Source organism: Marisediminitalea oceani, from assembly GCF_003731635.1.
Classification (GTDB): domain Bacteria; phylum Pseudomonadota; class Gammaproteobacteria; order Enterobacterales; family Alteromonadaceae; genus Alteromonas; species Alteromonas oceani.
Genome location: NZ_RCUA01000007.1, coordinates 115,466 through 163,643, shown reverse-complemented (window position 1 = coordinate 163,643; position 48,178 = coordinate 115,466). Strand labels below are relative to the sequence as shown.

The following is a 48,178-nucleotide window of genomic DNA, read 5'->3' as shown; positions in this document are numbered from 1 at the left end:
AATTAACGAGCGACTTAGATAAAATGGGGTGATCCGGGTCTATATTGATCGCTTACATCATAGGTGATATCTTTCTGGGCTTTCTGCGAGTGAGCAACCTCACTTCCCCTCAATTTGTATATTTCCTTGAACAGCCCAAGTAGACCCTCATCACATCCAATTGATTGCAAAACACTGGAAATTTCCTTCAGTTCATTATTCAATTTTCTGGTATTAAGATACTTTCTGGTCACAACTCCTTCTATGCACCTGTAAAAGTTGAAGAAAGCCTCTTTGTAAAAATTAATGTCATAATGAGATTGGCTGAGTAACAACACTCCCTTCGTATAGTCATTCCTTATACTGGTATCTAAATCCCTGGCGATAGAACCAAATATAATGAACATAAGTCTTACTTCATCGCGCTCTAATTTTCTAACTGGGCCAATTTGGAGGACTCGACTAACTGACAATGATACATCTCTGCTTTCCTCTCCAGCACGATTTTCGTGGACGATCGGATCAAGAGAAAATCGCTTTACCCATGTAAAAAAACCCTGCGTGACTATATTCATTGTTACCAGCATGATTTGAGCAATGATATAGGCAGAATCAGTTTGTTTCGGCCTTTCTAAGCCCTGAAGAATTGTGTTATTGAAAGTAATTTTGCAGGTAGATGGATTTACACATTCAGCATTAATACCTGAACCAGGTAAGTGAAAAAAGTTTAACGTATCCTGACTAAGCTCATGCGAGAACGACTCTATTTCGACAGTGAGGCTGTACGTCACGTTGAGCTACCCTTTAATAACTTCTAACAGGGCATCTGCAATCTCTTCAATGCTCGATATGGACGAGTTAAGTGCTACCTTGTCAGCAAGTGTTGGGCTGAAACTCAAAACTTTGTCTTTGGAGACCATGTGCCAAATTGGCAAGATCATTTTGTGACCGTTCATCTCCCTGGCAACCATTCCGTTTAATTCGTATTCCGTCCAATTTTTTTTGAAGAATGCATTAGACAAAACAACCGTACCAAATCTAGATTTAGCTAAACCGTGATCAATACTTTTGCGCAGGCTATCTCCTACTTTTAACGTAAATTCGTCATACCAAACAGATGCACCCTTCTCAATTAATGCTTCAGCCAAAGGCCTTACAAGTTCATCTTTATCCTCTGATGCATGGGAGATAAAAATGTCATAGTCCACTTCTTTGCCCGAAGTTTGCTCTAGTATTCTCTGTTTAGACTCCGAGACTGTACTTTCAATTTCTGCTCGAAGTTTCTTTTGAAAATCCAGAGATTCTTTCCTTTGTTTCGCTTCTGCTTGTTGAAGCTTTTTACGTTGCTTCTCTTCTTCCCTGGTTAGCTCTTGCTTAGCTTTAAGCAACTTGGCACTTTTATCCGCTTCTTTCTTTAAAAGATCCGCTTTCCGCCCTTGAATTTTTGCTATTTCACTTTGCTTTCTTGCAATATCGGACAACTTGGATTTGACTGTTGATGCCGAAGAATTCTTATTAATTGAATTCGACAACTGAATAACTTTCGACGAGAGGTCGGATTCTTTTTTTGATTCCTGGCTAATTTTTTTGCTGATATCAGCAATCTCTTTTTGCAACCGCTCAATGGCATTACTTATTGTAACTACAGACATCAATCTTCCCTGTTTCTAGAATGCTAAATACACTTCGCTCTTTTTTGGATATCCAGCTATAAAAAGCCAGAATCAAAGCTTGATGATATCAGTGGCTTCAGTTCGTTCCGCTGTAAGAAAGAACTGAAGCCAAAGCTGATTTACTCTACGACTTTTAGCAAATCGCTGTAGCTTGCCACCATATTGAACTTGACCTTTTCAGCGTCATCGTCAGATTTTACTTCCTGTTCAAGTCGCTTGAAGAATTTCTTGGCGCATTCAATTTTCGCTGCTTCAATCTTTTTCAGCTGCATGGTGGACATTGAGCCTTTTGTCTCTGCCACAAACAGTACGTGCTTCACCGTACCTTCTTTGAAAGCTATAGCCCAGTCAGGATTGTATCCTTCGGTGCCTAGTGGTGTTGGAATCGTGAAGCCTCTAGGCAGCTTGGCGTAAACCTCTATATCATTGCTGGTATCCAGTTCCTTGATAAACGCTCTTTCAACTTTTGAGTCGGTAGATGCAAAGTCATAAACATGCTTTTTAAGGTTCTCAACGACCTTACTAAAATCATTAATCACCTGATTTTGAGTAAAGATATCGCTTTCATATGTTTCATCAATCAAGTCGTAAGAAAGCTGTTGAATGGTTGCCGTTGCTTTTTCTTCATTGATGATACGCGCTGCTTCACTAATAAATTGCTCTGGATTTACTTTAAATAAGGCAAATTTATCAGCTGCAATACCTTGCAGGATTGCACAAACTGATTTTCTAGTAAGCTTAGTATCTTCAGCTATTTCACCGATGAGATCGTAAGGTACGGAAGACTGTATGGGAGCGTTGTGCAGTTGCCTATCAGTTTCTCTGACCTCAAAGCCCCTGCCTTGGCTTAACTGTTCTTCAGTAAGCTTTTCATTTTGGTCACCCACTTCAATTGTGTACTGTAGTGGTGTGACATGAAGATGTTCATCGATGGCAATAATGGCGTTATTAATCAGTTCCTCAGAACTAAAATTAACCTGGTAAACCGCTTTTCGGTTGATCTTGTTCCAAAGCTTTTGGAACTCCTTCTTCTCGAAGTTGGCGTTTAAGACATTGGTTTTCGGTTTACGATCATCAATAATCTCAGGCAACTGCGCCTGACTGAATACACCATTAATTAGTTCAACAACCTGTTCTCGGTAAGGAGCCAATAATTCAGGTAACTTACCCAGTTCATCATTTTTTAGCTCTGCGTGATAGAGATCGGTTATTTCGTCATTATCATCCACGTAATCATTCTTAATAAGATAACGTTCAATAGCTCTTGCCATCTCATCATCAACAACTAAATCGCCTTGCTCTGTCTTAATCACTTTATTCAAGAAATAAGCTTTATCGGCTTTCTTCGGCCTTGCTGAAAGTGACTCACTAATATCTGTTTGAAGCCCTTTTACAAAGTCTCCGAAGCTTTCATTCGCTACTACCGTAAGCACGTTGATATCATGTACCGTAGCGGGATGATCTTGTCGCTCGCCTTGCTGGTTTACGGATATACGTAAACCACGACCCACCTCCTGGCGACGCGAAACTACGTTATCGTAGTCAGCATGTTTTAACATACAGATCACGAATACATTAGGGTTATCCCACCCTTCACGTAAAGCAGAGTGGGAAAAGATAAAACGTTTATCTTCGCTAAAACTTAAAAGCTGTTCTTTGTTTTTAAGGATCAAATCGTACGCAGCAGTGGCACTTTCATCGTTTGCCAGGCCCCTTTCTTCGCCACGTTTTATCACTTTAGGATCTACGAGCTTTTTCTTTTTATCTATAGCAAAGTAGCCTTCGTGAGTATTTTCAGCAGCGACTTTCGCCAGATATGCTTTGTAAGGATCACTATATGGCAGCTCAGCTAACAACTCTTCTTTTAACGTTTGGTATTCTTCTTCAAATACCCTTGCATACTCACCTTTTTCATCGGCTTGGCTATAATCACGATACTTTACAACCTCATCTATAAAGAAAAGCGAGAGTACCTTGATACCTTTACTGAAAAGCCTTTTTTCTTTGTCGAGGTGAGATTTAATCGTGTCGCGGATTTGAATCCGGCGCATGACTTCTTCAGTAATATCATTCGATGCGACACCAACCTGAATACTCTTACCATTCAGAAACTCTAACGTATCGGTAACCGCATTAATCTCTGATACGACAAACCCTTCATACTGTGGAAGTTCACCAGACAAGTCATAGAGGCGATCCCCCTTGTTTACCTTAATTACTTTTCGCTTGATATCGCCAGACTTCAGCTTTTGTTCTATTTCTAGTCGAGCAACGGGGGCTTTTTTCGATATTTCGATTTGCTCCAGGTAAAGGTAGGCGTTGGTTCCTGCCAAACCATTGGTTTTAATTCCCCTTACTGAGATTCGCTTCACCAGTTTCTGGTTGTATGCATCCAGGGCATCAAGTCGGTGTATTTTGTTGTGCACCGTTTTGTGCGTAGCTGAATAGCGCAGTATGAAAAGTGGCTTAAACCTTGGTAACGCTTCCTGCGTGGCTCGCCCTTCCATCTTTTGAGGTTCATCAAGGATGAGTATTGGTCTGTTAGCACTGATCACATCAATTGGGCGTCGGCTTTGAAAATCATCCAGCTCTTCATATATCCTACGGTTATCTGCTCCTGTGGCATTAAACGCCTGGATATTGATAACCATAACGTTAATACCCGAGTCCGAGGAATAGCTTTCTATTTTATGCAGATCTTTCGAGTTATAGGTGAAAAATCGAATTTTCTTACCGTACGTTTGAGTAAAGTGGTCAGCCGTTACTTCCAGTGATTTGTGAACGCCTTCTCTAATGGCTATGGTCGGCACCATAATGATAAATTTAGACCAGCCATACTGCTTGTTTAACTCAAATATCGATTTGATATAGCAATACGTTTTACCTGTTCCCGTTTCCATTTCGATGTCTAGGTTAATATCCGCACCAGGGCTATAACTTCTTTTTGCTTTGCCGCTTTCGTCGGTATAGTTCTTCAGGCCATTAGACAGCGGAAGATTCTGCGATTTTTGGACATCATGGATATTTTCCAACAACTGATCTTCTGATAACTGAATCTCAGCGTTCTTAAAGCCATCTTCGTCAAATTGAGCTGATTGTGTTTGCCCTTTTTTCGCCCAACCTGGATCAATACGATATTGAATACCCGCTGTATTAGGCTGGCCGCGAAAACACTCGATCACCGACTGCACTGATTTTTGTTGGTACTCTAGAGGTTTAAAATTGAGCTTCATGTATCACCTCTTAGATAGACTTGACGTCAGTAATCGGTGAAATCTGCTTAAAGATTTGCTCGACATTAATTTTCACAGCGTCTGTGGCGAATCCATCATCTCTGAAAACAACGCGTAAAGGCTGCTTTTCAGCAATGCTTTTAATCAATTCGTTAGAGATATCAGATGCAAAACAAGCGATTAAATCAGCGCCTTCACCTGTTTCATCAGCATTTACAAAAAAAACATCCCTGGAGGAAATTTGCTGTTTTGATATAGGCAGCGTTAAGCCTACGCCCCAATCTAATAGTACCTGGAACAGTAGATCCTCATCGGTTCTATCTTCTTTGATGTTTTGAACTTGAGCAAACATATCAGCCTGATCAACTTGGTCGGGACGGTAGTAAACATCGGTCATGTTTGATGAATCAATCTTTAAAAACCTAAAACCAAATTTACAATCCTTGTTCTTTTCACAAACCTTTGAAATTCTTGTTCTACTTAGTTCTGAAATTGTTTTAAACCCAGCTTTAAAAGCATCTGATTTTTCATCGCATACTTCGGGTAGTTGTATAGCTATAAATTTCCGATTGGAACCTTCGCTTTTATTGATATTTAGGACTGCATGAGGAGTGGTACTTGAGCCAGCGAAGAAATCTAAAATAATATCTCCGTCTTTTGTTCCCATTTTTACTAATTTTTCAATTAACTGCACTGACTTAGGAAAGCTCATGACAGATGAACCGAACAACTCTTTAATAGTTTTTCGTCCATAGTCATTGTTTATCTCTTTATCTAACCAAATTGATTTAGCTAACGTAGTAGCAACTGCACCATCTTTACCTAATAAGTAATCTTTCCGATAAACCCTCCATTCTTCACCTGTTTTCTCTGCTAATAACAAGTTGCGCTCTTTATTTGCTTTATCTTTCCCCCATGTCCAACAAGTTTGTACTCCACCAGGGGCGTCAGGCCAAACTTCTTCCGTGAAAGTAGAATCTTGTTTAGTAGAGACTTCACCATTGTCAGGGTTCACGTACAAGGGGTAATAAAGCTTAGGTCTTGTAGTGGGGTTAAAAGCTTGGTTTCGATTTCTAAGACCAGTTAATCTAAACTTACCTTGATCATCTTCTCTATTATATTCATCTACCATTTTTCCTTCTTTTTCTAGACCATAAATGCAAGAATCCTCTAATGCGTCTTTTACAAAAACCAATATGTATTCATGAGTTTTTGCAACAAACTTATCCAAATTTCTTCCTCTTGGATTTAACTGGACAGCTAATTGAGCAATGAAGTTTTCTTCGCCAAAGATCTCACTTCCAACTTTAATTAAGTTGTGCGCTTCATTATCATCGATACTTATAAATACAACACCATCATCAGACAATAAATTTCTAGCTAACTTCAACCTTGAATAAATCATTGTCAACCAGTCTGAATGAAACCTTCCATTTGATGAAGGGTTAGATGTCAACCTGTTTTTTTCTTCATCTAGTTGCTCTGTCTTTTGCAAATAACTTTGTTTTTTTTCAGCAAAATCATCTCTATAAATAAAGTCATTTCCTGTATTGTATGGTGGATCAATATATATCATCTTGACTCTACCTAGATAAGATTCCTGTAAAAGCTTCAGTGCTTCTAAGTTATCACCCTCTATAAATAAATTTTCAGTAGTATCAAAATTCACACTTTTATTTCGAAGGGGACGAAACGTCTTAGCTAATGGTGTATTCGCAGCTAAAAGAGCATCCCGCTTACCAGGCCAATTTAGATGATATCTTTCTTGAGGAGCTTCTACTATTGAACCGGACAGTTCTTGCTTTAACAAGTCAAAGTCAATTGCTAATTTCAATTCGCCATTGCTATCTCTTGCTTCCGTTACACAATTAGGGAAAAGACTTCGAATCTTTGAGATTTTTTGTTGTGATAAATCAGGCGATTGCATTTTTAACTTATCCATTACATGTCCTACTCTTTGAAAATTTTAATCTTGTTCGGTAGTTAAATTCTTTAACTGTTGTTTAATATCTTTAAGCTCCGCGTTTATTGATACCTTTTTCTTAAACTGCTTTTCTGCGCTGAGCTTTTTACTAATTTGAATGTGTTTTTTCTCTAAACTGTTGATTTCATCAATTCGTGCAATTAATTGAGGAAATGTCTCGTTATCTCTGAGTTCGTAAGGCAAGAGTGAAACTAGCAACTGCTCGTACAGTGCTTTTACATTTAATACCGTTGGTAAATTTGCCCTAACTTCATCATTACTTCCATCGAGCAATGTATCTGATTGATAATAATCCGATAACGTTATGCCGCCATTTAGCCCTATCTCTTTATAGGTCGCTGATATAAATAACTTATTGGTACTTGTTTTAATTTCGAAAATTATGGGGTGAGGTATCGCCTTATCAATGGCTTGTAATACGTCATTATTCAATGTCTCGCCTTTGAGCTGGATTCGAAACACCTGAATTTCAGCGATGTTTTTATCACCTTCTATATTGAGTGTTGTTGAAGACAGCTTGTGTGCCCACAGAATTTGGTCTACTTCATTCACAAACAACTCTTTGAGTTTGGTGTCTGCTTTCGCTTGCTCATAAATCTTATTCTTGGGCAGGTTTCGATTGACCACTGTACTTTTTGGATACCGGAAAAAGCCTTTCTTTATACCGTTATGAATCTCTCTGTTTTCGTCAGTCATAGTGCTTTCCGTGCGCTACCCAATTGGATTGACTTAATATCACTTTTCATTGATGGCTTATTTGACCACAAGGAAGTTAATCAACTCAAAATCTTCCAGCCCTTGAATATTATTTATTAATGCAGATGTTTCACCACCACTAAACAGACTATCAATATCCTGCTCTTCTTTTACGGCTATCATCGAGTGAATGGCTTGAGATAACAAATTGGAATACATGTCCATCTCTTTGCCATCATTAGTCTGCTCATTGAACAACTTGCAAACACTACTAACAGGTTCGATTACCCCTTTGCAGGAAGTCCTGGTGAGATCTAATAGGCGTTTTACTTCTGAGTGATTCGCAATGACCTCACCTTGTTCGCTAATGTAAACCAGGTAATAAGGATGCAAGCGGTTCTTTTGATCAATATTCACACTCTCGTTTATATTTCTCAGCGTAAATATTACCCCTGGTACTAAACCTCGTTCAGGATCAGCGGGCACCACAGCGTGCATACCATTGGGTATTCCTCTGGGTTCCCCTTGTTCTTTTACAAAGTTAATCAAATCCATGCGGAATTCGTTTAAGCCAAGGTCGGTAATCGAAATGCCAGTTTTCACATCTTCGAGTTCAATAACTTCTTCCTGGAGCCGCTTAAGCTGCTCTTTCCGGTAACTAACGTCGTTGGCCTTAGCACTTAGCACATTGTCGTCACCCGTCGCAGTAACATCAACTATGGTCATTCGGCTTTCGACACGCTCTTTTAAGTTGATGTATTCGTCCAGCGATATGTCAGGCCAATAGTTTACCAGTTGAATGGATTCATTAGGTGAGCCAATCCTGTCTACTCGCCCAAATCGCTGAATAATGCGAACAGGATTCCAGTGTATGTCATAATTAATCAGGTAATCACAATCCTGTAGGTTTTGCCCTTCAGAAATACAATCTGTGGCAATGAGCAAGTCAATTTCAGCTGGTTCATGGGGAAGTACCAGTTCCTTTTCTTTCGACTTTGGAGAGAAAAGCGTTAAACACTCTTGCAGATCATATCCTTTCTTAACCGTTTTAATGGTAGTTCTGGGGTTACCTTGACCTGTTACCCTGGCTGAGTGAATACCTTTACTGCCTTGTAACTCTGCCGCCAAATTGGCATATAAGTAATCAGCCGTATCTGCAAATGCTGTGAATATAATGACCTTTTTATTGTTCGGGTTTATTGGGTTTTCAATTTTTTCATTTACATGCTTTTTTAGGTGTTGCAACTTCGCATCGTGCTCTGGCGTGATGGACTTCATCTCGTCTAAAAGTGCACTGATAATCTCCAGATCTGCACTTAAATCCTGCTGCCAGGAAGGCAAGTCCATATCCATGAGTTGAATCTTAATTTTCCCACCAATTTCCATTTCCTGAAATACGGGTAAGTCATCATCTTCTGAATCAACAGCGGCTAATGCTCCGGCAAAATCATCAATCTCTGTAACACCATTATTGTCGTAAAACGCCTGGATCAACTTAAGCGTGTTTGCATGATTGTCGTAGAGGCTTTTTAACGTCAGTCTGAACGCATGAACCGAACTTTCCAAACGTTTCAGCAGGTTGGTTGTCATGAGAGCAACTAAACTTTTTTCCCTGTCAATTTGGCGAAGCTTTCCTTTACCACCGTCAACTTCCGTATCGTAAAGATCTTCATACTTTTTTAACCGACTGGGCAGGATATAACTTACAGGCGCGTACACAGAGAGTTTCAATAGTCTTAGTTGAGCGAATATTTCGTTCAGTGATATTACATCCGACTTATAGGTTAAGGGGCATTGGTGTGAAATTGGCTTCAAACGGGTTGGAAACTTACCTATATCACTTGTGTCGTAAAAGTTTTGAATATGCTTTCTTGATCTTGCAATGGTGACGGCATCAAGTAGTTCAAAGAAATCGAACTCCAATGCATTTAAGATAGCAGCGGGCGTTCTTTCTTCAGGCTCAAGCCTAGACCAGTCGTTGAATGCGCGTTGTGCATTCTTAAAAATTGTATCTATGGATTTAGTCGTACGCAGTTTTTCCGATAGATTTTCTTGTTCCCCTTCGTATGCCAGTGCCAATTGGTTTTTTAGATCTGTAAATCGATTATTCACAGGGGTCGCTGACAGCATTAACACTTTGGTTTTTACCCCTGCACGAATTACCTTGTTCATTAATTTCTGGTAACGCGTTTCACGGTCTTTTACGGGGTTATCGTTTCTAAAGTTATGGGATTCATCGATAACGACTAAATCGTAATTCCCCCAGTTGACGCGGTTCAAGGAAGTTCCGAATGACTCACCACTCGTGCGGTCTAAATCGGTATGGCATAGCACGTCATAGTTAAAACGGTCTTTCGCAAATATGTTGGTTTTTAAGTTGCGATTATAATTCAACCAGTTGTCCGCAAGTTTCTTGGGGCACAGCAATAGCACCGAGCGATTTCGTAACTCATAGTATTTTATGACTGCCAATGCGGTGAAGGTTTTACCAAGACCAACCGAGTCAGCCAAGATACAACCATTATATTGCTCTAGTTTGTTGATAAGGCCCGTTGCTGCATCTTTTTGATAGTTAAATAACTTGTTCCAGATAAGGGTATCCTGGTAACCCGTTCTATCATTTGGGAGCACATCTTCATTCAGATCATCCAAGAACTCGAAGAAGATGTTGTAGAGCATTAAAAAGTAAACTTTCTCTGGAGAGTTTTCCTGATATATCGACTCGATATGTTCGATTATGGATGAAGTCACTTCTCTGACTTTGTTTTCATCTTTCCATATTTGTTCAAAGAGTTGCACGTATTGTTGAGACATAAGGTTATCGTCAACCTTATGCACAAAGTTAGATACGGCATTTCCTTTTTGATATCCCAAATCCACAGCAGAAAAACCATTTAATGGCATATAAGCGGATTGCTGTTGAGCATTCCCTACTACAGCAAATTGTTGCATTGGGGCGTTGGTGGTATTGGATTTAAAGCTCGCTTTTTTACGTATCCAGTTAGCACATTCTTTCGCGATAGCTTTTTGATTCAGTTTATTTCTGAGTTGAATTTCAAATTCGGTGCCATACAAACTCGTTTCTCCCTTACTACTCTTGTCTTGAGGGATAAAGAACTCACGGCGTTCTTTTCGAATTTTGTCTGTAACGTTACTTGGTACGAACGTGGGGGATGTGAAGATAAACTCTAATTCATCAATATCAGAGAGTTCTTGCTTTAGCGCTTCATAGGCGTAGATAGAAAAGCAAGAAGCTGCAATTTTCAATTTGTTACCTGGTTGAATGGTCTCCTTTAGATCATCACCTAGTAGACTATTGATGTTATCGATTATCTTCATGCTTACTGCTCCTTGTAACCAGGTTCCAAAGCCAAGTTTCAGCCCGATTCATTGTTTTTATTTTTTAGTCTTTCTTATCCTTAAGTCTACCTTATCACTTTAGTTTCATCTAACTTATTAGTCTAAGGCAACTTTTCATCAGATTTGTTGAAGTGAAAGTAACAATTCAGTCATAGCCTTAACAGGCCAAATGCAATCTTTTACGCCTTTAACATTGCAAGGCCTGTCACTCAACCATGCAGATGTTGAATACAGTGCAATATCATCAATATGCTGGGAATTATGATACAGAGACCAATCGAGATCTTCCGTCATCAACCGCATTGTTCCTTGTACTGAACGACTACATACGGTGTCATATTTGAACCTAGCTTCATGTAAATGCTTAGCTGCGACTTCAATCAGCGGAAACTCCAGACCAGCCTTAATTAGGCTATTAACAAAAACATCATGAAAGTGCTGTTCGATGTGCTTCAGCTCTGGCTTAGTCATTGAAGGTAAAAATACAGCATACCTGGTTGCATCATTCACTAAGATCACACACTGCTTCCGTTGAATGGTTATCAGATTTGCGTGCCAGTTAAATAGTCGTTGGGCTGGTTCAGAAAGATACTCAACCGCTGGTGATTCCTCAAATGGCAACTTCGCCATCAGCTTTTTTGTACAGTGGATGTTCATCGATTCTTTTTGTTTTCCTTGGGGTGTTCACCTGCTTTCATAAGTGAATCACAATAACTTAGTCCGTTAACATAAAAAAGAAAACAGCTCACGTGTGAGCTGTTTTAGTTATTTGAGTAATTTTCGCCATCGGGCTTTACAGGCAATTAGCCACGTTTGTGCATCAATGCCAAAAATCGACTCAATTTCATCCGAGAAATATTGAATAAATTCGCCTATCTCATTGTGGTATTTCAGCAATACTGACAATGCTTGAATTCCACTGCGATATTTTCCCTCATCATCTGATAGTTCATCTATTATTGACGAACTCAGTGATATACCTAGCCACCTACCGACCTCATCTCGATGCAGGTAAATGTACCGCTCGAAACCAAGATTTATTTCTTCTCCATCATCCTTCATATTTGCTAAAAGCAGAATGGTTGAATCATCTCCGGTAAACGGTGTCCTGGACTGCCTCACGTATTTGCGAATAATGCTGACGTTGTCTTTCATTCATGTTACTCCTGTTTATGGCTTCAGAAGTAACTAGCTCTCACATGCGGAAATTATTCTTCGTTCTTCCCAAAATCAAAACTCATTTGTCCAGAGAAAAACTCAACATCATCCTCAGTCCATTCTGCATATAACTCTGGTTCGCTAAGAACAACACCTATAAGCTCTCGAATCAGCGGGAAATACCTTGGGTTCGACACGATATGATTTTGCAGAATCACATTCATAATTGAATCCTCTACATGCTGATTATTTCTATATTGGCTCCCATCAAACTCATCTCGATAGGCCATGAATGCGTTGGCTAAATTCTGAAAAATGTCAGACACGATTGCTGAGCATAGGTAGGTTTTAGTAGTCATGAATATTCCTTTTTTGTTGTTATTCTCGAATAAGTAGTTTTCATACCTGAAAAATTTCTCAACTTAATCAAAGTAATGCCATCATGAATTTTTTGATGCAAATGCCTTGAAAATATTAGCCGTACTATTGGATAATGAACATAAGCTTTGCTGAAACGCTTGTTTCGCCCACTTTAGGCACAGTCCTGCCGGACATTCAGTAAATTCAATCATTCATAGTTAAACACCCAAAGTAGCGTGTTTAGATTTGTGGGCGTGTCTAACACAACACTATTCTGGAGTTAATACTATGAACATCACCGATCTATTTTTTCCCTCTGGCATTTCTGTTACGCGTGCTAAAAAAGACGCGAATAAACTCAAAAAAGCGCAGAATATAACCCTTACCGAAGCACTAAACCTAGTCGCCCAGGAACACATGAGTTCACCTGAGCTAACTTGGGATCAGGCGATAGAACATTTAAAATACAGAGATGTATTTGATGACGATAATCAGGACGACGATGAGCAAGATGAGGCCGAAGTAAGTGTGGAGTTCTCTCATATCCCTTCAAAGCAAGATTTTGAAGAATTCTTAGCTGTAGTAGAGCAAGATATCAACTCAGAATCGTTCGTCTCAATCACGCCTGAAAACGATGTGTATATAGAATCGGACGGCAATGGAGGGAAGATGTGGCCTTCACCTTTGGTTGTCAGCGAAAGTAACGCAGAACTAATCTGCGACATGCTAAATCAAATGAGTTTATTTGATTTTGAATTAGGGCTTTTGGATACTGAGTTTGAAGAACTTATCGGCTCTGAAAGTTATGACCTGTGGCAAGACTCTAATTACCCACAATACGACAGTTATAATTCAGAGAAATTTGAAGAAAATGAAGGTGACGACCAGTTATATGACTCGCACTTCGAATTAAAACGCCGTATAGAATTTGCCATACAAAACCTGTAATCAAATTAATTAAAAAGATTATCAAACGCCAAAGCCCCTGAAATTCTAGTGCAGGGGCTTTTTTTGATGAGCTTGGGTGTACTGACTCATACACTACCTGACAGTTTAGGATTTTGAGTTCAACCAAACCCGACAGACCGCAACAAGTTAATGTCCGAAAAGAGCGAAAAGCGGAAATTGTTAGTCGGTCTTTGATAGTCAGCTTAAGACAAAGAGCGGACGTCTAACGCCCAAAGCATTGGAAAACAAGAAAGTTTACGGCAGAGCCAAGCGAGTGTTTTCCGATGACTTAGTTTGTTATAGCTAACCTGCACCAATCATTTGTAAAGTAGATCCTAGTACGATTAATATTAGGCCCATTAAGATATGAGCAGAATCTAGTTTGTTAAGATCGAATATATTTTTCATTTCATCGTAGATTTTCTCTCTTTGTAAGTTAACTCTTTCGGCCCACTCATTTAAATCATCTTTTGTATGAATATCATGTTTTGCCAAATCAAATTGCTTAATAAGATTTTCATCCTCTTTATATAGCTCAGATTCTCTAGAGTTGTACCTGTCCTTAAGGATGAATTTATAAGAGAGAAACAGTGCAGCCATTATATTCATGAATGTTCCAGCTTGTGACAGCTTACTTTTTAGAGCTGTATCCAAATCTGGAAACGAAAAATCAAAGATAAAAACAATTGCGAAGGATAAGACCACCACGGTCAAAGTGTTTATTATAATTACCTTTCTTGGAGGAAGGACTTTGTTTACTTTGCTCAATTTATACTCCTTTTTGAGCTATATCAGCTTATTACTGAGACTTCATAGTTTCCACCATCTCCCCTAAAAAACCATGGTCTGTGTTTTCAGAGGAAAAAATATCAGACTTCTGTTTACGTACGAATCCGTGCTTATGCGTTGGTAACTGACTTGTATCAGTAATCGTAGTTCAAGGAGTCAGGATTCATAACTTTTTCGATGCCCGATTCCAACAGACCTTTTTTCAATGCTTGGTGAACTAGTAAAAAGCTCGGTATTTCAAGTAAATACTTACCGTTGATTTTAGTCTTTGCACATTTTTTCAACAATTGTTCTCGTGATTGATTAAATGGAAAACTGTGAGAACGGTTATAGCTCCAGCTTACGCGCAGTAACTGTTCTCTGAGCTGAACAGCACGATAGATAACAGACAATAACCACCCATCTAGCTCTGTCAGCTGCTTGGTATCATTAACAAGAGGATAGAAACTCATTACGCCCTTGAAATAGATTCGTTTAGTACGACCTGACAAATAGTCCTTGAGTTGCTTTTTGCTCAAACCACCGTACATGTAACGACGAATTTGCATCATTGCACTAAGAAAGTTTTTATCTTTGTCATTTGCTGGGATCTCTTGACCAGCCAAGGATGCTTGCTTCAACGGCTGAATTAGATTTCGGTATAGAATGTAAGAAATTTGCTTCTTAATTTTTAATACAGACTTATCTTTAATAGAAACATTATCTACTGACAAGGTATAACCCAAAAAGTCCAAACTGCTTTTAGCAGATATTTCTGAAGGAAAGTCCTCTCTAGTAAGTAGTGAGATACCCTCAGATTTTGCTTCATTTATTTTTACACCCGCATTGTTTGAAAAACGGTTTATCAAGCCAAATGCATTACATATTTTAGAGTAGTCTGGAGTCCACACGATAGTGTCGTCGGCGTATCGAGAAAACTTGACTCCCTCCTTTTCTAAATCAGAGTCATAGTTCCAACACGTTAAGTTTGCCAGAAACAAGCTTATAGACGTTCCTTGCGGAATACCTACAGTTCGATCTTTTAGGAAAACTTTAATTATGTATCTCTCTTCTGGGCTAATGAAGAATCCATTTTGATCAAACTGTTTAACCAAATAATCGTGTGAGATAGAGCCAAAATAGTCAGAGAAATCAAACTCGGCTAGAAAAGTACGTTCATTTCTTCGTAAATCAACGGATATGTCTTGAATAGCAAAATGGACATTTCTGTCATTCCTATAAGCATAAGAAAAAGAGCTGAACCTGTGCTTATTTTTTGCTAATAAACGATTAAAGAACAGTTTTGACACTGCAGCATCAGGAATTTGGAAAATAGATACTTTTCGTTCTCCACCGTCTGCTTTGGGAACGGTTTTAATATGCGGTTCATTTGGAGAATAAGTACGTTCTTCAATTTTACTCGCAATAGATCTAGCTATACTTTTATGCTTCTTTCGAACATAGAAAGGGTTAAATTTTCTATCTATAGACCAGTAGTCTGGTTGATGAACAATCTTTGGGGGCGCTGATACACCTAACCTCTTTTGATTTCTCTTATGTTCCAAATGCAAACGGTTGTGATACTCATGGTATCGCTGTATTAGCTTTTCCGCTTCCTCTTTAATTACGCTCGCTAAATGCTTCTCTAAACTCATATATTCCTTATACAAAAAAGCCCGAGCGTTAGCTCGAGCTTTTCCACGGTATAAACCCAAGTAAAAGTAAGTTACCACTTGGTTGATGAAAGTTTGACGTTCCACCCCCGCCAGTGTGAATTTCACAACTGAAGATCAACCATTACTGATTGATAGAAGGCAACACCGTTGTTTCCATGGGAAACTCATTTCACAATATACATCAAACTTCTTTAAAATCAATAATTAATACATCAAATCAATAACAGCTTATTACTGAAATCTCATAGTAACACCCGTTTCCTCTGAAAAAATAATTCTGTGTTTTCAGAAGAAAGAATACCAGATATCCGTTATACGTTGTGAGTTCAACCCTGTCGTTTAGAAGAACTGCCAGTACGCCCGCTTTTACCAATAGCTGAACTGTCAGAATTTATAGAGTTCTTTATTTGTACTCTGTCACGTCAAGTTAGAACTTATCCAGCTTGGGTTCAGTTCTCACGCATCTGTCTTTCGACCTTCCATATTAGCTCTAGCTCTGGTGGAGGATTCTGCAATACTCTCACTAACGGATGATCATTAGGATCGTCTAACTCGCTATCCGTGAATAGAGCTGCATAATCCGGCACGTCTTTCAGAAAACGCTTGTGTGCCCTGCAATCTAAGCAAGCACTATTTTTTGTGTTTCTTATCCACCCTTGAGCATCTGACTGCTTTAAGTCTAATTGAATTAAAATTGGATCAGGTATAGATACTTCTTGACGCTCGATACACTCTTCGCAGCGATAAGCTGACTCAAAATTTTCCGCTTTCTGGGTCTTAGCTAATGCACGACGTTTGCCGTTCTCTTCTAGCGCTGCATACGTTTTCTTATTGTACTGCATGATTCAGAACTTAATCCTCACCAACTCTTCATTTTCCTTTTGACCTTATTAGTAATTTGTCAGACGTAACTTACCATTTCGCAGCAGAATTCAAACTTTTTACGTCCATTTAACTTTTTTAAAAAAGTTGAAATTTCGTCTAACCGTCGTGAATGAAATTACCTCATTACAAGTAATAATTCATCCAGAAATTTGGTCATTTTTACAAAAATCTGTGGATAACTTTATATGAATACACTCTATAAACTGATAAACGAGTTCGGAGCGGAGGCCATTTCTCTCCGAAATGAAACCATCAAGGGATGGTTGGGGGAAACCAATGTGGCCCACTTTAAGCAACGGCTTATTAAAGAGCCTTGCTATAAACAGATCCGCTCAGAGCAAAAGGACTGCATTAGCCTTTTCGGCCTAGCCAATTTAATTGACCAAAAACGTAACAATTCAAAAAACGATATACTGGAGACATCTATGACCTCAACTACCCTTAGCTTAATCGCCCAATTCGGCAGCGCCATCATCCCGTTCACCGAAGTTGTCGAAAAATACATCGGCATATCTTATGACAGTGCAATTCGGCAGATTAAGGCAGGAGACCTGAGGTTGAACATATTCAGATTGAGTGATCGACAAAAAGCACCTTATCTAGTGCATGTTGATGATCTCAGTTCATTACTGGAAACGAAACGTGCCGAAGCAATGACTTCGTTACAAGAATGTGCTGCTCAGCTAGCTCTTACCAGAGGAGATCACTAATGTCTCAGCAAATTCATATATGTTCGTAAAAAGAGACCGGAGGCTTTTCCTCCACTTTTTAGCAGAGCCTTTCCTGTCAGGATGATTGTTGTGACATGGACGTCAATTTTTATCGCCATACCAATAACGCGAAAATTGCACAATTTGACAATTTGTCAGCTACATCCCATTTTACTCTTACACATATACGTTTTGGGGAAAGAGAAAACCGTTGGGATATCTCATTTTGTTCACTTTTAAATATCGTTCATTAAAAATGAACAACAATTAATAGTGAACACATGGACACTCTACTTGCTGAAGCAGCCGAACTGTTAGCAGTAACAACAATCTACCAGATGGATTGGTTGAGGTTTATGGCCGAATTCAGCGTGTTCCAGTAGCCTTAAACTATCTCAGGCAGACACTGCTCAACAACGAAAGAGTATTGGAACGTCTCAAGACTTATATCACTAAGTTCACCCGTGCAGGCTTCTAGGAAGCTTAGACGCTGATTGAAATAATTAAAGAACAATTAAATGAAGAAAAAAACTAACGTGGGTTTCTAGTTTTTTCCGTCGATTTCAGTAGACTGAGGAACACAATGGGAATACAACAATTGTCACTTTTTGTTGAAATCACCTTATAAATCAACGCTATTGTAAGTTAGTCCTGACTATCCAGCATGGGAGCCACTGAAATTCTTCTGTCGATAACAGGATTGGTCTGACTCATGTCAATTTTATTTGTATCAGCCACTTAGCTAAACTCTCTTACAGATCCAGAGCTTCTCTCAGGTTTTAACCTCTTTGGAGGATGGGCGCAGACAGGAAGCGACGGGCTTCAGGCGGCCGTAGAAGCAAATTTTAACGGTGCGTAATATTACCATAACCCGTAACGAAGCAGAAAACGCAAAGTCATAAGGATGATGAAGTCTGTCAGTTGCACCTATTCCATTAGTTCGGTAAGTAAGCGACGCTGTGAAGAGGTGAGTTCAGCCCGGTCGATGATGTGCCGGGCGTCAGCGTGTCGACCAGCATAAATCCAATGCTGCGCCAAATGGTAATTGTGCTCATTCGTTACTGCCTGGATATTCTCCTGCTGCATCAGGGGTAACTTATCCATCGATGGCGGAACAGCAGTATCCGGCATCAACCCTTTAATCATTCTGATTCTGGCATCTTCCGCCGTTTGCCACTGGCCACAAATATCAACGAGCGGGGTATCAGGCGAATAGATTGGTTTGCCGTTTAGTTCGGCTGAAGCATATCCAAACAGGGCGAGCAGGCTGGGCGCGACATCATAGAGGGAAAAGTCAGATGACAGCAATTGATCAGGCTGTGACTGAGGAAACCGCACAATAACAAACGGATGGTCTCCACCACCGGTAATACAAACTGAAATATCCGGGCAAACCGATAAAATGGCGCCAATGCAACCATCAATAAACGCCATGATTTTAATGATAATTGATGTATCAATTGTAAACTCAGAGTTGCTGAGCAGAGTACGAAGCGGGTCGAAACAGGCAAAAATCGCAGCTATTTCATTGCTGTGTAGCGCATCAATAATGATGTTTTGCGTATTCGCCACCTGGCAGAGCGCTTCTTTCAGGGTGCTGGTAACAGATTGTGATAAAGCTCCCGATTGTTCAGTCAGAGCGGCTATATCTTCATCTGATATTAATGAGGGATGCCATTGGTTTTTTAATAACTGTTGTCTGTTGTGAGCTGGGTATATGCTGCTGGGTAAAACCGAAATATCGGCTGGCCCAGCCGCTTTATTTTTTACCATCACATCGCTAAAAATATGACTATAGCTGGCATGGCTGCCGTAAGTGGCCATCATATTAACTACAGCGCAGGCTACACCCTGATTATCCAGTAGATCCCAGACAAATGGCTTTCTGGCATGAAACCTGGCAACAGGCGCCACATTCAGCCCGTCGGGTCTTCGCGCGTCATATCCCAGCACCCCGTGTGAATCGGGAGAACAACCACTGTAAATACTAGCGTAAAGCAATGCTTCGTGACCAAAAGTGGCAGTAGCGCCCGACTCGCCTGACTCACATAACGCAGTCAGCACAGGGAACTGCCCTGCAAGGCTATCGTTCATCAGAAGCCGCCACTGGAAATCGGCCAGGTGCAGACTCAATAATTTAGTCATCTTCGAGCACCAAATAAAGGGTGGCCTGACGATGTGTTTTACAACCTTTGAGTCGCTCAACAAATCGAACCATAGGTTTATTATCTTCCAATATTTGCACCTGTGCTTTTGTGATGCCTTTCTCGCATAAAGATTTGCTAACCCGACGGATTATATTGCTGAATAACGCGGTGCGTCGGTATTCCGGGTCAACCAGTAATGGGTCCAGATAGGCGTAAGCTTTGGACTCATCGATCAGCGCGGCGAAGGCAGCGATGGCTTGTCCCTGATAAAAGCAGGCAATCGATGAGGACGTGTCGAGGTTAGTAGGCATATTGCCTGTAGCTTTAAAATGCCCGTGGGTAAGCACCCCCATGGTATTAAGACACAGCTCGTTTACAGCATTCACGTCATGATCGTAGGAATGAAAAGATATGCCGCTTTTGGCAAAGTCCGGTACAGCAGCCAGAGAGCTTTCTACATAAATGGGATCCATATCATAGAAGCTGCTCCAGCGGCCTATTTGCATACCAGCATCGAGGTAGACCTGCACATCCTGCTCAGCCACCAGGGCTGGCTTAAGCAACCGGCGAATACCATGCTCGGCAGCATTGGCCTTTATCTGCTGAAGTGTTTGAGTGATTTGCAGGTTTGTTTGTAGTGGACGGCCATCCGCTAAGCACATATCAAAACAATAAAAGTCATTATCGTTCTGGTCCATCCTGCCTATGGCAAACACCGCCAGACAGCGGTTATCTTCAACTATGGCAGCAAAGTGAACCGGACCATCAACAGTAAGAAAGTCCGGAAAATACGAAAAGAGTGCGCCTGAGCACACTCCCGTTAAATCTTCTACCTGCATGTGTTGAAGACCTGAAACCAGCAAGAACCTTTGCTGATTATAGACTGGTTCTGCGACGACGCGCCAGGGCAAGGCCGCCTATACCCAGCGACATCAGACCTAGTACGCCTGGCGCAGAAACGTCAGTAGTTACCTGAGCCTGAGGTGCAGCTAAAGGCGCTGGCGCTTCACCGGCATTTAACGTGCTGATGTTACTACCTGACGCCAGGCCATAACTACCAATCGTTCCCTCACCCTGAGTATTCAGTGAAAGTTCCAGCCAGCCAAGGTAATCGTTACCTTGCTCATCGGTCTTTTTAAAACCAACATATCCGCTTACTGAACCACCATTTGCAAGCGCATCGTCGATCCAGGAGCCGGTCTGAGTTTCATAAGAATAACCCTGAGCAGTATACACGTTACCCCATGAGGTATAATAACGACAGTTTTTGCCCCAACTATTACAATACCTTCTGCGACTGCCATATTGGTAGTTATAAGCGGTTCTCTCATTTTCGTAGGACTGCGCCAGCATGCCGAAAGTGATGAAATTATCGTCAGCACTAATGGTTTCGCCAAGCATTAAAGGCGAAGCTAAAAAGCTGAACCCGCCTGATGCAGTTAAGTTGGTATATTGGTTTTCGCTGCTTGTTGTGTACGCAGTACGTCTGTAGGTAGAGCCGTAAACTGCTGGCGTATAATTGTAGTAAGAATAGTCGTAATGATAAAAGTTAAAATCGTTGACAGAATCGCCATCGAGATCAACGTAATAATTTCCCTGACCTGAGATTTGCTGATTTACGTCACCGGTGATTAGTGAAGCTGACGCCAGTGGGCTGAAAGCAAATAATGCAATACTACTTTTAATAGCACAGTTAACAACGTTCATAATTAATACCTCAAAATTTAACTACTACAGAACTCATGTTGTCTATGAAATAACCGTGCCAAGATCAATTTTTAACCAATAATTACAAACTTAGTAAAATTTGTCAGATTTAATTACAGAGGACTGTAAATTTTATTGACACATTTTCGATGTTTATCGGCGAATGGGTAAAAATGAATGACGAGTGACATTTGTGACAAAAAATCGTAAATCAAGTCACACCCGCAGTGAAAATGCGAAAATAACTATAAATGAGCTGGGGAAGTTAAATTACGGCAGAGAGGATTTGTAAGGTCTATCTAAGTGTAAATCACGAAGGGCTTGAGCCCTTCGTGTATGGTAAAACTAGTTTGGTGCTACCGGGGCTGGTGCCAGGAAGCCATCTTCATTGAAGACTTCACCGGAATCTTGCCAGGGTGCAGAGTTCATTCGCGGGTAGCCCTCGAGGAACTTAACTTCACCGCCGGTTTGCTGCTTGATTTTACGAACCACATCCAACACTGTTTTTTCTGCCCACTCTTCAGGTGTACCGACCATCGCGTAAGCCGCTTTACGAGCCAGTCCATCTACGCCGAGGAAACCACCTCCCTCTTTCTTTGTGTAGTTTGCGTAAACGTCCAGAGCATAGCCTCCTTCGTAGTGCCAAAGACAAAGATTAAATGACATGTTGAAGGCGTTATCCACATCTTTTCTTGCTGTGGCGGTCCATACGGCACCTTCACATGACGCGACTTTCAGCATGTTATTCAAAGATGGATTCATTTTCATGGCAAACGCCATTACACCGCTGGCCTGTCCCATATCCTTGCTACCATCAACAGGCTTAAAACGTCCCGGTTTTTTTGGCGTTTCACCCATCACAATCGGGTTTTGTTCATCGGCCGAAGACACATTAGCACCAAGGCCATCACTTGCCGCCTCGGTGACTACATAACGGTCTGCAGTGGTTTTAATATCAAATACCCGGTACAGTTCAATACTCTTATTCTTCTCGACTGCAGCATTATTTACTGACGCACATCCACCCAAACTCGTTATTGCTATAACGGCGGTCACTAGTCCCAACTTCTTCATCGTAATTCTTTCCATTTGCTAAAATTGCACTCAATCTGGTTCATTGGTTAATGCCCTGCTAATGAGAGCTTGTATATCAAATATTTTTGTATTGATGGGCGACTGCAACCTGAACAAACAGGCCACAGCAGACCGTGACGAAATATCATCCAGCTTGGTCACAAACTGATAGTGAAATGATTTGAAATTGTGTGATTAAGTGTGAATTTCCATGAAAATCATATAGTTAAAAATCAACCTGCAGCTTATTGATTTACCCTTCCTGAATCATTACACTGCATCAAAGACTGGCGTAGACTATGAGTTGTTGCTCAAAACAAACCGGTAGTCTGATTTTTATCTGGCTTACCATGCGAAGCGTCTTTACGGTTTGCAGCTAGTTGAAAAACAATAATCAGAGTTATAAAAGCACTCCTTTTGACGTTAACGGACTGACAATAATGAACAATAAGATGTACTTTCTGGCCTTTCTCAAACAGCCCGCATTCTCTGACCATTCAAATTAATAAAGCAGTCTGATGACTTACTAAAACGACAGCGATATTGCTCCTGCTTCGTATGGTGAGTACTGCCTCGAATAAGAATTAAAAAAGTATTACCGTGAGATATAAAATTAGTGGTTATTTATTGTCGGAAAACCTGGATTCGGCAGAAAAAGGCAACCAGTTCATAGACATTACCCATCAGGAAAAAGCGGCACTGGAGTTATTTTTTGCCGCTCCTGATGGCTTTGTAGAAACAGCATCCATTGAGTCCGCCGTATGGGGTGAACGCGTCGTGACACACAATTCGTTACGCAAACTTATCAGCGGGCTGAGGATAAAATTTGACGATAAGGACGCCTTTAAAAATATCAGAGGTAAAGGCTACCAATTGCTTTTCGAGCAACTGGATGCAAATGAACCTGCAAAACAACCGCTGAAACACAGCGGGAGCCGACTAACATGGATTGCCTCCTGCACGGTTTTAACGCTTTGCTGTTTGACGGTCCTTTTGTTCATACTGAACAGGTCTGGCGGCCATTCACTGCCAAAACCGTCGATACAAACCGTTTTTGAGTCTAAAGACTACATTTTGGATTACGCGCTGTTCGAGGATACGTTCTTTGTTACTACCAGAGACAAAAGCAGCTCTACCCTCTATCAAACGAAAAATCGCCAGAATTCAGTTTTAATGGAGGCTGATTTCCCCGGCGCTTTCAGAGGTATTGAAATCCATAGCAGTGGCAAAACCATCATGCATGTTATTGAGGACGCTCGCTGCATAATTAAAATTTACGCTGAACCCGTTCGTCAACTGATAGATCAGCTTGCATGTAATCGTCAGAACTCTTTCCCCTCCTTCGACTGGATCGATGAGCACCGTTTTTATGTGACCTTTAATGTTGAACCTAATGCTTCTATAGAGCCCTATATCTATGATCTACGTACACAACACCTGGAAAAGGTTACTGCTATTAACGTCAGCCCGGCAACCGATAACAAGTTTATAGACAGCTTTATAAAAGCTTATGGCGAAGGTCTGTTCTCTCTGCGGATAAACCATCTTGATCAAATGTCATTGATGTATTTGGGCCATGAAAAACAACATATCTTGTACCAGTTCCGGGGCAAGCCTTATTCAGTTGCGGTGTCAGACGATAATCTGGTATTTGTTGGTAACCATAATGAGTTATTGACCGTCCCACTCAACAACAACGATATCGATAGCGAAATATTTCCAACCCTTCTGATGGCTCCGCAAACCAACAAAATTGACGATCCCCTGTTCCTGCAGGACGACCTGTATATTTCTGTTGGCAATACCTCGAAGCGGGTCATCTACAGCACTTCAGGTGACTTTACCTACAGTCTCGAAAACGGTATTGATGATTTCGACTACACCAATAACATACTGACTATTTTAGGTACCACTAATACTGGCTACGTCATTGAGCAGCTGCAGGAAAATAAGTTAATTAATTCGGTATATCTAACCACCGCGCTTAACTTTCGACATGTCGCGTTTTTCAATGACAACATCTATCTGGCCGGAGCGTCAGGCCTTTACCGCCTAAATAGAACTAAGCCTGAGCTTATCGACAAGTTGAAGGTAGTGGAACTGGCTACCAATGGTCAATGCTTCCTCGCCGAAGCTGATGACGGAGTTTATAGCTTTAACGGAGATGGTAACTCAGTAAGAAAAATTGCGGCTCAGGGAGAGCGGGTATTTTCTTCGGACCAGGAATGCATGTATGTTGATAAACTCAGCGGCAAAATTGTTAATGAACAGCGAGAGATCATCGCCTCCCCCACCATGAACAGGCTTTTGTTTGAACATAATGGCCAAATTGTCCATTGGTACAGTAAAGGTGATAAGTCTTACATCATTGATGCCATCAGCCAGCAAAACATTGCCAGTACCCGCAACAGAGTACTCAATAAAAAAGTGGGGTCTTACGGCGACGATATAATTTATCTAGGTCATGCCGAGGTTAATACATCCATCGTTAAGGTTACCTTTCTTTAAGCCGGGAAACGGGGATGTGCCGTCAGAATTATGCCTGAGCTAGCTCAGGCAACTGCTTGCTTTGTCTCACAATAACGGCGGATAAACTCCTCGTGAGTAGGCATAGACCCGGCCGTTTTCGCTACTGACATGCGCAGCATTTGCATGTTTTTAAGTAACGCCTGTGCAGGCACCCGATCCACCAGCACATCGTAGTTTTGCGGGTAAATCCCCTGCCCCAGCATCACGGCCAGCCAGCTATGCGGCGTAAACAAGTCTTCGGGCGACGGGATCACCCGGCCACTGCTGCGAAATATTTCAAGCTTGGCCGCCAGCGAGTCCGGAATAGCCATATGCTTTACGTAGCGCCAGAATTCAGTGTCCTCGCGCTCGGTAGCATTATAGTGAAGCACAATAAAGTCGCGCAGGCGCTCATAGTCGGCGGTCATTAATGCATTGTACTGCGCTATCTCTGAGCGGTTACAGCCGCGCCCCGGCCACAAATTTACTAGTCGCTGGATCCCCATTTGAATAAGGTGAATACTGGTAGATTCCAACGGTTCGATAAATCCGCCTGCCAGGCCGATAGCCACGCAATTCTTCTCCCAGAATGCTTTGCGATGCCCGGTACGAAATTTAAGTGGCAGCGGTTGAGTAACCGGTTCTCCCTCCACACCGGCAAGTAACTTTTGCAGTGCCTCGTCGTGTTCCATAAAGTCACTGCTGTATACATGGCCGTTTCCTAATCGGGTTTGCAGTGGTATGCGCCAGCGCCAACCGGCATCGTCGGCAGTGGAACGGGTAAACGGGTCGGGCGCACCGGCTAATTTGGTTTGTACAGCAATAGCCCGGTCGCAGGGTAAATAGTGATGCCAGTCGACAAATTCACTCTGCATCGCACCATCAATCAACAGCGCCTTAAAGCCGCTGCAATCAACAAACAGGTCACCCTGCAGCACCTGCCCGCTGTTTAGCGTGACTGATTGTAGCAGGCCCGAATTGCTATCCTGTTCAACACTGTTAACGATGCCTTCAATACGTTCTACATTGCGTTGCTCGGCATAGCGCCGCAGCATTTGCCCATACCGTGCTGAGTCGAAATGATAAGCGTAGCGCATGGTCGATAAGATGGTATCAGCGCCCCCCTGTGGCGGCGCAAAACGCCCTTGCTTAGCCGCTACGGTACACAAATTATAGTCGCTGATAATGCCGGGAGCATCGGCAGGTATTTCGCCTTTTTCAGCCATTGCATTTAAGCGCAGCCACAGTTGGTGAAAAGAGAACTCCGGCGTATCGCGGCCATAAAATCCAAACGGATGAAAATAGCTCTGGCCTTTTTGATACCAGTCGACAAAATCAATCCCGAGCTTATAAGTACCCTGGCACTCGCGGAGTAAATCGTGCTCTTTTATACCCAGAAAATCATTAAACTCCATCAAGGTTGGAATGGTGGCTTCACCCACGCCTATCACGCCGATATCCTCAGATTCCACCAGGGTAATGCAGGTATCCGGCGGTGCAATGCGGGCAATGGCGGCTGCACACATCCAGCCTGAGGTGCCCCCTCCTACTATCACCACGCGTTTTACTTCAGGTGTATTAACGGGGTTTGCTGAATGGCTCATCGGCGGGCCCTCCGCGGCTGTGGCTTAAAGCCACTCTGGCATACCTCACTCACCAAATCGCGATGGGTAGGCACTGCCCGTTTGGCATTCTCACTCTGCTGGCGAATACTGGCAAACTCGTTACGTGCATCATCAAAGAAACGCAACGCGCCTTCCCGGGCTGAAATGTCGGTTTTAAAGCCCATACCATACAGAATATATTGCCAGCTGTTTTCATCAAAAATATCGTGGCTGGCATCAATGTCTAAAAACGAAGGCGGCCGGTGACGCCACTGCTCCAGCTTTCCTTTAAGGTACTCAGAAGCCGTTGCAGGATCCTGGTTGTCCCGCCAGAATGCGGTATCGTCGCGCTCAGTAAGATAGTAGTGGAGCTTGATAAAGTCTTTTACGTGTTCGAAGCGTTTACTCATGGCGTTGTTAAACTGGGTAGCAGAACGCTCATAATCGCCGGACCACGGAAACAGATTACACAGCATCAATGCAGCCACTTCGGCAAAACTTATCCCCGTAGCTTCCAGCGGTTCAATAAAGCCCACCGATAAGCCAATTCCCACACAGTTTTTATGCCACTGGGTTTTACGATAACCCGGCTCAAATTTCAGTAACCGGTGTTGCAGGTTATCGGCCGCAGGCCCGATATGCGCTTTGAGGGTAGCCACTGCGGTTTCTTCATCGCAGTATTTTGAGGAATACACGTATCCCAGTCCACGTCGTTCATGCAAACCTATATCCCAAATCCAGCCGTAATCTTTGGCTGTTGTATAGGTACAGGATGGAATGGGTCCGCCGGCCTGCTCATAAGGCACCTGCAGAGCTACGGCCCGATCGCAGAACAACTCATTTTTATAGGAAGTAAATTCTGACCCCAGGGTTTCACCGATGAGTCTGGCTCTGAAGCCGGTACAGTCGATAAACAGATCGGCGGTGAGATCGCCATGCTCTCTGGCGGTCACCGATGCAATAGCGCCATCTTCATCGAGCTTCACATCGTCAATGGTATCGATTAGCCGTTTGACGCCCATTTCCATCGCCCGACTGCGCACCAACGCTGCCAGCTTGGTCGCATCAAAATGGTAGGCGTAATTAAGGGGCGCTTCATAGTTGGGATGCGATATTAATTTGGGAGCCAGCTTAGCCTCCACCGCTCGTTCCTGTACTGTGCAGCATTCAGACCAGGGCACATCCCCGGCCACGCCTAACAACCAGTAGGGCAACAAATCCATATCAGTATGCTGAGACGCAACCTGAAAAGGGTGAAAGTAGCTGTCAGCCGGGTCGTCAGCGGGATTTTTCTTCCAGTTATTAAAACGAATGCCCTGTTTGAACGTGGCATCCGCGTGCTTAATCAGATCGCTTTCATCCAGGCCTATACGGCCCATGGTTTTACGGATGATAGGAAAGGTACCCTCGCCTACGCCGAGGATACCGATTTCTTCAGATTCGACCAGAGTGATTGATACGCCGCCGGGGGTGTCTGCTGCCAGCATCCGCGCCATGTAAGCCGCGGTCATCCAGCCTGCGGTACCGCCGCCAACGATCAATACACTCTTTCTCATCTTATGTTTACCTTTTATTTACAACTTGGGTTGAACCATCTCAACACCCTGCTTAGAAGTCAAACCCAACGTGCAGGCTGATACGACGGTCGGTCACAAACACGGCCCGGTCTACAAACACGCCGTCGAGGATTTCCATCTCGGTACGCTGATCTTCGTCGGTCAGGTTCTGAACATTCAGCTTAACGTTGATGGCGTCAGTCACCCGATACGAAACACTGGCATCAAGACGCCCGATAGCCGCTGCGTAAACCGGCAAACCGATTTGAATATCGTCGCCGCTGAACGGGTCGGTATACACCCGCGTAGTACCTGAGTCGTTGGTGGTAGTCAGGTAACGGTCACGCCAGTTATAGGCCAGACGCGCACTCAGATCGCCTTTATCGTAAAGTAAGGTGGCTGAGTAAGACCACTCAGATAATCCAATCACCGGAACACTAAGCTCATCGCCATTAATATCCAGGGCGAAGGCATCCGGCGAGTCGTTACCAATGTAAGTAACGTTAGCATCCACACCAAAGCCACTTAACCAACCCGGCAACTCATCGAAGTAGGTTCGGCCACCCAATTCAAAACCGCTGATAATGGTATCTTCGTCGGAGTTAAAGTTGGTGCGGCTCTGTACCGGTCCATCCAGGAATGAACTACCACTGCCATCGGTAAACGCCGACTGCGGATAGTTGTCTTCATTAAAGTACTCTGCGCCCGGGCCAGAGAAGTTATTGAACGTGATGTAATTTTCAATGGTTTTATGGAACAGCGATAAATGCACCGAAGAGCCTTTACGCGGATACCACTCCACCGATACATCGTGGTTGAGTGCAATCTCAGGCTCCAGGAACGGGTTCCCCGAGGTATTGGTGTAGCCCGAGAAGATGGCCGGAATCGATACATCTTCATCCGGATACAATGCATCCAGTTCCTGGTTAATTACGTTCTCAGTAGTTTGTACTGAGGCAATACCCTGGGCCCGGATGTCCGGATAGCGCGGCGGCGTTAATGTTTTGGTAAACGCGTAGCGAACAATCCAGTTTTCAACCGGCTCAAACTTAATGTTAAAGGACGGCAGGAAATAGTCTTTCGTCAACTCTCCCACACGTTCGGTTTCAAACCCGACACTCTCGCGGGTAAACGGAGGTTGTACACCTTCGTTGGCTTCCTGCCAGGCAAGAATATTAGACAGGCCGCCCATGGCTTCTACCGATGCCTGTGCATCAGCTACGGTGGCGTAGTAACGAGCGCCACCATTGAAAGCAAAGTTACCCATACTTTCTATGTCATAGTTAACCCAACGCACACCAAAGTTACCGGTAAAGTTAGACCAGAACGAATCACCGTAATTCTCGAACCCGACCATGGCATATAACGACTGGGTTTTATGTTTGGTATCGTAGAACGACGGACGCTGATCAAAGTTACGGTTTGGCGGATTGCCATAGATATAGTTACTCGCTTCCGGATCGCTACACTGGTAATACAGGTCTGGTCCACAAGCCGTATAGGTGTTGTATACCCGCGCAAACTGGTCGGCAGAGTTGATTTGGTCGGTACCTACCCACACTGCGCCCGGTGCCTGTACATCCCCTTTAAAGAAGTCGGAGAATTCTTCTAAATAGAAGTCGCCTTCTGGTGCCGTATCAACAAAAGCTCTGGGTACACCGTTCCAGTTACGGCCTGTGGCCGACCACCAGGTACCCACAAAGCTGTCTGATTCTTCACGGTCGGCTACCCGACCGCCCACGGCGACTTTACGGAAGAAGTCATGCTCGAGATAAAAACTGGCATCCAGTTGGAACGCGTGCGCATCGCCCTCGTTTTCCATATCCAGCCAGTTAATTCGCGACATACCGGTATTCGCCGGATCGGTAGACAGCGGATTACCAAAGGTTACCGCCGGACGATTGCCGGTTAAGTCCATATTGGTTTCAATGATATTCTCAAGCACCGCACCACCCAGGCTGTATTTGCCCGAACGCGATTCCGCTTTAACGTACTGATAGCTACCGCTTAAATCCCAGTAATCCGACTCGTATTCAAAGCCAAAGCTGTGATCGGCTGTTTTACTGAAGCCCGGCGTAAAGCTAGAGTTCATAGCCACTGGCAAGCCAGAAGTAAGGTTAGTGCTGGAAATTGCTCCGCTCACAAAAACGTCATCATCAAACTGAGCACCATCAAGCACGCCTACCGGCGCACCCGGCTCAATAGTCATGATCTGACTGTCACGGTTACTTTCACGCTCTGAAATAAAGGTAGTGTGGAAGAATTCCAGGTTTTCTCTTGGCTTCCATTGTAATGCGGCGTAATAACCGGTCCGTTCACGCTCAAACTGGTCCTGGGTAAAACGCACACCGGCTGGGGCATATACGCGCTGGCCGTTGTAGTTGGTCGCATGGTAAGGCGGAATAATAATATTACTGTCGTGCGAGGCGATTTTTGAGTAACCCATATTGAGTAACACACCAAACTCACCGTAGTCAGTTTCCCAGCGATCCGAGATCAAACCGGAGTAAGCCGGGGTTAACTCTTCAGAAAAGTCGCCGTAATCGGCCGTTACCGAGCCATTCGCTTTAAAACCTTCAAAGTCGAAAGGCATACGGGTTTGCAGGTTTACCGTACCGGCCACACCACCTTCAATCAGATCGGCGCGGCTGGCTTTATACACGGTAACCGCTTTTAGCAGTTCCGGGCCTACATCTGCCCAGCTTAGCCCTGAACCACCGTTAGCGGAAAATACTTCGCGCCCGTTGATCAGCGTTTTGGATTTATTTAAGCCCCGTACCTGAATACCAGACCCTTCGAAGGCGAAGCCATCCGGCGAGCCTTCGCTGCCCGCTCTAACCCGGTTCATGGTAACACCTGGTGAACGTTCCAGAATTTCTAATAATGAGGTACTGGGGACTTTGCCAGCTTCATCAAGGACAATAGAATCACCAATGGTATCGGCATTCTTCTTTAAGTCGATGGCGCTTTCCAGCGACTGACGCTGACCCGTTACCGAGATCACCTCTACTGCGCTGTCGTCCTCGCTTTCTTTGTTTTCATCAACTGCCTCTTGCGCCATTACCGCTGTGGTACAAGACATAATAGCAGCGGCAAGTACCGACCTTTTAAACCGCGGGAATGACTCCCCTGGCATTAAGCCGTTTTGCTCACTTTGTGAATTTAAATTTCTGCTTTTTGATTTAGGCATGTGTAGCAGCCCTCCGGTTTCAGTGATTCTCAGCCTTTAATGAGGCAACTGTGAATTTACAATCGAGTGTCAGAGCTTCCTTTGTACAACTCATTCCGGAGGGTATTATTGACTTATTATATTAACATTTAATTTACGTTTATTGGTAAGCTCATTGCTTTTGTTTAAAAAAGATTAATAAAAAATACTTTGTAAAATAATCACATAAGCAAAAGAAGACCTCAGAGCAACAATACCCTGATAACCTTTCGCCCGATTTAAAATTCAACCTTTTATTAACCTTACAAATAGCTTGTCCTGAGTCTGTTTAACTAAGAAATAACGATCACCAATGCCACAGCGTGCCGTCCTCGAGTCGGTTTACTGGCAACGCCGCTCGCTGGTAAGGATATTTTGCTGCCAGCTTCTCATCGATATCCACACCATGGCCTGGGGCTTCACCCGGAGTGAAGAAACCACGGTCAAACTGGTAATCAAAGGAGAACACCGATTCCATCAGTTCGCTGTGCGGCATATGCTCCTGAATACCAAAGTTAGGCACCCAGTAATCAAAATGAAGGGCGGCCCCCATGCATACCGGAGACAGATCGGTCGCACCATGAAAACCGGTACGAATATGATAGAGGGCCGCTAAATCGGCTATCCGGCGCATTTGTGTAATGCCGCCGGCATGCACCAGCGTAGAACGAATATAATCAATCGACTGATTAAGGATAAGCTCCTTACAGTCATGAATAGAGTTAAAGACTTCTCCCACGGCCAGTGGCGTTGTGGTGTGCTGGCGGATAAGCTCAAAGCCCTGCTGGTTTTCAGCGGGCACGGCATCTTCCATCCAGAACAGATGATAAGGCTCCAGTTCCTTACCCAGCCGCGCCGCCTCAATGGGCGTTAAGCGGTGATGCACATCATGCAGCAGGTGTATTTCTTCGCCATACTGACGACGCACTTCACTGAACAGGTGCGGCACAAAATTAAGATACTTTTCGGTAGACCACACAGCCTCGGAAGGCAGTGCCGCATCCGCCGGTTCATATTTTTTACCGTCTTTGGCCACACCGTAAGTGCTGGCCATACCGGGGATGCCTGACTGCACTCGCACAGCCTGATATCCCTGATCGATAGCCTCTCCCACCGCTTCGAGCGTAGAGGCTAAATCACTGCCGTTAGCATGGGTATATGTCATGATGCGATCGCGGCTACGACCACCGAGTAACTGGTATAAAGGTAGGCCAGCCACTTTGCCCTTAATATCCCACAGAGCCATATCAACCGCAGCCAGGGCTGTCATGCCCACTGGACCACGACGCCAGTAGGCACCGCGATAAATATACTGCCAGATATCTTCAATCCGGGCCGGATCCTTACCGATTAATGCCGGGATGAGGTAATCTTCAAGATAACTGACTACCGTTTTCTCGCGACCGTTGAGTGTTGCATCACCAATACCGTAAATCCCTTCGTCGGTAACTATTTTGAGGGTAACGAAGTTGCGACCGGGCGAACATACAATCACATACGCATCAGTAATTTTCATAATATAGTCTCATCTTCAGGCCAGTTAAGGCGTGGCATAAACATAGTCGGGTAAAAACAGCACCAGTTCCGGCAGCAGTGCCAGCAACAGCAACACCACCAGCACGGTGAGATAAAATGGCCAGACATGACGAATAAACTGGGTAATCGGGCAATCCATGATGTTGCACACGGTGTACATAGCAATTCCAACCGGCGGTGTAGTGCCGCCAAAGGTCACTACCAGCACGAGTAAAATGCCAAAGTGAACCGGGTCGATCCCCACGCTTTGGATAACGGGCACCAGAATAGGAGTGAGCAACAGTACGGTAATGGTGCCTTCCATCAGCGTACCAATCACCAGCAACAGTGCCAGGCAAATCATCAGCACCAGCAGTGGTGACTGAGTTACTGCAGACACGCTTTGGGCCAGCTCAACCGGTAATTGCTGAAAAGCAATCACATAACCTGCCGTGCCGGCCGCCAGCACAATCAACATAATCATGCCGATATCACGCACGCTTTCATTTAAGGCGCTGTATAGTTCTGCAATGGTGAGTTCCCGATAAGCAAACAGCCCCACTAAAACGGCGTACACCACGGCAAAGGCACCGGCTTCTGATGGCGTAAAGATCCCCCAGCGAATGGTAACAATCAGCAGCACCGGGAATAATAACGCCCATTTGCATCGGCCAGCCGCGATCATAACCTCCCGGAATGCCGGCGGCTTTTGTGTTTCGGTGTTACCAAGCTTCTGAGAGCTTGCCACCCAACGCACGCAGAGCATCAGTGCGATAGTCAGCAAAGCGCCGGGGAATAGTCCAGCGATAAACAATTTACCAATCGACACATTGCCCATGTAGCCATACAAAATTAAGCCGATACTTGGCGGAATACAGGCCGTAATCAAAGCACTCACGGTGATGATGGCTGCACTGAAGCCCCGCGGTAAACCTGAGTCTTCCATAGGCTTACCAAGAATACGGGCCTGCATGGCGGCATCAGCAATAGCCGACCCCGATACGCCGCCCATCAGAGCACTGAGCACAATAGTGACATGAGCCAGACCACCGCTGATCCAGCACACCAGCAAATTAGCAAAACTTATCAGCCGCGAAGTGATCCCCGAAGCGTTCATAATGTGCCCGGCCAGGATGAAAAACGGCACTGCAAGTAACGGAAAGCTCTGGCTACTCGATACCATCCGCTGCACTGCTACCAGCACCGGTAAGGAGTCATGCATAACAAAAAACAGCAGGCCGCTGGCCATCAGGCTAAACGCCAGTGGCACACCGGCTAATAACAAGGCCAAGAAAACCAGCAGCATCATCATTGCGCCGCCCTCTGTTTAACTGAAAACCATTTAAGCCAGCTTTGTTCAAGCAGGGTTAGCAGCATCAATCCGGCGCCTACCGGGAGTGCAAGGGCTACGTAGCGGTAAGATATAGGCGTGCTACCCAGCGTTCGCTGAGGGTTAAGGTTAAATAGTGCAATGCCATACACAACAACAACGGCCAGTACGCCGATCATAATAAGTGATGCCAGCCCCGCAAGCCGCTGCTGCCAGTGCGCAGGCAGGTATTGGGTAGCAATATCCACCGTGGCATGTTGTGCGTGTTTTAAGGTTTGATTGGCACCGAGCATACACAGCCAGGCAAACAGGAGCTGGGCAATATCTACCGACCAGATAATCGGTAGCCCCACAGTTCGCATCACTGCCGCCGCAAAGACCAGCAATACAATGGCCGATAACAGGCCAATGCACACCATGCGCTCTATCTTATCGAGGTGGTTCATTGGCCGTTCCCCTCATCCAGCAATGTTCTAACCTGCTGGCGCAGCTCGCTGTATCCAAGGGTCTGATAAACTGACTCTGTAGCCTGCACAAATGGCACAACCGGCGGGGTAGATATTGAGACGCCGGCTGCGGTTAGCTTTGCCTCGATGTCATTTTCAGCCGTGAGTACCTGAGAAGTGGCGTACTTACCTGCCGCAGTGGCAGCGTGGAGGATGACATCCTGCTCGGCGACTGTTAGCCGGTTAAACCAGTCATCACTGGTCACCAGGCCGGATATCAGTTGAATATGGCCGGTTTTGCTAACATGACTTATTACCTCATAAAGCCTTGCGCCCCATACAGCAGCCAGCTGTGCTTCACCGGCGTCGATAACGCGTTGCTGCAGAGCACTGTACACTTCAGACCAACTCAATGGCGTGGGCGTAGCCCCCATGGCTTCGATGGTGCTTATCCAAACCGGCGCACTGATGGTACGTAGTCTTAATCCGTTCAAATCTTCAGGCTGAGCTACCGCCTGCTGGGTTAGCAGATGCCTTGCGCCCTGCCACCAGTTAAATGCCAGCACACGTAAACCGGCGTTTTGCTGCAGGTTGCCATTCCACTGTTGAAACAGATCCGAGCTCACCAGGTGCTGAAGTTCTGCCAGGTTGTTCACCAGATAAGGAGCACCGAGGATCCCCATTTCATGGGCATACACAGACAAGCGCCCGCCATCCACCAGCACCGCAATGCCAGCACCGGCCATGGCCTGTTCCAGAATGTCGTCGTCGTTTCCCAGCTGAGAACCAATAAACAGGTTAACGCTAAGCGAGCCTTTACTGCCGGTTTCGACCAACTGCTTAAAACGTATCAGGCCCTTGTACATGGGATCGCTGCTACTTAGTGACGTCACCACGTTCAGTGATGTCACTTTGTCTGAGCCCGCATTTGCATTGCTACCGGTAGCAAAAAAAGCCAGCAGCAAGCAAAAAATCAAATTGTGCAGACGATGCTGTATCACCATTGGTTAACTTTAGATTACTTCGTAGAGGCGTCAGGGTAGCGCTGGCGGGTAGCAGGCAACATTGTCATTTTTCACATTCCAGCAACGTTTTTTGGGTGACCGGGAAAATCCCCAGAAATACTGATGATTAGCAAAGTGTTATTTCAGAGAGATTTTTTTGCCATAGCGGAAAATCGAGCGCAGTATGAGCACTTTACATTGTGAAATTTATGTTATTCAGTACCGCTTTATCTTTTTATCGTTTCACAGCTCGTTAACATTGCCGATTGCCATCAGTCGCTGCATTATTTGACCTGAATTTTAATCACTGACCGGGAGCGTATTGTGACGTTTCAACCAAAATATTCACTGACCTTTTCTGCGTTGTTGTCAGCCATGGTGCTAACAGCGTGTCAGCCACAACAACAAAATGTTGAAGCCCAGAGCACACAGGCTCAAGCTGAGCCTCAAACAAAACCACAGGTAAAAAGCGGCCTTGCTGAGCCGTTGGTAGAACATATTTACACTGCGGATCCTTCCGCCCATGTGTTTAACGGCCGCCTGTATATTTATCCTTCTCACGACGTGGAATCAGGTATTCCTCAAAACGACAATGGCGATCACTTCGATATGCGCGATTATCATATTCTGAGCATGGACGAAGTGGGCGGTGAAGTGACCGATCATGGCGTTGCCTTATCAGTTAAAGATATTCCATGGGCAGGACGCCAGCTATGGGCGCCGGATGCTGCCGAAAAAGACGGCAAGTACTACCTGTATTTCCCACTCAAAGACAAGAACGACGTTTTCCACATTGGCGCAGCCGTGAGCGACACGCCTGAAGGTCCGTTCACTCCGGAGCCGGAGCCAATTGCCGGCAGTTACAGTATGGATCCTGCCGTGTTTAAAGATGACGACGGCGAGTATTACATGTACTTCGGCGGTATCTGGGGTGGCCAGCTACAACGCTATGAAGGCGGCACTTATAACCCGGAAGATGTTTACCCGGCAGATGATGCACCGGCAGTAAAACCTCGTATCGCCAAAATGGCGGATGACATGCTTTCTTACGCCGAAACGCCGAAAGAAATTGAATTACTCGACAAAGACGGTAGCCCCATTCTGCAGGGCGATAATGACCGCCGCTTCTTTGAGGCTGCCTGGGTACACAAATATCAGGGCAAGTATTACTTCTCTTACTCTACCGGCGATACTCATAAAATTGTTTACGCAACCGGCGACAACCCTTACGGCCCATTTACTTATCAGGGCGTGATCCTGCAACCGGTAGAAGGCTGGACTAACCATCACTCTATCGCCAAGTTTAAGGGTAAATGGTACCTGTTCTATCACGACAGCTCATTATCCGGCGGTCAAACGCATTTACGCAGCGTAAAAATGACCGAACTTACCTATAACCCGGATGGCAGCATCGTTACCATCGATCCATACCTGGAGCAGAAGTAATGCTTGAATCAACCGCGACGCCAGCATCGATGGACAGTCCGTCGGGCGAAAATATCGGCTTTGTTATTTTTATCAGTATTGTAGCCACCATTGGCGGATTCCTGTTTGGGTTCGACAGTGGGGTTATCAACGGTACAGTAGATGGCTTACAGCAAGCGTTTAACTCGGCCAGCGCCGGTACCGGATTTAATGTTTCGAGCATGCTGCTTGGCTGTGCAGTAGGGGCATTTTTTGCTGGCCGCTTTGCCGACAAATACGGCCGCCGTGCGCTACTGATTGTTTCGTCGGTACTGTTTATCATCAGTGCCTGGGGCTCTGGTATTGCTACGTCGTCTTTTGAATTTGTTATCTACCGGGTCCTTGGTGGCCTGGCAGTAGGTGCCGCCTCTGTGATGGCGCCAGCTTATATTTCAGAAGTCTCACCGGCCCGTTACCGCGGAATGCTCACCAGTATTCAGCAGATTGCCATTATCAGCGGTTTGTTTGCAGCGTTTTTAAGTAACTACATGCTGGCTGGTGAAGCAGCTGGTTCAACGAATACGCTGTGGTTGAATTTTGAGGCCTGGCGCTGGATGTTCTGGATTGAGCTTATTCCGGCCACCCTGTTTTTTGTGATGCTATGGTTTATTCCGGAGAGCCCACGCTTTCTGGTATCCAGCAACAAAACCGAACGGGCTCACCGTGTACTCACCCGGTTACTGGGCGAAGATGCAGCCACTCACAAACTCAACGAAATTAAGCAATCGCTGGCCGACGATCACCGTCCTCAGCTTAAAGACTTAATCGACAAAAACACCACCAAGGTACGCCCCATTGTTTGGGTAGGTCTGGGCCTGGCGGCGTTTCAGCAACTTGTTGGTATTAACGTGGTGTTTTACTACGGTGCGGTACTCTGGCAAGCCGTTGGCTTTTCTGAGTCGGACGCTCTGCTAATCAACGTACTAAGCGGGGCTATCAGTATCGCCGCCTGTATTCTTACCTTACTGGTGATTGATAAAATCGGCCGCAAACCACTCCTCAAGTGGGGCTCAATCGGCATGACAATTACCCTTGGCGTGATGGTTGTGGCCTTTTTAAATGCCTCACAAGGGCCAGACGGTAAGCTTATCCTGGGTGAATGGGGTACCACCGCACTGGTGGCAGCAAACCTGTATGTATTTTTCTTTAATATGTCCTGGGGCCCGGTAATGTGGGTAATGCTGGGAGAGATGTTCCCCAATCAGATCCGTGGTTCAGGCCTTGCAGTAAGCGGCCTGGTGCAATGGACTTCCAACTTCCTGATCACCATTACCTTCCCGATGCTGCTGGCGGGTATTGGCTTAGGTGGCGCTTACGGTATTTACGCCATTTTCGCCTTCCTGTCGGTAATCTTTGTGGTGAAGTTTGTTAACGAAACCAAAGGCAAAGAGCTGGAGCAAATGCAGGGATAAACAAAATCACTCCCACACTATAATCATAATAAAAGTCACCACTCGCCAGCGCTTAGTCGCTGGCTTTTTTTATGCTTGGTACGTAGGACATCGATATAGATTTTCGAATTGAAGTTTCTACTTTTCAAGTACAGCTGATGAGTCACTAAAGTAAAGTTGGAATTCTTCAGAATTCTCAATTTCATAAACTTTTTTGACTCCCTGGCCAAAGAGAAAACTTAATTCGTCAGTATCTGTACTTGTCCAAGTTCCTGTACCTCTTACTGCGACTTGCTCCCCTTGTTCCAATACACCCTCTTGAAATCTAATATTCCGGGAGTAAACGCCGACATATGGCTTGGTAGGCAGGTCCATGCTCTCCAGAGTATTTCGTCTTAATGAATTTTCCTCTTCAGTAAGAAAACCGCCCCGGTCCTTTTTGTAATGTTGTTCATCGTGGATCATATCTAAACTAATTTTAAGATTACCTTGCGCTACTCGAATCAGAGCGTATGAACCCTCAGATCGAATCAAAAAGTCTTTGGCTTTATTAATGTGTTTAATAGTTTGCCAAATTGTCCGAGAGCCAACATTTGTCTCACTACCGCTTACAGTTGCAACTTCTTCCTCTATTTGAGCTATCGTCTCATACGCAGCGCACTCCTTCTGAGAAAGTGGTGCGATTAAAGGCTCACCGAGAAGTACCAACTCTCCCTGAATTCTAATTAGCTCTCCATCTCTGGACTCATTCAACTCTGTTCTGTTTATTTCCTTGTAAGTCCTTATAAACTTTTTGCGTCCCCAGAAGTAGGAGTATGTATATGCGGCAAGACCTATGGTGGTTAGCGTTCCTGCAAAAATAATCAGAAAACGTGATGGCTTGTGAGACCAATACTGTTCAAACCAAATAGAATGCTCTGCCATTTCCCAACCTGCCAAAGCAACAAGGGCGAAGGTGCCTATACTACCGAAAACCCATAGGTAGTGAACCGTTGACTCTTTGAGTTTCATTTAAGGTTTGTCCTCCATCTCGAAGCAATAAGCACTATTTCACTATGTATTAAGTTAAACAAACCTGGATAGAAGAAAGCAATCAAAGGGAAATAATTTGAAACTGAATGTCCACATTTCGCCTTAAGCAGCCTTTACTGACAGGAAACTTCACTATCCTTCTACCGCCGTTAAGTTTGTTTACAACTTTTTGCGTTTGTCGCCGGCCGTGAGTTGGTAAACTTACCGTTGGAACATTTGAAGGGAACTTAACATCAGTGAAGTACATTGCTTTTTCGCTTGCCTCAGCGCTTGCGCTTTGTATTGCAGCCTGTAGCAGCATTAACCAAACAGAACGGTTAACACCGCCCGATTCGGTGGTGAAATATTCCAGCATGGAGGGCTATCAGGACCGCTTTATTAATTTGTTTCCCAAATTTAAAGATTACCCGGTAACCTGCAACGAAGACTGCTACCAGCCCAGTGAGCTTCTGACTTGCAACGAGCCTATGGAACAGTGCACTTACAACGGTGATTCTACGCCATTGTCGCTCGACACCGGGTATACGGTTAAATGGTATGGTCACGCCAGCTTTCGCATTACCACCCCGGATAACCAACAGTTTTTGTTCGACCCGGTATTTAATCAGTTTGACTGGCCGGTAAACTGGGCCTTTCGCCTGTCGGCCGGCTTTAATCGTAACGAACCGCAACAGCCCTCGGACTCGGTGCTTAATGCAACCGATGCGGTTATGTATTCGCACATTCATTATGATCACTTCAACAAAGGCGATATCCAGGCATTCTCTGCCGATACGGCGTTTTTAACGCCTCTAGGTTTTGCTGAGCACTTTCCCGACGGTGATTTTAACATTACCGAAATGGCCTGGTATGCCAGTAAACCGCTAGGCAAAATGAACGTGCATTTTGTCCCCGGCCATCACTTTAGCAACCGGATTCTGGTGCCTTATCTGTATGAAGACGAGAACAAAACCCTGTGGGGTGGTTGGCTGCTCGAACATCAGGGCAACACTTTATTTTTTGCTGGCGACACTGGTTATTCGCCCCACTTTAAGCAGATAAGAGAAAAGTACGGGGAGATTGACGTGTGCTTGCTGCCCATTGCTTCCTATTTCAGCGCAGAATCACCAGCCTTTTACAGAAAAGTCCATATGACACCGGAAGATGCTCTTATCGCAGCAAAAGAGCTTAACTGCAAAGTGATGGTCCCATGGGGTTATGGTAATAACAGCTGGAAGATGGGCGATAAAACCTCACACTCTGCCCTCTTTCGGCTGCTAACCATGCATGAACGTTTAGCTTCCGAGATTCCCTTACACATTCTCAACGAAGGGGAGCAGGTTAGCTTCTAAAAGACAATCAAGGGGTCAGGTACATTCATGTACCTGACCCCTTGATTGAGTGAACTTCAAGTACTCTGACCCCTTAATATTTATTTTAGGGTGCGCGTCTTTCCGGCGGTCCGAGATAGCTGGGCTTTAGATTACCGGTGTCCACAATTACCCGCTGCAATACGGCTCCTGGCGTTAAGGCTTTTACCGCCAGACGGTGACGACCAGCCTTAGTCACAGGCAATGTAGTAGTGAGTTCTTTCACGTTATCCATTACCCCCTGCGCCCAGGCTTGCTTGTCTTTTTGTGAAGGCAGCGCCAGTGTAGCCACATGTTCACCATCCAGGGTTAATGCCACCTTAATGCCCGTTGCCTCATCAAACGGCAAAGAAGGCGATAACTGCAGCGTTAGCGGAAACTCGCCGGTAGAGGTAAAGAATACCGGGAATTCCAGTGCCGGCGCCTGTTGGTGTGTCAGGCTGGAATACGGCGGCAATGCCGCACTCATCGCCTGGCCTGTGCGCCCGTGCACTGCGACCTTATGCCAACTGCCATTCGGGGTCGATTTCACCTTGGCCTCGCTGGCATTCATCGCCACGTAACCGTCTACTTCAATAAAGTCGCCGCTAACCGGCCTGGCAGTCAGTTCTGGTTTGTGCGCAGTAACTTTGATGTTCGCGCCGCCCCAGCCGGTACCTTTCACATTTATAGTGCCTTCGTGATGGCCAGCCTCTAACTGAGACCAGTCAATGGAAACTGGCACGGGCGTATCAGCCAGCAACTCACCGCCATTTTTGCCCAGAATGATCCAGGGCTGTGAGGCCTTTGCCGACCAGTTGAAAGCCTTGCCCTGCCGGTTGTACACGGTAAAGGTGCGAGTTGCTTCGCCATAGAGCGTAAATTCGGGCAGCGACAATCCGCCGGTGGCTGGCCAGTAAGCACGACTACCCTCAACAGAAACGCCCATATCAGCCACAGCAGGTTGTGCCAGCGCTTTGGTCTGAACTACCGGTGGGATATTGGCCGGCGGGTTATTCCAGTACACATAGCCAATGTGTGGCTGCGACATCATACGGTTCCATTTACCGCCCTTAATACTGTGATAAATCTCAGTAAGCTCGGCATCCCGTTCAAACCACGCGTTAACTGTGGCCGCCATGGCCGACGTAGAAGCGCGGTCCTGTTCGGCATACAGAGCATTCAGCGCCTGAGCCCGGTTTAACTCAAACATAGCCTGGGTAGCCCATACCGGATGCGCAACCAGCTGGAAGAAAGCATCCTGATAATCACTGTCGATGCGCTCATAAATGCTATTGGCTTTATCCGCCGCTTCGGCCAGTGTTTTGCTTATCCGGTCGGCTTCGTTGTAATTCAGTACGCTGTATGTTTCCGGGCTCAGTGCTTCGGGCTTACGTCGGCCGTTTTGGAGCGTATAAACTGTCAGTAATTCTGCAATGTCATTGGTAAACTGGCCATTAAACTGACTCGCCGCCCATTCCCGGGTAAACCGTTTGGCAGACTGCGCGTTAAACGCTTCCGGATCCCAGGCCTGCGCCAGGAAAAAACTGATAGGTAATTCCATCGGCTTTAAGTCGCCTACGTTGGTGATCCAGATTTTATCTGCACCATATTCCCAGGCGAGATTCATTTGCTCCCAAACCTTACCCAGCGGCACGGTATTGATCCACCGGTAAGACCGCGGGCCGCCCACATAATCGAAGTGATAATACACCCCGGCACCGCCGCTACGGCCGCGCTCAGCCTCGGTTGGCAGGCGTCGAATATTGCCGGCATTATCATCAGACCAAAGTAATGTCACATCATCCGGCACGCGCATACCGCGCTCATAAAAGCCCTGCACTTCTTTGTACAGCGCCCACACCTGAGGTACCTCAGTAAGTGGCTTATCCATTACATCCGCAAGAATTTCGCGTTGGTCGTGAACAATTCTCTCCAGCAGACCGATATTTTCACCTTCGCTCATGGGCGTATCAGCCTGCCCCCGCATTCCCAGGGTAAAAATACCCTCTTTATCTTTGTAACGTTTAGCGCCTTCAACCCAGAATTCGTAAAGCTTTTCAGGGTTAGTAGAATATTCCCAGGGGCCACTGCCATAGCGGTTCCACTCTTTGTCGGCGCGCATCATAGGCTCGTGGTGTGAAGTACTCATCACTATGCCCATATCGTTGGCCAGATACGTATTTTGCGGATCGTCATCGGCAAACGCATTGTTCCACATCGCCGGCCATAAAAAGTTAGACTTCAGCCGCAACAGCAGCTCAAAAACATGCTTATAAAACTTCGCGTTATAGCCACCGAACTGCTCGTGCACCATACCGGTAAGGGCCGGGGCTTCATCGTTAAGGAAGATCCCCCGGTATTTCACCTTGGGCGCATCGCTAATGTGGGTGTCGGCTTTAATAAAGAGCTTGTCATGGGTGACTACCGGCACATCGGCCCACCAATACCAGGGCGACACACCGATTTTTTCGCTCAGGTCATAGATGCCAAAAATCACGCCCCGGCGGTCATTTCCGCTAATCACCCAGGCCTGTTCAACGCCAGGGAGCGGGCTCGCCACCGTATCGAGCTGATAACCTTCCCACTGCCGGGCTTTTGCCTGTACGGTCAGTTGATTACTGCCAATCAGTTTATCCACCAGCGCAGCCTGGCCGCGCTCGCCAATAATGATCACATGGCCCGACAAACCTTCTGTGTTGCTGGTTAGGCGTGGTTTAAGACCGGTGACCCGGAGGATATCCTGCTGCAGCGATTCAGCCGCCATTCTGATCCCCGGATTGGCTTTCCTGTCTACCCAAATAGTCGCCGTTTTTTCTCTGGCGCTGTCGGCCACCACGAAATCGCCTGCCGCAAACTGATGGGCAACATACTCACTCGCCAGGGCAGGTGTACAGAGACACAGCAGTAAAATACTAACAAAGCGCTTTAACATGCCTTTATCTCTGATTATTTTCTGGCGTGCGGGCCAATAGTGGTGCCAACAAAGCCACCCGCTTTTTGTGTACTCAGCCAGGTAGCATCCTGCGGTTCGCCAACCGCCAGCCACTCACCTTTCTGTTCAACAGCAAATTCGATTAATGCTCCCTCGCCGTGCACTTTCACTTTTACAGGTTCACCTACTTCGGTTGTCAGCGCCCGGCGGGCAACGGTGGTTACCTTGCCGTCAACCACCTGTTCAACAAACGCCTCATAGTGACCTTGTTCACCACGTACCCCAAGAAAATAGTGGTAGGCGGCACTTTGAAAAGCCGCCAGACCGGCCTCTGCAGTTGAGGCTTTGGCTATGGTCACTTCGGTGCTGGCCGCAAACGATGCTGCAGCCTGGTGGGAACCCACATAACTAACCATCTCTTTGGTATACAGCGGGTTTTCCAGTGGCGACATGGCCAGTACACCATTTTCTATACTTACCCAATGGCGATCGAAATCCCTCGGCGTTTGCCATCGCACGCTGAGCTGGTTGCCGTTGAATTCATCTGACCAATCATAAAAGTCGGTCCCCTGCTGTTTGCTTAAACCGGCCGGACGCGGACTAGTAGGTGGGATAGGCGTTTTTGCCGGTAGTATATGCGGCCATTCGTTACGCCACTCCACGGGCAGTAAAAAAGTATCCCGACCGGTATTATACAGGAAGTTCTCATAAGGCCGGGTGCCCAGAAATACTGCCCACCACTCACCGGCGTCAGTCTGAATCATATCGGCGTGACCTGCAGTATCCACCGGATTGGGTCGCGGCCAGCTAAGATCCCGCTGGGTCAGAATCGGATTATTTTCATAAGGAATAAAAGGCTCATCCAGAGAACGTGTGCGGAATACCACCTGGGAGTGTTGTGGCCCGGTGCCACCCTCGGCACAGGATAAGTAATACCAGTCGTTCACTTTGTAGATATGCGGCGCTTCAATCCAGATCGGCTCCTGGCTGATATCTACACCGCCATTCACCAGCAGTTTACGGCTGTCGGGTAACACCTTCTGAGCGGCGGGATCGTACTCCCACATCCAGATTGCCCGGTGGCCGTTATACAAAGGTTCGCCAGGAGGGGCTTCATTATGAGTGATGTACACACGGCCATCGTCATCGAAGAAGATGTCCGGGTCGATACCACCGACTTCCTGTAACCAGATGGGTTCAGACCAGGGTCCAGCCGGATCGCTGGCAGTAATAATGAAGTTACCGCCATTGTCTATTGCGGTGGTAATGATATAAAACAGGCCATCATGGTAGCGAATGGTCGGCGCAAAAATGCCACGCGATATACGCGAACCGGAGAATTCCATTTGCGCTTCGCGATCCAGCGCATACCCCACGAGTTCCCAGTCGGTTAGATTCTTACTGCGCAGAATCGGCAAACCGGGGGTATAACTAAAAGAAGACGTAGTCAGGTAGTAGTCTTCTCCTTTTTTTGTAATCGACGGATCAGGATAGAAGCCAGGCAAAACCGGGTTGGCAAATTCGCCGGCGGGTGCCGTGGGGCGGTTATTCGGCGTAGCATACTTAAACCAGTCAAAGGTCACTTCTGCAGACATCGCCTCTGGCTTAGCCGCTGCCTGCTGTGCAGACCCTGAGGACCCAGGAGAATTACACCCGGTCATCAACAAACCTGTCAGTAACGATAGAATAACACGCTGCTTCATAAACATTCTCTGTGTACTAATGTGACTGGCATTTAACGTTAAAGCCAGCAAGGCTTCAACGCGTTGGCGTTATGAAAAATCTCAACCAGAATTGCGTTTTTTGTGAACCAAATGTAAATAAACAAAGTCTGGGCAGAGACCAGCCGAACTGGGCTAAGCCCCTGATAAAAATAGAGGTTCGCAGTGTGGGAAAGATCAGTAGTAAAACTTGCGGAAGCAGGTGATATTACTCAAACCTGCTTCCTGCTTTCACTTTCAGGAGGCCTTTAAAGACAGGTCCTGTTCTTCGCTATCGCGCCGGGCGTCACGATATTCCTTGGGCGTTTGATCAAAGTGCTTCTTGAATACCGCATACATATATTGCAGCGAAGGATAACCGCAGATCTTGGCAATCTGTGAGGTTGCTTCGTCAGAATTCTCCAGCATTTTACAGGCACGGCTTAGTTTTTCGTTGTGGATCTCATTGTGAATACTGTGGCCACGTTCTTCTTTAAATCGGTGTTCAAGGTTTGAACGGGAGACCCCTACGTAGTCGAGTACCTGATCCACCTTAATACCACGGCAGGCGTTCTGCCGGATATAATGCATGGCCTGCATTACGTGTGGATCGCTGATGGCTTTAAAGTCGGTAGACTGACGCTCAGCAACACATTCAGGCGGGATAAGCACAGGTTTACGTGGCTTATTATGGCCTTTAAGGATCCGGTGCAGGGTTTTAGCCGCCTGCACCCCCATTTCAAAACACCCCTGACGCACTGAGCTCAGGCTCACCCGGCTCAGATAACGGGCCAGTTCATCATCGTCTATACCAATTACCGACATCTTATCCGGTATAAGCATACCGATATGGTCACACACCTGCAGTAAGTGGCGAGCTCGCGAGTCGGTAACCGCAATAATCCCCACCGGTGTAGGCAAGCTTCTCAGCCAGTCGGCCAGACGCTTGGTTGTGTATTGCCAGGTTTCGGGTCGTACCGGGTGTCCACGGTAAACATGACACTCGTAACCCTGTGAACGGGTGATCTCTAATACCGCATTTTCACGTTCCTGAGCCCAGCGATGATGCTCATTCACCGGAGCACCATAAAAGGCAAAGCGCTGGATACCTTTTTGTCTGAGGTGCTCAAAGGCAGCCTGGATGAGGGCGTAGTTATCGGTTGCAACATAAGGCACATCGGGATAATCGGCCGGATTCTCGTAAGAGCCGCCTATGCCCACCACCGGTACATTGGCCTTATGCAGAGCAGCCTGAATTTCCGGGTTATCATAATCGGCGATAATGCCGTCACCACTCCATTCATCCAAATGGTCGAGTCGCGCCATAAAGTCTTCTTCCAGATACAGATCCCAGTCAACCTTTGAGGTTTGCAGGTAGTCACCTACACCCGCAATAATGCGTCGGTCATAAATTTTATTGGCATTAAATAAAAGCGTAATACTGTGTTTATTCTCAAACATGAACTGCTCCGTGCTAGCCGATTGTGCCCATAGTGATTATTGTTTTGCCCGAAAGCTGTATACCAATTAACCACTTTATTTAAATTAAATAACTTTTTTTTACGATATTTCTTGTTTCGGAGCATACTAATACACCTTGTTCGAATTAACAAAAAAGTAACAAATTTTCGTAATTGCGATTTAGTGATTTCGCAATCAGCATAAGCGCCTAATCTTTCCGGTGAGAGTAACTATGTATATTGGTATTGATCTTGGCACATCAGGTGTCAAAACCATTTTGACCGATGAAAGCGGTAAAGTGGTGGACTCAGCGTCTTCTTCATTAACGGTAGCCATACCGCAACCGCTGTGGTCTGAACAAAATCCAGAGGATTGGTGGACAGCAACCTGTGCAACACTGGATGAATTAAAGCAGCGTAACAACTTATCGGTTGTTAAGGCGCTGGGTCTGGCAGGGCAAATGCACGGCGCTACCCTACTGGATAAAGCGGGCCGGGTGTTACGCCCGGCGATATTATGGAATGACGGTCGCAGTGAAGAGCAGTGCCGAACGCTGGAAAGCACTGTAACAAAAGCACGGGTAATCACTGGTAACCTGGTGATGCCGGGATTTACTGCTCCCAAATTATTGTGGGTAAAAGAAAACGAGCCGGACATTTTTAAACAGGTGGATAAGGTCCTGCTACCGAAAGACTACCTGCGCTATAAACTCACCGGTGAGTTTGCGTCTGACATGTCAGATTCGGCCGGTACAAGCTGGCTGAACACCGGTGAGCGTAGCTGGAGCAAATCCATGCTGATGGCCTGTGGTTTAAGTGAGAAGCACATGCCAAAGCTCTATGAAGGTAACGAGATCACCGGTTACCTTACAGCTGAGACAGCCAAACGCTGGGGCATGAATGCTGTTCCGGTAGTGGCAGGCGCCGGCGATAATGCAGCAGGAGCAGTAGGCTGTGGCATTGTTGATGCCGGCCAGGCCATGCTGTCGCTCGGCACCTCCGGGGTTTATTTTGCGGTGACCAATGATTACCGCAGCGATCCGGAATCGGCGGTACACAGCTTTTGTCATGCCGTAGGACACCGCTGGCACCTGATGTCGGTAATGCTTAGCGCAGCCAGCTGCCTTGACTGGTTTGCCAAAAACTCTGGTTACAGCTCCGTTGCCGAATTGTTTGACGACGTGGTTAACAATACCCGGCCGGATGATCCGAATACGCCGTTCTTTTTGCCTTATTTAACCGGCGAACGCACACCACATAACAATCCCAACGCCAAAGCTGGCTTTTTTGGATTAACCGCTTCCACTACGCGGGCGCATATGGCCCAGGCTGTGGTGCA

The 48,178-nt window shown here is 45.3% G+C and carries 34 protein-coding genes (1 of these 34 only partly in view); 7 read left to right on the top strand and 27 right to left on the bottom strand.

The window, feature by feature from the left end:
- Positions 1–14 precede the first annotated feature (14 nt).
- The 9 genes from D9T21_RS02080 to D9T21_RS02040 all read right to left on the bottom strand — a co-directional run bounded on the left by D9T21_RS02080 (position 15) and on the right by D9T21_RS02040 (position 12,442).
- A complete protein-coding gene (locus D9T21_RS02080; protein WP_123323502.1) occupies positions 15–770 on the bottom strand; it encodes a hypothetical protein in 756 nt (251 codons plus the stop codon).
- A 6-nt stretch (positions 771–776) separates the two neighbouring features.
- The gene (locus D9T21_RS02075; protein ID WP_123323501.1) at positions 777–1,631 is read right to left on the bottom strand and encodes a TIR domain-containing protein; all 855 of its coding nucleotides are present in this window, start codon (positions 1,629–1,631) and stop codon (positions 777–779) included.
- Between the two features lie 140 nt (positions 1,632–1,771).
- A complete protein-coding gene (locus tag D9T21_RS02070; RefSeq protein WP_123323500.1) occupies positions 1,772–4,885 on the bottom strand; it encodes a type III restriction-modification system endonuclease in 3,114 nt (1,037 codons plus the stop codon).
- Positions 4,886–4,895: 10 nt separating this feature from the next.
- Positions 4,896–6,827 (bottom strand): site-specific DNA-methyltransferase, encoded by a 1,932-nt coding sequence (locus tag D9T21_RS02065; RefSeq protein ID WP_123323499.1) that lies wholly within the window; start codon positions 6,825–6,827, stop codon positions 4,896–4,898.
- Positions 6,828–6,851: 24 nt separating this feature from the next.
- Positions 6,852–7,565: a DUF4391 domain-containing protein gene (locus D9T21_RS02060; protein ID WP_123323498.1), complete on the bottom strand. Its 714-nt coding sequence runs from the start codon at positions 7,563–7,565 to the stop codon at positions 6,852–6,854.
- A 57-nt stretch (positions 7,566–7,622) separates the two neighbouring features.
- The gene (locus D9T21_RS02055; protein ID WP_123323497.1) at positions 7,623–10,904 is read right to left on the bottom strand and encodes a helicase-related protein; all 3,282 of its coding nucleotides are present in this window, start codon (positions 10,902–10,904) and stop codon (positions 7,623–7,625) included.
- 138 nt (positions 10,905–11,042) lie between these two features.
- Positions 11,043–11,582: a DUF6933 domain-containing protein gene (locus D9T21_RS02050; RefSeq protein ID WP_123323496.1), complete on the bottom strand. Its 540-nt coding sequence runs from the start codon at positions 11,580–11,582 to the stop codon at positions 11,043–11,045.
- 108 nt (positions 11,583–11,690) lie between these two features.
- Positions 11,691–12,080, bottom strand: a complete 390-nt coding sequence (locus tag D9T21_RS02045; RefSeq protein WP_123323495.1) for a hypothetical protein — start codon at positions 12,078–12,080, stop codon at positions 11,691–11,693.
- A 53-nt stretch (positions 12,081–12,133) separates the two neighbouring features.
- Positions 12,134–12,442 (bottom strand): hypothetical protein, encoded by a 309-nt coding sequence (locus tag D9T21_RS02040; protein ID WP_123323494.1) that lies wholly within the window; start codon positions 12,440–12,442, stop codon positions 12,134–12,136.
- A gap of 289 nt (positions 12,443–12,731) precedes the next feature.
- On the opposite strand from D9T21_RS02040, the gene D9T21_RS02035 reads away from it, so the two are divergent.
- Positions 12,732–13,391, top strand: a complete 660-nt coding sequence (locus tag D9T21_RS02035; RefSeq protein WP_123323493.1) for a hypothetical protein — start codon at positions 12,732–12,734, stop codon at positions 13,389–13,391.
- Positions 13,392–13,694: 303 nt separating this feature from the next.
- Here D9T21_RS02035 and D9T21_RS02030 read toward each other — a convergent pair whose 3' ends face one another.
- The 3 genes from D9T21_RS02030 to D9T21_RS02020 all read right to left on the bottom strand — a co-directional run bounded on the left by D9T21_RS02030 (position 13,695) and on the right by D9T21_RS02020 (position 16,677).
- Complete coding sequence (locus D9T21_RS02030; RefSeq protein WP_123323492.1) at positions 13,695–14,159, bottom strand: hypothetical protein; 465 nt, start codon at positions 14,157–14,159, stop codon at positions 13,695–13,697.
- Positions 14,160–14,314: 155 nt separating this feature from the next.
- Entirely contained in the window at positions 14,315–15,940 is a 1,626-nt protein-coding gene (locus D9T21_RS02025) for a reverse transcriptase domain-containing protein (protein WP_206427214.1), read from the bottom strand.
- 344 nt (positions 15,941–16,284) lie between these two features.
- A complete protein-coding gene (locus tag D9T21_RS02020) occupies positions 16,285–16,677 on the bottom strand; it encodes a hypothetical protein (protein WP_123323490.1) in 393 nt (130 codons plus the stop codon).
- Positions 16,678–16,905: 228 nt separating this feature from the next.
- On the opposite strand from D9T21_RS02020, the gene D9T21_RS22910 reads away from it, so the two are divergent.
- The gene (locus tag D9T21_RS22910; protein WP_241155601.1) at positions 16,906–17,430 is read left to right on the top strand and encodes a pyocin activator PrtN family protein; all 525 of its coding nucleotides are present in this window, start codon (positions 16,906–16,908) and stop codon (positions 17,428–17,430) included.
- Between the two features lie 927 nt (positions 17,431–18,357).
- On the opposite strand, the gene D9T21_RS02010 is transcribed toward D9T21_RS22910, so the two are convergent.
- The 4 genes from D9T21_RS02010 to D9T21_RS01995 all read right to left on the bottom strand — a co-directional run bounded on the left by D9T21_RS02010 (position 18,358) and on the right by D9T21_RS01995 (position 22,340).
- Positions 18,358–19,575 (bottom strand): hypothetical protein, encoded by a 1,218-nt coding sequence (locus D9T21_RS02010; RefSeq protein ID WP_123323489.1) that lies wholly within the window; start codon positions 19,573–19,575, stop codon positions 18,358–18,360.
- Complete coding sequence (locus D9T21_RS02005; RefSeq protein ID WP_123323488.1) at positions 19,568–20,416, bottom strand: GNAT family N-acetyltransferase; 849 nt, start codon at positions 20,414–20,416, stop codon at positions 19,568–19,570. Before D9T21_RS02005 ends, D9T21_RS02010 begins: the two co-directional genes overlap by 8 nt.
- A gap of 37 nt (positions 20,417–20,453) precedes the next feature.
- Positions 20,454–21,284 carry a hypothetical protein gene (locus tag D9T21_RS02000; RefSeq protein WP_123323487.1) on the bottom strand — a complete coding sequence of 277 codons (831 nt, stop codon included), beginning with the start codon at positions 21,282–21,284 and terminating at the stop codon, positions 20,454–20,456.
- 345 nt (positions 21,285–21,629) lie between these two features.
- Complete coding sequence (locus D9T21_RS01995) at positions 21,630–22,340, bottom strand: hypothetical protein (RefSeq protein WP_206427213.1); 711 nt, start codon at positions 22,338–22,340, stop codon at positions 21,630–21,632.
- 618 nt (positions 22,341–22,958) lie between these two features.
- On the opposite strand from D9T21_RS01995, the gene D9T21_RS01990 reads away from it, so the two are divergent.
- Positions 22,959–24,866: a winged helix-turn-helix domain-containing protein gene (locus D9T21_RS01990; RefSeq protein ID WP_164464548.1), complete on the top strand. Its 1,908-nt coding sequence runs from the start codon at positions 22,959–22,961 to the stop codon at positions 24,864–24,866.
- Between the two features lie 44 nt (positions 24,867–24,910).
- Here D9T21_RS01990 and D9T21_RS01985 read toward each other — a convergent pair whose 3' ends face one another.
- The 7 genes from D9T21_RS01985 to D9T21_RS01955 form a co-directional block, all read right to left on the bottom strand.
- On the bottom strand, positions 24,911–26,470 hold the full coding sequence (locus tag D9T21_RS01985; protein ID WP_123323484.1) for a tryptophan halogenase family protein: 1,560 nt from the start codon (positions 26,468–26,470) through the stop codon (positions 24,911–24,913).
- Positions 26,467–28,026, bottom strand: coding sequence for a tryptophan halogenase family protein (locus D9T21_RS01980; RefSeq protein WP_123323483.1), 1,560 nt, complete (start codon positions 28,024–28,026; stop codon positions 26,467–26,469). Before D9T21_RS01980 ends, D9T21_RS01985 begins: the two co-directional genes overlap by 4 nt.
- A 52-nt stretch (positions 28,027–28,078) precedes the next feature.
- Positions 28,079–31,216, bottom strand: a complete 3,138-nt coding sequence (locus D9T21_RS01975; protein WP_206427212.1) for a TonB-dependent receptor — start codon at positions 31,214–31,216, stop codon at positions 28,079–28,081.
- A gap of 325 nt (positions 31,217–31,541) precedes the next feature.
- Positions 31,542–32,750 carry a D-mannonate dehydratase ManD gene (manD, locus tag D9T21_RS01970; protein ID WP_123323482.1) on the bottom strand — a complete coding sequence of 403 codons (1,209 nt, stop codon included), beginning with the start codon at positions 32,748–32,750 and terminating at the stop codon, positions 31,542–31,544.
- Positions 32,751–32,774: 24 nt separating this feature from the next.
- Positions 32,775–34,061, bottom strand: coding sequence for a TRAP transporter large permease (locus D9T21_RS01965; protein ID WP_123323481.1), 1,287 nt, complete (start codon positions 34,059–34,061; stop codon positions 32,775–32,777).
- Positions 34,058–34,525: a TRAP transporter small permease gene (locus D9T21_RS01960; RefSeq protein WP_123323480.1), complete on the bottom strand. Its 468-nt coding sequence runs from the start codon at positions 34,523–34,525 to the stop codon at positions 34,058–34,060. Before D9T21_RS01960 ends, D9T21_RS01965 begins: the two co-directional genes overlap by 4 nt.
- Positions 34,522–35,529 carry a C4-dicarboxylate TRAP transporter substrate-binding protein gene (locus D9T21_RS01955; RefSeq protein WP_123323479.1) on the bottom strand — a complete coding sequence of 336 codons (1,008 nt, stop codon included), beginning with the start codon at positions 35,527–35,529 and terminating at the stop codon, positions 34,522–34,524. The genes D9T21_RS01960 and D9T21_RS01955 overlap by 4 nt, the downstream gene beginning before the upstream one ends.
- 375 nt (positions 35,530–35,904) lie before the next feature.
- Between D9T21_RS01955 and D9T21_RS01950 the strand changes: the two genes are divergently transcribed.
- Together D9T21_RS01950 and D9T21_RS01945 are read left to right on the top strand one after the other, a co-directional pair.
- Entirely contained in the window at positions 35,905–36,975 is a 1,071-nt protein-coding gene (locus D9T21_RS01950) for a glycoside hydrolase family 43 protein (protein WP_123323528.1), read from the top strand.
- Positions 36,976–37,004: 29 nt separating this feature from the next.
- The gene (locus D9T21_RS01945; RefSeq protein WP_123323527.1) at positions 37,005–38,405 is read left to right on the top strand and encodes a sugar porter family MFS transporter; all 1,401 of its coding nucleotides are present in this window, start codon (positions 37,005–37,007) and stop codon (positions 38,403–38,405) included.
- A 117-nt stretch (positions 38,406–38,522) separates the two neighbouring features.
- On the opposite strand, the gene D9T21_RS01940 is transcribed toward D9T21_RS01945, so the two are convergent.
- Positions 38,523–39,395, bottom strand: a complete 873-nt coding sequence (locus D9T21_RS01940; protein ID WP_123323478.1) for a hypothetical protein — start codon at positions 39,393–39,395, stop codon at positions 38,523–38,525.
- 257 nt (positions 39,396–39,652) lie between these two features.
- On the opposite strand from D9T21_RS01940, the gene D9T21_RS01935 reads away from it, so the two are divergent.
- Entirely contained in the window at positions 39,653–40,747 is a 1,095-nt protein-coding gene (locus D9T21_RS01935) for an MBL fold metallo-hydrolase (RefSeq protein WP_241155599.1), read from the top strand.
- 85 nt (positions 40,748–40,832) lie between these two features.
- Here the strand turns inward: D9T21_RS01935 and D9T21_RS01930 are convergent, their stop codons facing one another.
- The 3 genes from D9T21_RS01930 to D9T21_RS01920 all read right to left on the bottom strand — a co-directional run bounded on the left by D9T21_RS01930 (position 40,833) and on the right by D9T21_RS01920 (position 46,840).
- Entirely contained in the window at positions 40,833–43,679 is a 2,847-nt protein-coding gene (locus tag D9T21_RS01930) for a glycosyl hydrolase 115 family protein (RefSeq protein WP_123323477.1), read from the bottom strand.
- A gap of 14 nt (positions 43,680–43,693) precedes the next feature.
- Positions 43,694–45,382, bottom strand: a complete 1,689-nt coding sequence (locus D9T21_RS01925; protein WP_123323476.1) for a glycoside hydrolase family 43 protein — start codon at positions 45,380–45,382, stop codon at positions 43,694–43,696.
- A gap of 255 nt (positions 45,383–45,637) precedes the next feature.
- A complete protein-coding gene (locus tag D9T21_RS01920; protein WP_123323475.1) occupies positions 45,638–46,840 on the bottom strand; it encodes a XylR family transcriptional regulator in 1,203 nt (400 codons plus the stop codon).
- A gap of 232 nt (positions 46,841–47,072) precedes the next feature.
- Between D9T21_RS01920 and xylB the strand changes: the two genes are divergently transcribed.
- Positions 47,073–48,178: the 5' portion of a xylulokinase gene (xylB, locus tag D9T21_RS01915; protein WP_123323474.1), read on the top strand. Its footprint extends 352 nt past the window's final position; only the first 1,106 of its 1,458 coding nucleotides appear in the window; it begins with the start codon at positions 47,073–47,075; the stop codon falls past the right edge of the window.

What these genes read in the sequence shown, in the direction of transcription:
- D9T21_RS02075 (WP_123323501.1), bottom strand. Translation starts at nt 1,631, where the DNA reads ATGTCTGTAGTTACAATAAGTAATGCCATTGAGCGGTTGCAAAAAGAG.
- D9T21_RS02070 (WP_123323500.1), bottom strand. Translation starts at nt 4,885, where the DNA reads ATGAAGCTCAATTTTAAACCTCTAGAGTACCAACAAAAATCAGTGCAG.
- D9T21_RS02065 (WP_123323499.1), bottom strand. Translation starts at nt 6,827, where the DNA reads ATGGATAAGTTAAAAATGCAATCGCCTGATTTATCACAACAAAAAATC.
- D9T21_RS02060 (WP_123323498.1), bottom strand. Translation starts at nt 7,565, where the DNA reads ATGACTGACGAAAACAGAGAGATTCATAACGGTATAAAGAAAGGCTTT.
- D9T21_RS02055 (WP_123323497.1), bottom strand. Translation starts at nt 10,904, where the DNA reads ATGAAGATAATCGATAACATCAATAGTCTACTAGGTGATGATCTAAAG.
- D9T21_RS02050 (WP_123323496.1), bottom strand. Translation starts at nt 11,582, where the DNA reads ATGAACATCCACTGTACAAAAAAGCTGATGGCGAAGTTGCCATTTGAG.
- D9T21_RS02045 (WP_123323495.1), bottom strand. Translation starts at nt 12,080, where the DNA reads ATGAAAGACAACGTCAGCATTATTCGCAAATACGTGAGGCAGTCCAGG.
- D9T21_RS02040 (WP_123323494.1), bottom strand. Translation starts at nt 12,442, where the DNA reads ATGACTACTAAAACCTACCTATGCTCAGCAATCGTGTCTGACATTTTT.
- D9T21_RS02035 (WP_123323493.1), top strand. Translation starts at nt 12,732, where the DNA reads ATGAACATCACCGATCTATTTTTTCCCTCTGGCATTTCTGTTACGCGT.
- D9T21_RS02020 (WP_123323490.1), bottom strand. Translation starts at nt 16,677, where the DNA reads ATGCAGTACAATAAGAAAACGTATGCAGCGCTAGAAGAGAACGGCAAA.
- D9T21_RS22910 (WP_241155601.1), top strand. Translation starts at nt 16,906, where the DNA reads ATGAATACACTCTATAAACTGATAAACGAGTTCGGAGCGGAGGCCATT.
- D9T21_RS02010 (WP_123323489.1), bottom strand. Translation starts at nt 19,575, where the DNA reads ATGACTAAATTATTGAGTCTGCACCTGGCCGATTTCCAGTGGCGGCTT.
- D9T21_RS02005 (WP_123323488.1), bottom strand. Translation starts at nt 20,416, where the DNA reads ATGCAGGTAGAAGATTTAACGGGAGTGTGCTCAGGCGCACTCTTTTCG.
- D9T21_RS02000 (WP_123323487.1), bottom strand. Translation starts at nt 21,284, where the DNA reads ATGAACGTTGTTAACTGTGCTATTAAAAGTAGTATTGCATTATTTGCT.
- D9T21_RS01985 (WP_123323484.1), bottom strand. Translation starts at nt 26,470, where the DNA reads ATGAGCCATTCAGCAAACCCCGTTAATACACCTGAAGTAAAACGCGTG.
- D9T21_RS01980 (WP_123323483.1), bottom strand. Translation starts at nt 28,026, where the DNA reads ATGAGAAAGAGTGTATTGATCGTTGGCGGCGGTACCGCAGGCTGGATG.
- D9T21_RS01975 (WP_206427212.1), bottom strand. Translation starts at nt 31,216, where the DNA reads ATGCCTAAATCAAAAAGCAGAAATTTAAATTCACAAAGTGAGCAAAAC.
- manD (WP_123323482.1), bottom strand. Translation starts at nt 32,750, where the DNA reads ATGAAAATTACTGATGCGTATGTGATTGTATGTTCGCCCGGTCGCAAC.
- D9T21_RS01965 (WP_123323481.1), bottom strand. Translation starts at nt 34,061, where the DNA reads ATGATGATGCTGCTGGTTTTCTTGGCCTTGTTATTAGCCGGTGTGCCA.
- D9T21_RS01960 (WP_123323480.1), bottom strand. Translation starts at nt 34,525, where the DNA reads ATGAACCACCTCGATAAGATAGAGCGCATGGTGTGCATTGGCCTGTTA.
- D9T21_RS01955 (WP_123323479.1), bottom strand. Translation starts at nt 35,529, where the DNA reads ATGGTGATACAGCATCGTCTGCACAATTTGATTTTTTGCTTGCTGCTG.
- D9T21_RS01950 (WP_123323528.1), top strand. Translation starts at nt 35,905, where the DNA reads ATGGTGCTAACAGCGTGTCAGCCACAACAACAAAATGTTGAAGCCCAG.
- D9T21_RS01945 (WP_123323527.1), top strand. Translation starts at nt 37,005, where the DNA reads ATGGACAGTCCGTCGGGCGAAAATATCGGCTTTGTTATTTTTATCAGT.
- D9T21_RS01940 (WP_123323478.1), bottom strand. Translation starts at nt 39,395, where the DNA reads ATGAAACTCAAAGAGTCAACGGTTCACTACCTATGGGTTTTCGGTAGT.
- D9T21_RS01930 (WP_123323477.1), bottom strand. Translation starts at nt 43,679, where the DNA reads ATGTTAAAGCGCTTTGTTAGTATTTTACTGCTGTGTCTCTGTACACCT.
- D9T21_RS01925 (WP_123323476.1), bottom strand. Translation starts at nt 45,382, where the DNA reads ATGAAGCAGCGTGTTATTCTATCGTTACTGACAGGTTTGTTGATGACC.
- D9T21_RS01920 (WP_123323475.1), bottom strand. Translation starts at nt 46,840, where the DNA reads ATGTTTGAGAATAAACACAGTATTACGCTTTTATTTAATGCCAATAAA.